The following is a 55,907-nucleotide window of genomic DNA, read 5'->3' as shown; positions in this document are numbered from 1 at the left end:
CGGCACCGCGCCGCGGATGCGGCTGTCCGAGAACGCGCTTCTGACCGGTCATGCCGCCAGCGGCATGGTCCAGCATGGCTTCGTCAACACGGCAGCGACCCTCAACACCGTCGACAAGGCGACCGAGGCGTTCGACGTCCGCAAGGCCAAGCGCGATCCCGAAGCCGCCAGCCTGTCCGGCGGCAATCTGCAGAAATTCATCGTCGGCCGCGAAATCCTGCGTAACCCGGTGGTGCTGGTCGTGAGCCAGCCGACCTGGGGCGTCGATGCGGGCGCGGCCGCCGTGATCCGGCAGGCGCTGCTCGATCTGGCCGCGGCTGGTGCAGCGGTGCTGGTGACGAGCCAGGACCTCGACGAGCTCGCCGAAATCACCGACCGCATTGCCGTGATGTTCCATGGCCATCTGTCGGCGCCCATGGCCACCAGCGAAGCCAGCCGCGAAAAACTCGGCCTGTTGATGGGCGGAGCCAGTCTGGACCAGAAGGAAGCGGCGCATGCAGTTGGTGCTTGAAAAACGCGCCGAGCGGTCGAACACGATCGCGCTGATTTCGCCGCTGATCGCGATCGGATTGACGATCGTGACCATGAGCGTTCTCTTCATCATCCTCGGCAAAAACCCGATCTCGGCGCTTGGTGTCTATTTCATCGACCCGCTCACCGACAGCTATTCGCTGCAGGAGATCGCGGTGAAGGCATCGCCTTTGGTGATGATCGCGATCGGCCTGTCGCTGTGTTATCTCGCCAACGCCTGGAACATCGGCGCCGAGGGCCAGTTTCTGGTCGGCGCGGTGGCCGGTAGCTGGCTCGCGGTAAAGACCAACGGCACCGATGCCGGCTATTGGGTGATGCCGGCAATGCTGCTGCTGGGCGCTGCGGCCGGCGCGCTCTATGCGCTGATCCCGGCAATCTGCCGGGTGAGGTTCGGCGCCAGCGAAATTCTGACCAGCCTGATGCTGGTCTATGTCGCGGATCTGTTTCTCGATTATCTGGTGCGCGGTCCGTGGCGCGATCCCAAGGGTTTCAACTTTCCGACCACGGCCGAGTTCGATCCGGTCGCGACCGTGCCGGTGCTGATCGAGGGCGGCCGCCTGCACCTTGGCGCCGTGATTGCGCTGGTCGTGGTGGCGGCAGGCTCCGTGCTGCTCGGCAAGACCATCAAGGGGTTTGAAATCCGGGTGGTCGGCGCCGCCCCGCGCGCCGCCCGATTCGGCGGCTTCAACTCCAACCAGTTGATCCTCCTGACCTTCGCGATCTCGGGCGCGCTGGCCGGCCTCGCCGGGATCATCGAGGTCGCCGGCCCGGTCGGCCATCTGCAGCCCGGCATCTCGCCCGGCTACGGTTTCACCGCGATCATCGTCGCCTTCCTGGGGCGGCTGAACCCGGTTGGAATATTAATTGCAGGACTTTTCCTCGCACTCACCTTTATCGGCGGCGAGCAGGCCCAGATTGCAATGAAGATCCCGTTGGACGTCACCAAGGTTTTCCAGGGCATCCTGCTGTTCTACGTGCTCGCCTGCGATTCCCTGATCCTCTACCGGTTCAAGCTCATTTTCGCGTCAGCAAAGGTGGCCTGATGGAGCTGGTCGAAGCCATCATCCTTGCCGTGCTTGCGGCGTCCACGCCGCTGCTGCTGGCTGCGACCGGCGAACTCGTCACCGAACGCGCCGGGGTACTGAACCTCGGTGTCGAAGGCATGATGATCGTGGGCGCGGCCTGCGGCTTCGGCGGCGCCTGGATGTCCGGCTCGATCATCATAGGCGCGCTGTGCGGCATTATCGCCGGCACGCTGCTGTCGCTGATCTTCGCGCTGATGACGCTGGGGCTCGCGGTCAACCAGGTCGCGACCGGCCTGGCGCTGACCATTCTGGGCATCGGACTGTCGGGACTGATCGGCGCCCGTTTCGTCGGCGAGAAGATCACGCCGGCGCCGCATCTTCATATTCCCGGGCTCACCGATATCCCGCTGGTCGGACGCATTCTGTTCGGCGAGGACGCTTTCGTCTATCTGTCGCTGGCACTGGTCGTCGCGGTCTGGTGGTTCCTCTACAAGACACGGGCCGGGCTGATCCTGCGGGCCGCCGGCGACAACCACGTCTCGGCGCACGCGCTCGGCTATAACGTGCTGCGGATCCGGATGTATGCGGTGATGTTCGGCGGCGCCTGCGCGGGCCTTGCCGGCGCCTATTTGCCGCTCGCCTATACGCCGTTCTTCATTCCCGGCATGACCGCCGGCCGCGGCTGGATCGCGCTGGCGCTGGTGGTGTTCGCATCCTGGCGTCCGGGGCGGCTCGTGATCGGCGCCTACCTGTTCGGCGCGGTGACGATCCTGCAGCTACACGCGCAGGGCTGGGGCGTCGGCATTCCCTCGCAATTCATGTCGGCGTTGCCGTATCTCGCCACCGTCATCGTCCTCGTTCTGATTTCACGCGCGCGCAGCGGCGGCTCGACCGCGCCGGCGGCGCTCGGGACGGTGTTCGTGCCCGATCGATAGACATACCCGGAGCGTGCGCGATGGGGCGCGGGCGCATCGGGAGTGACAGTCCACCCCTTCAGTAACCGGAGAAATTACATGAGAAAGATTCTCATCGCGACGGCGGCAGCGGCGATTGCCGTCGGAGCAAGTCTGGCCGGCGCTTCCGCCGCCGACAAACTCAAAGTCGGGTTCATCTATCTCGGCCCGGTCGGCGACCTCGGCTGGACCTATCAACACGACGTCGCCCGCCAGGCGATGATCAAGGAGTTCGGCGACAAGGTCGAAACCACCTTCCTCGAAAACGTCAGCGAAGGCCCGGACTCCGAGCGCTCGATCGAACAGCTCGCCCGCGCCGGCAACAAGCTGATCTTCACGACCTCGTTCGGCTACATGGAGCCGACGCTGAAGGTGGCGAAGAAATATCCCAAGATTCATTTCGAACACGCCACCGGCTACAAGCGCGCCGAAAACGTTTCGACCTATTCCGGCCGATTCTATGAGGGCCGCTACATCCAGGGCATCATCGCCGCCAAGATGTCGAAGAGCGGCGTGCTCGGCTACATCGGTTCGTTCCCGATTCCGGAAGTCATCTCCGGCATCAACGCCACGATCCTGGGCGCGCAGACCATCAATCCCAACATCAAGGTCAAGATCATCTGGGCCAACTCGTGGTTCGACCCCGGCAAGGAAGCCGATGCCGCGAAAGCACTGCTCGACCAGGGCGCCGACGTGATCATGCAGCACACGGATTCACCGGCCGCCATGCAGATCGCGTCCGAGCGCGGCAAGCTGGCGTTCGGCCAGGACTCCGAAATGATCAAGTTCGGCCCGAAGTCGCAGCTCACCTCGATCATGGACAATTGGGGCCCCTACTACATCGAGCGCGTCAAAGCCGAACTCGACGGCACCTGGAAGTCGGAAGATTTCTGGGGCGGCCTCAAGAGCAAGATCGTGATGATGGCGCCCTACACCAACATGCCCGACGACGTGAAGAAGCTCGCGATGGACACCGAGGCCGCCATCACCGCCGGCACGTTGCAGCCGTTCAAATGCCCGGTCGTCGGCCAGGACGGCAAGGAAGTCGAGTGCAAGGGCGGCACCCATCTCGACGACGGCCAGGTGCTCGGCATGAATTTCTACGTCAAGGGCATCGACGACAAGATCCCCGGCAAGTAGGGGCAGAAGATTATCGAGAGACCAGGGTCCGGGCGGAAACGCCCGGACCTTTTTTATGACTGCGCCTCACATTGTGACCTCATCCTGAGGAGCGCGAAGCGCGTCTCGAAGGATGGGCCACGGGCCTCATGGTTCGCCCGGCGACGCGAAGCATCGTCCGGAGACGCGCGCAAGATGCGCGCTCCTCACCATGAGGATCACCCCGCATGCATCGCGCGGGGCGGTGGGCGCTTTGGTGGTCTGGCAGGCTCAAATTGATCGACAAGGTCATTCATTGCCTTCGGCCTGAACCGGCGGCTTCTGCGCGCCCTGCACGCTCTGGCTAAGCGACAACAGCGCATACTTCAGCTCGTCGGAGACGGAGGGTTTGCCCCTAATGTCTTCGAAGGCTTCGGAGACGCGCTCATTCGCCGATTTCGCGAACTGTTCGAAGCCCACATCGATGCGCGTTCCTGCTCCAAGAACGGTGGCAGCGGCAATCGATCCCAGCAGGAGGATTGTGGTCCAGATGCCGCTTTTTCGGCTGTTATTGTCCGGCTGAACGATGGGCGGTAGCTGCAAGAGGTGATCGTTGGCCATGGTTGTTTACCTCCTGTCCTCGCGAACAACGTCCGGCCGCGAATTCGGCGATGAACAACAGTCTTTCTCGTCGCGGTCTGCCATTCCAGCCGGTCTCTGCATAGTGTGTAGTCTGACGGCATATCGGGCGACTGCTATTAAGGGGTACACCCAACAGATCTGCTCCTTGAGCCGAAGGTCTTTTAGGCGAACAGCTCAGCGCCGGACAGCGATATCCAAGAACTCCTGCACAGAACGCGGCACCTCGTCGTATTCAGCAAAGCGTCGGCGCAGCTCGTCGGCAATATCGACCGTGACGTCGCGCGACCAGCCCTCGGCGGTGTTGAAGGCGACAATGCGGACCGGGTGACTATACTGGTCTTCCATGAGACGGCGGATCAGCGTCGTCCGGTCAGTACCTTGCTCATCAGCTTCACACCAAGCGCGCCCGAGCCTGCCAAAATCGTTTAGCACCACATAGGTGTCGCAGTCGGCGCCATGCGGCACAATGGAGGGGGAGCGGCGCATCACCTTTGGCTCCAACAAGTCCCGCACCAAGCGACCCCGCTACGCGGGGCGTTGGCAGGGTCGCCTGCTCTACCGGGCCCGGGGCTGAGGAACGTGAGCCCGGTAGGCCGAAACACTTTATCCGAGGGAACCTGATGGAATGACTACTAAAAAGGGGCACCCCTTTAGTTCCATCCACCATTCGGACGCGCGCGAGCGGGAACGAACGGTTCCAGCTCCGTGGTTGGCATGCCTTGCGCGCTTATTTTAGGCTCAGAATATAATCTGCCATGTCCGCGACCTCCGCCCTATTCAGCGATACACTTGGCATGTTTGGATGCGGTAGCAGGAGGAGAAACGCGAGCTTGTTCGCGTTGAAGTCAGGCGTTCTCGCGAGGTATGTGAAAGGTGGTGCCTGGTCAGTCGCACTCGTCTGTCCACGTTCCATAAGGTGGCAGCTAGCGCACCAGCGCTTTGCGATCTCCTTGCCGTGATCAGGATCAGCGGCAAATGAGGGCGTGGCTATCGCGACGATGCACCATCCGAAGAACAGCGACTTGAACACGTCCAACATGTCTAGGGCTCCCAACGATATTGATTACGTTTCAGATATTCTGGGTGTCATCCTCCCACAAGGGGAGAAGAATCCAAGCGCCTCACATGACGACCTCATCCTGAGGAGCGCGAAGCGCGTCTTGAAGGATGGGCCACGGGCCTCATGGTTCGCCTGGCGATGCGAAGCATCGTCCGGAGACGCGCGCAAGATGCGCGCTCCTCACCATGAGGATCACCCCGCATGCATCGTCCGCGCAGCGGCGCTGTGGCGGCGGATCAGGTCTGAAACGTCGAGGCCAGGGATCGCGCCATCCATCACCACCCAGTTGCCGCCGACCATGACGCGGTCGGCGCGGTGCGCGCCGCAGAGCACCAGTGCCGCCAGCGGATCGCCGTGGCCGGAGAAGCGCAATTCGTCGAGCTTGAACAGCGCCAGATCGGCGGCTTTGCCGACGGCGATTTCGCCCAACTCAGGACGGCCGACGCAGGCGGCGGAGCCCTTGGTAGCCCAGCGCAGCGCGTCCTTGTGGCTGACCTTGGTCACGCCGTAGCGGGCGCGCTGAAGAAGAAACGCGGCGCGGACTTCCTGCATCAGGTTGGACCCGTCGTTCGAGGCCGACCCGTCGACGCCGAGGCCGATCGAAACCCCGGCCTCCTCCATCTCGCAGACCGGGCAGCAGCCCGACGCCAGAATCTGATTGCTGCAGGCACAATGGCTGATCGATGTTTTCGCCTTGCCGAGCCGTTTCATCTCGTCGGGCTTAAAGAAGATGCCGTGAGCCAGCCAGGTGCGCGCGTTGAGCCAGCCGCATTGTTCGAGATAGTCCAGCGGGCGGCAACCATACATCTGCTCGCAGAATTTGTTCTCGTCCTCGGTTTCGGCCAGATGGGTATGCAGGCGGACGTCGAGCTTGTCGGCCAGCGCTGCCGTGGCGCTCATCAGCGATGTCGTGACCGAAAACGGCGAGCACGGCGCCAGCGCAATCTGCACCATGGCGTCCTCGCCGCGCTGGTGGTGTTTGGCGACCACGCGCTCGCAGTCGGCCAAAATCGTATCCTCGTCCTGCACCACGCTGTCGGGCGGCAGGCCGCCGTCCTTTTGCGACAGATTCATCGAACCCCGCGTCAGCAATACCCGCAGGCCGAGCCGCTTGGCGGCGGTCACTTCGATATCGACGGCGTCCTCGAGCCCGCCCGGAAACACGTAGTGATGATCGGTCGTGGTGGTACAGCCCGACAGCAGCAGTTCCGACATCGCCACGGTGACGCCGAGGTGAAGCGACTCCGGGGTCAGCCGCGCCCACACCGGATAAAGCGCCTGCAGCCATGGGAACAGTTCGCGGTCCATCGCCGCCGGCAGCGCCCGGGTCAGGGTCTGGTAGAAATGGTGGTGGGTGTTGATCAGCCCGGGCAGCACGACATGGGCGGAGGCGTCATAGATCGCCGCATGGGCGGTCGCGGGCTCGCGGCCTTTGCCCACCAGCTCGACGATCCTTCCGCCGCGGACCACGACGCCGCGTTCGGCGCCGTCGGCGAGAATGGAAAGCGGATCCTTGATCCAGATCGCCTGCGTTTGGTCCATAATCCCCACCATGCTTCCTTCAAGAGCGCCCGTCCCTGCAATGCAAAGACCATCCCAACGGGATTGGCAATTGGCGCTGGTCTTGCAAGACTTCTAAAACAGAGAGGCATCCTGTTGAAAGCGCTAGCCTATCCATGGACCTGAACACGATCGAAGCGGTGGCGCATCCGAAGGCGCGGGACCAATTGCCCGTTTGGACGGCAGGCGATGCTTGGCTCGCGGGCGGGACCTGGCTGTTCTCCGAACCGCAGGTCCATCTGCGCCGGCTGATCGACCTGACCGACCTCCAATGGCCGGCGCTGATGATCAGTGAGAGCGGGCTGTCGATCGCAGCGACCTGCAGCGTGGCGCAGCTCGACGCGCTGGCCTGCCCGCCGGACTGGATCGCCTCCCCCCTGATCAATCAGTGCTGCCGGGCGTTCCTCGCCTCCTTCAAGATCTGGAAGACCGCGACCGTCGGCGGCAACATCTGCATGTCGCTGCCGGCGGGGCCGATGATCTCGCTGACCTCAGCGCTCGACGGGACAGCCACCATCTGGCCCGCCGCCGGCGGCGAGCGCAAGATCGCGGTTGCCCAGTTCGTCACCGGCGACAACCGCAATGTGCTCGCGGATGGCGACCTGCTGCGGCAGATCGACATCCCGCTCGCGGCGCTGAAGCGGCGCTCGGCGTATCGGCAGATCTCGCTGACGCCGCTCGGCCGCTCGGCGGCGCTCTTGATCGGCAGCCTGAGCGGCGAAGGCGCGCTGGCGCTGACGGTGACCGCATCGACCAAACGGCCGGTGCAACTGTCCTTTGCCGGAATTCCGACGGCGAAGGAGCTGCGCGAGACAATCCTGCAGCGCATTGCCGACGACCTCTACCACACCGACGTCCACGGCAAGCCGGCATGGCGCAAGCACATGACGCTGCGGCTCGGCGAAGAAATCCGCAGCGAGTTGCAGGCGCTGCTATGAGTTTTGAAATCAACGGCAAGGAATTCTCGCAGTCACCGCGGGCCGGGCAATGCCTGCGGACGTTTCTGCGCCAGCTCGGCCATTTCGGTGTCAAGAAAGGCTGCGACGCCGGCGACTGCGGCGCCTGCACGGTGCTGATCGACGGCGAGCCGGTGCATAGCTGCCTGATCCCGGCATTTCGCGCCCAAGGCCATGCGGTGACCACTATCGAAGGCTTTGCGCCCGATGGCGGCATCCATCCGATGCAGCAGGCGTTCCTCGATGCGCAGGGATTTCAGTGCGGGTTCTGCACCGCCGGCATGATCCTGACCTGCGCCACGCTGAACCAGGCGCAACGGCAGGACCTCGGCGCGTCGCTGAAGGGCAACATCTGCCGTTGTACCGGATACCGCGCGATCGAGGATGCGCTGAACGGCAAGACCAATGTCGAGGACGCCGCGGCCGGTACCGCGTTCGGCCGCAGCCTGCCCGCGCCTGCCGGGCCGAACGTGGTGCGCGGCGCCGAGCGTTATACGTTCGATATCGCCCCGGAAGGCCTGCTGCACATCAAGATGCTGCGCTCGCCGCATCCGCACGCCAAAATCATCTCGATCGACAAGAGCGCTGCGCTCAGCGTCGCCGGCGTGCATGCCGTGCTGACGTACGAAGACGCGCCGGATCGGCTGTTCTCGACCGCGCGGCACGAAAAAGACTGGATGGACCCGGAAGATACCAAGGTGCTCGACAACGTCGTCCGCTTCATCGGGCAGAAGGTTGCGGCCGTGGTCGCCGAGACCGAAGCTGCCGCCGAAGACGCCTGCCGCCGGCTCAAGGTCGTCTATGACATTCTCCCTGCCGTAATCGATCCGGCGCAGGCGATCGCTCCGGGCGCGCCTGTGATCCATGGCGACAAGACGTCAGCGCATCGCATCAGCGATTCGGCGCGCAATATCGTCGCCGAAATCCATGGCGAATTCGGCGATGTTGCGGCAGCGCTCACGCAGTCGGCCGTGACCTATCAAGGCACCTTCACGACCCAGCGGGTGCAGCACGCGGCGCTCGAGACCCATGGCGGCATCGCCTGGGTCGATGCCGATGGCATGCTGACGGTTCGCACCTCGACGCAGGTGCCGTTTTTGACGCGGCGGGCGCTGGCGGATCTTTTCAATTTGCCGTTCGACAAGGTGCGGGTGTTCTGCGAACGGGTCGGCGGCGGCTTTGGCGGCAAGCAGGAAATGTTCGTCGAGGACATTCTGACGCTGGCCGCCCTCAAGACCGGGCGGCCGGTGAAATTCGAGTTGACCCGCGAGGAGCAATTCGTCGCGACCTCGACGCGGCATCCGATGCGCGTCACCGTCACCGCCGGCGCCGACAAAGACGGCAAACTGACGGCGCTGCAACTCGACGTGCTCTCCAACACCGGCGCTTACGGCAATCATGCCGGTCCGGTGTTGTTTCATTCCGTCGGCGAAACCATCGCGGTCTATAACTGCCCGAACAAGAAGGTCGATGCGACAGCCGTCTACACCAACACCGTGCCGGCAGGCGCGTTTCGCGGCTACGGCCTGCCGCAGAGCTTGCTCGCAGTTGAATCCGCGATCGACGAGCTCGCAAAGCAACTCGGGATCAGCCCGTTCGAGATGCGCCGCCGCAACATCGTCAAGCCCGGCGATCCGATGTCGTCGCCGCCGGAATCCGAATATCACGACGTGTTCTATGGCTCCTACGGCCTCGACCAGTGCCTCGACCTGGTCGAGCGCGCGATGGCCGCCGACACGCCCAAGCCAAACCTTTCCGAGGACTGGCTGCTGGGGGACGGCATCGCGCTGACCATGATCGATACCGTTCCGCCGGCCGGACATTTCGCCGACTGCAAGATATCGCTGCGCGAGGATGGCGGCTTTGAGCTGACGGTCGGCACCGCCGAATTCGGCAACGGCACCGCCACGGTGCATCGCCAGATCGCCGCGTCCGCGCTCGCGACCACCGTCGACCGGATCACGCTAAAACAGTCCGATACCGCGCATGGCGGTCACGACACCGGCGCCTATGGCAGCTCGGGCACTTTCGTCGCCGGCCGCGCCACGCAGGCCGCCGCGGAAGCACTGGCCACCGAGATGAAAGCGTTCGCCGCATCGCTGATCGGCGAAAATCCGGATTCCTGTTCGCTCGACAATCATGCAACCGTGTGCGCCGGACGCCGCACGCCTTACGCCCTGCTCGCCGCCTCGGCGCAGGCGCTCGGAAAGACCCTCTCCGGCAATGGCAATTCGGCGGGCTCGCCGCGCTCGGTCGCCTTCAACGTCCAGGGCTTTCGTGTCGCGGTCAACAAGTTCACCGGCGAGGTCAGGATTTTGAAAAGCGTGCACGCCGCGGATGCGGGTAAGGTCGCCAATCCCATGCAGTGCCGCGGTCAGGTCGAAGGCGGCGTCGCGCAATCGCTCGGCGCCACGCTCTACGAGGAAATGGTGATCGACGAGACCGGCCGCATCATCAATCCGAAGTTTCGCGACTACCACCTGCCGCAGTTTGCCGACATCCCGCGCACCGAAGTGTTCTTTGCCGATACGTCCGACTCGATCGGTCCGATGGGCGCGAAATCGATGAGCGAGAGCCCGTACAACCCGGTCGGCCCCGCGATCGGCAACGCCATCGCCAACGCCACCGGCATCCGTTTTACGTCGACTCCGTTCAAGCCGGACCGGCTGTTTCCGGGGCTGCACGAGAAGTTCGGGAAGTAGGCAGAAGGTAGATGCCGTCATTGCGAGCGTCGCGAAGCAATCCAGTCTTCCTTGGTGCGGATAGATGGATTGCTTCGCTTCGCCCGCAATGACGGATCGTTACTGCGTATTCGCCCAATCCAGAATCGCGGCCGCCTCAGGAGAAGCTTTTGCCTGCCACGCCGCGATCGGACCGCTTCCGGCTTTCTTGAGCGCGGCAATGATGGCCGGCGGCGCCGGTTCGTCGATGCTGACGCCGTTGGCGCGCATCCGCGCGTAGTTCTCGGCCGTGCGGTTGACGAGCAGTTCGATCTGGCTGTTTTCGGTCTCCGCAGCGGCAGCATCGACCGCGGCTTGCTGATCCGCGGGCAGCCCGTCGAAGGCGTCCTTGCGGATGAACGCGATCGAGACCGGGATCGCGTAGTTGATCGGCGTGAAGTGACGGAGATCGTCCCACAGCCTTCGGCCTGCACCGCCATCGCCGGAGGTCAGGATCGCATTGAGCTTGTGCTCCCTGACCTTGGCAATCGCCTCGTTGAACCCCAGGAATTCCGCCGCAGCGCCCGCGGCACGCAAGACGTCGGCCGAACTCTTGTCATAGGCTCTCACTGCGAGAGCGTGTAGGTCTTCCTCGCCTTTGAGCGGCTGATCCGACCAGATGCCCGTTGCAGGCCAGATCGTGACATAGAGCAGCTTCATGCCTTGCGCGGCCAGCGCGCGTTCATAGAGCGGCCGTGCCTTGGCGTTGACAGCCTTGGCGGTCTCGACCGACTGCACCACGAAGGGAAGCGCCGACAGGCCGAATATCGGGTCGGACGATTCCAACGGCGCCGCGAACGCATCGCCGCCATCGACTCGATGGTCCTGCGCCGCTTGCGGCATGTCACGGGCACTGATTTTCAGTTCGTTATCGAACGCGGTCGCGGTCGTCAGCGAGCCCTGCGTCTTCGACGACAGCAGCTTTCCGAACGTCACCAACCCGATGCCGGAGATGTTGCTCTCCGGATATTCGGTCGTCATCTTCCACTGGACCTGGGCAACCGCCGCGGCGGGAAGCAGGCCGACTACCAGCACTGCCGCGCAGAGACTCCCAACCCATCGGCGACGGCCGATCCCGGAAACAGCGTCCACATTGAACTCCCCGACCGTCCAGCGGCCGCAAAGACAGATTTTGTTAACCTGAACGTCCCAGAATCGGGAGGTAGCAGCATGACCATAGAACACATCTGTCAGGCACTGCCATGCGACGCACCATCGAATACTTGTTCGAACTCGTTGAAGCAAACACCCCCTGCGCGGTCTGCGCAGTGACCGCTTCGTTCGCGATCACGGGTTGCCTGCGCTTCATCTGGGAATAAAGCGCCACGGCGAGACTAGCTCCGTCCCACCGTGCACTCGATCTGGCCGTGCGGCTCGTCGGTCGGCAGGAACACGTCGTTGTTGTTATCCAGCCCGAACGCCGACAGGTTCATCAGGATGAAGTGCATGTTCGGGCAGGCCATGCTGATTTCGGAAATCTCCGGCACGGCCGCGAGCGCCGCCTCGCCCATCCGGTACAGACTGTCCTGCACGCTCATGCTGTAGGTGGTCGCAAACACCTCCAGCGCGGTGTCGAGAATCCTCTTGTTGGTCGCCGGATAGTTGGCAGGCTTGCCCGACCATTTCCAGGACGCCACCATCGAGGTCGCACACATCCGGTCCGCGGTCGGCGGGATCGTCGTGTAGGCATCCTTGACGTAATTCTCCCAGCCCGACTGCGTCGACTTCATGAAAGCAAAGCCGTCGATGCCGGACGACATGGTCGCCGTGCCGCCGCGGACCTGCGAGACTTCCACCGTCGGCTTGCCGTTGCTGTCGAGCACGAAACTGTGCGGATGCGGCTTGCCGCCGAAACTCAACCGGCTCCATTTGGTCTCATGCGCGGTGATCGCGACGGAGGAAATCTGCGGATAGGTGTCGAGGTATTTCTTCGCCAGCACCTGGCAGAATTCCTCGGTGCTGAGCCCGGTATTCTGGCGGGCGACGATGTTGACGACGTTCTTGATCGTGTCGGTCGAGACGGCGGTGGAATTATCGGCATGGGTATAGGCGCGGGCGAAGTCGCCTTCGATCATGGCCTTGATGTTGAGCTGGCTGACCTCGTGCCGGTCGCCGTCGCGATGGATGCGCATCACGCGGACGCGGCCCTTGCCGTATCGGTTCTTGATCAGCGGCATGGGACAGCCTCCAGTTCAGCCGGTAAATCCACGGGACTTAAAATCTAAAGGACTTGGAACGCCCGATATGTTCCAATAATGAGCAACGTTCGTGCCATCAGGCAAGGGCCGGGACCAGGTTCTGGCACGGGCCTTGTATCGATCTGACCGGGCCGCAGGCCCGCGCCTTGAGGGCCAAGTTTTGGGGGCCAGTCCATGACCACGACGACCGAAGTCCACCCTGTCGACCAGATGTTGCCGACACCGCGGCTGCTCGCGCTCGGCCTGCAGCACGTGCTGGTGATGTATGCCGGCGCTGTCGCGGTGCCCCTCATCATCGGCCGGGCGCTGAAACTGCCGCCGGAAGACGTCGCCTTCCTGATCTCGGCGGACCTGTTCGCCTGCGGGCTGGCGACGCTGGTGCAATGTATCGGCTTTCCCGGGGTCGGCATCCGGCTGCCGGTGATGATGGGCGTTACTTTCGCGTCCGTCGGCCCGATGCTGTCGATGGCGGCGGCGCCCGATATCGGCCTGCTCGGCATCTACGGTTCGGTCATTGCTGCCGGAATCTTCGGCATCCTTGCCGCGCCTTTCATCAGCCGGCTGCTGCCGCTGTTTCCCCCGGTCGTCACCGGAACCATCATCATGGTGATCGGCATCTCCTTGATGCGGGTCGGGATCAACTGGGCCGGTGGCGGCCTGCCGACGCTGACCAAGGTGGTGGACGGCGTTCCCGGCGCGTTTCCCAATCCCGGCTATGGCCAGTTGCAGGGGCTCGGCATCGCACTGTTCGTGCTGCTGGTGATCCTCGGCCTGATCAAGTGGGGCACCGGCTTCATCGCCAACGTCTCGGTGCTGCTCGGCATCATTGCCGGCGCGATCCTCGCCAGCCTGCTCGGCGTCATGCATTTCGAGAAAGTCGTGGCGGCGCCGTGGGGCGCGATCGTGATACCTCTGCGTTTCGGCGTTCCGCAATTTCATCTCGTGCCCATCGTCACCATGTGCATCGTGATGATCGTGGTCATGATCGAGTCGCTCGGGATGTTTCTCGCGCTTGGCGAAATCACCGGCAAGAAAGTCGATCGCGACGCGCTGACTCGTGGCCTGCGCGCCGATGGCGTCGGCACGCTGCTCGGCGGCGTGTTCAATACCTTCCCGTACACGTCGTTCTCGCAGAACGTCGGCCTCGTCAGTGTCACCGGCGTACGCTCGCGCTGGGTCACGGTGACCGGCGGCGGCATCATGCTTCTGCTCGGGCTGCTGCCGAAGATGGCGGCATTGGTCGAAGCGGTGCCGCTGGTGGTACTCGGCGGCGCCGGGCTGGTGATGTTCGGCATGGTGGCCGCGACCGGCGCGCGGATTCTCGCCGGCGTCGATTTCAGGAACAACCACTTCAACCTGTTCGTGGTCGCGATCTCCGTTGGCTTCGGCATGATTCCGCTGGTGGCGCCGAATTTCTTCAAGAACCTGCCGCACGATCTGCAGCCGCTCCTGGAAAGCGGCATCCTGCTCTGCGCGCTGGTGGCGGTGATCCTGAACGCGTTCTTCAACGGCGTTGGCAGCAAGGCTGAAGCGGAAGCTGGCGCCGTCGCCGCAGCGGCGACGGCGCAGCATTGATGCTTCGTAGGGTGGGTTAGGCGAAGCCGTAACCCACCGCCGTCGTCGAGGCAAAAGAAGTTGGTGGGTTACGCTTCGCTAACCCACCCTACGGTTCTGCGACTTAACTCCCCCGATAAGTCCCGTAGCTCCAGGGCGTGACCAGCAGCGGCACGTGCAGGTGGCCCTCGGGATCGCTCACCGAAAAGCGCAGGGGAATCTGATCCAGGAACGGCGGGTCCGACATCGGCACACCGCGGCCGGCAAAATAGTCGCCGACGCTGAACATCAGCTCATAGCGCCCGATCGGCACCGGACGACCGCCGATCAAGGGCTGATCGGTGCGGCCGTCACCGTTGGTCACCGTGCGCGCGATGACGCGGGCCTCGCCCAGATTGGATAGCTCCGTCAGCACCACCGAAATTCCCGCCGCGGGCTTGCCGCCGTGGGTATCCAGCACATGGGTCGACAGCCGCCCGTGCACCGCAAGCTTGTCGTCGGACAGCACAAGCTGATCGAGCCGCAGCGCCGCGATCCGACAGATTTCGTCGATCGAGGTCCGCGTCTCCGTCGCCACGTCGTTCGGCAGCCGGCGCTCGAAATCCCACAACACCGAATCCTTGGTGTGGCGGCGAACGCAGACGATGTAGGGGAAATCGAACTTGGCGCGATAGGCATTGTTGACGCGCTCAAACGCTTCGAATTCGGCGTCCGACAGCCGGTCAAGGCCGAGGCTGTTCTGTTCAGCCGTCGATTCCACCGTAAGCCCCGCTGCGCGCTGGGTCTTGTTGGCCAGATCGGGATGCGCCTTGATCAGAGTCATCTGCTGTTCGGCCGGGGCGCGATCGACCGCATCATTCATCGCAGCCAACAGCGCCTTCACACCGGCAAACGGCCGTGCGCTCGCTGCCTGTTCGGCAATCCAGGGCGAGTGCTCGAAGATGTTGGCAAGCGCCCTGACGAAATCGTCCTTGCCGCAGTCATTGAGTTCAGAAAGGCTTTTCTGCATTCCCCTACCCGATGTTGAACGCGTGCGCGGCCAAATGCTTCATGTTCGCGTGCCAGTGCTCCGCGATCTGCAGCCGCGTCGGTACCCAGACCCGCTCATGTTTGCCGATGTAATCGAGAAATCGCATCAGCGACGCCGCGCGGCCGGGACGACCGACGACGCGGCAATGCAGGCCGATCGACATCATCTTCGGTGAGGTCGCGCCCTCGGCATAGAGCACGTCGAAACTGTCCTTCAGGTAGGCGAAGAACTCGTCACCGCCGCCAAACCCCTGCGGGTTGACGAAGCGCATGTCGTTGGCGTCGAGCGTGTAGGGAATGACCAGATGCGGCTCGTGCGTCGGCGTCCTGATCCAGTACGGCAGGTCGTCGGCATAGGAATCGCAGAGATACTTTAGGCCGCCGGCTTCCATCAACAGCCGCAGCGTATTGATCGAGGAACGCCCGGTGTACCAGCCGAGCGGACGCGAACCGGTCGCCTCGGTGTGGACGCGGATCGCCTCGGCAATCTCCCGGCGCTCCTCAGCCTCCGACATGTCCTTGTGCTCGATCCATTTCAGGCTGTGGCTGGCGAGATCCCAGCCCGCCTCCTTCATGGCGGCGACCACATCGGGGTTTCGCTGCAGGGCGGTCGCGACGCCGAACACGGTGGCCGGCATCCTGCGCTCGGTGAACATCCGCCACAGCCGCCAGAAGCCGGCGCGCGAGCCATATTCGAACATCGATTCAATATTGGCGTGGCGCTGGCCCGGCCAGGGCTGTGCGCCCAGCACATCCGACAAAAACGCTTCGGAGGCGCGGTCGCCGTGCAGGATGTTGTTCTCGCCGCCTTCCTCGAAATTCACCACGAACTGAACGGCAACCCGCGCATTGGTCGGCCACTTCGGATCGGGCGGATGGCGGCCGTAGCCGCGGAGGTCGCGCGGGTAGTCCGTCACCTAGACTTCCTCGAACCGGATCTTCTGCGCGCCCTTCCACAGCACGACCTTGCCGAACGCGGTCAGGTTCTCCAGCCCCGAGGTCAGGGTGATGAAATGGTTGCCGGCGAGCTGGCCCATCTTGCTGGCGAAATGCACGCCGCCATAGGCGAGCAGGATTTCGGTTTCGCTGATGCCGCCGGGGTAGAGGATGATCTGGCCCGGCGCAGGGTAGCTGGTGTGGTTCTCGTAGGAGACGCCGAAGTCGAGATCGCCGAGCGGCATCCAGACCCCCTCGCCGCTCCAGCGCACATGGATCGCCTGGCTTTCGAACGGCATCGCTTTTCGGAATGCCGCGACGGTCTTGGGCGCCAGTTGTTCTTCGAAACGGGCCTGAAAGGTGAATTCACCGGCGCGGAGGATCAATTGGCTCATCGGTCTCTTCTCTCGGATGGCTGCAGAAAAACGGGTTCGCCATATCCATTGCAGCCGGGATTAGCGGAGGCAAGGACCATTCCGGCCCGAGCGGACCGGTTTCGAGGCTGACCGCTTTATTGCCGCCGGTCGTAGGACCAGCCGAAAACCCCGCTCCGCTGGACTTCCGGCTCCGGAGCCGCCGCTGGCGCGGCCTCCCTGGCTTCGGCCTGTGGAGGCGGCGCCGGCAGGTTGTCGCACTTCATCGAATAGACCAGCTCGCCCTTCGCGGTCTTTCCGATCGGCGCGCAGTTGTCGACCGCCCGCGCGGCTGCCTTCGGAGCAGCCTTGGGCGTCAACGGGATCTGGGCCCAGGCGGGCGATGCGGCCAGCAACGTGACCAGCAGGATATTCTTCATCGGCAATACTCGCGACAACTGCATTCTCTCAAAGTACCGGGTGGGTCCGCGGAACCCCATTCTATTACAGCCCGACGACAACGGTTGCTGAATATTTAGCCGATCGACGTCTCTGACCAGAAAATTTGCTCGCCGCTTCGTGATTCCCGCAAATGTAATAATCCGCTGCCGTCATCGTTATCTCCCAAGCAGCGCTGCAACGGCGAGGCGCGTCTGCGTCGCCGGCGAAAAGCGTCAAAGGGAGAACTATTATGCGAAAGACAATCCTCACCGTGCTCGGCTCGGCCTTGATCGTAGCCACCTTCGTGCAATTTGCCGATGCCGCCCAGCGTCATCACGGCAAAGCGGACCGCGCCGTCGCGAGCCAGCAGCAGCTTGACCGCAACGCCGATGCTTACGCGGCGTGGCCTGCACCGGTCGTACAGCCTGACTGGTCGTCGCGCTATTCGTCGGGCGGATATTCGGCACCTGCCGGACACTGACGGAAAATCATCGTCGAGACGGGAGAGCCGGTCGCTTGAAGCGGCCGGCTTTTTTCTTCCTCAAGGCACCACACCACCGCTCTTCAACCCTTGATTGATCAGACGTATGAGGTTTAATCTGGGTTGCTTCCGTCGCCATGGGCGCCTCGTCGACGCTCGTAAATTGCCGGGGACACACGATGAAATCGATCGATTTCGCCATCCTCACGGGGTTGAAGGAGGAGATCGAGACCCTGCTTGCCGCGATCCCGGATCTCAAGGAGGTCGCAGGCGAACAACAGTCCGATGTCTGGTATCGCGGCAGAATTGGCTCAGAGCGAGGCTACGGCTATTCGATTGTGGCAACGCTTGCGCGGGACATGGGGCCCGTACCGGCGACGCTTCTGACACAACACATCATCGCGCGCTGGAATCCGGCTCACATCATCTTGCTCGGCATCGCCGGTTCGTTCAGCAAGGACATCCGCCTCGGCGACGTAATCGTAAGCCAGCAGATATTTTACTACGGCCCAGGCAAGCAAACGGACAAGGGCATTCAATACCGGCCTGAGGGCTATCCCTGCAGCATGGTTCTGGTGCGGCAGCTTCAGGCTCTGACGATGGACCGAAAGAGAATGACGTCGCTGCGCGCGGAAGCCAACCGAAGTGCGCGCAAGAAGGCAACGAAAGCTCCGAAGACCTTGAAAGGCAAAGACCTTGACGCGGTCCGCTCGCACAAGCCTGATACTTACTTCGGCACGGTAGCTTCAGGCGAACTGGTCGTCGCCTCTCAAAAAAAGCAAAAAGACCTACTGAAATTGCACGGAAAAATACTGGGAACCGAAATGGAAGGCGCCGGGGTCCTGCACGCTGCCTTCTTCAGCGGAGATGATCCGGTGTCGGCGATCCTGGTCAAGGGCATCTCGGATCACGCCGATCATTTGAAGGCTCATGAAGATGAAAAGAAATGCTGGCGTACGCTGGCGACCGAGAACTCAATTCGGCTGGTCCTGTCCCTGCTCAGAAGCGGGAGGATCAAGCCGTTACAGACTGACGAATTTTCTCTCGATCTGACGCGCAGCACGCTTGCAGAGCTCGGTAACCGGATAAATCTATCCGTCGCCCCGGGCGTAGCCGTTCTGGGTTTTTCACGGCTCGTATTGCCAAAGGGTCCGCTTACCCGACTTGCAATCGAAATCACACCGACCAGCGAGGACAACCGAACGCTGCGCATCGTCACCGGCGTCGTCGAGCATCTTGATTTGCATGGCAAGCTGGTTGCCACGGAAATCCCCGCCGACGCGCGCAAGATCGAGATCGAAAATGTCGGGCCGTCACCCGTTGGAATTTACCTGATGCTTGCTGGTACCGCCAAACACGTCCACTTTCTCGTACACGGGCCGGCCGAAAGACAAGAGGTCGGATTGGTTCTCTAGCAGTGGGGCAATCATGGAAAAGGAAATTCGAATTTTCGATACATCGAACAACGTCCTTCCGGCGCCGGGAATAAATTTCCAACTGCTCGATGCGTCTACCGGCACCATCGTTGCCAGCGACACATCAAAGGACCTGAATCCTCCGTACAACGAGTGGGGAGTGAAGCTGACTTTTTCCGCATCCGCAGGACCGTTTCAGGTTTACACCAATGACCCGACTTACAAGTACCCCGGCAATGTCATCGAAAGCCTGGAGGGGACAAAGGACAACCGGATCAATATCGACCTCCTGAAGATACCCGCATACGGAAGCGGTCAGGCGCAGCTCTCAGGTCCCACGACCGTCATGCAGGTCATCGAATGGATAAGAGCGGCTAAAGATTGGAAGCCGGAAGACAAGCGGGCTGTGCTGAATTTGTTCGCCAACTACATCAAGCTCCGCGGACAATTCAAGAATGCCATGAAACAACCGCCGCTGTCCGAGGTTGCCGCAAACTGGGAAACCGCACTAAAGAAGCTCGGAATTCCCTACGACGATCTCCAATAGAGGCGTTGTCGACCCTCGGTCGTCCGGCACGGCAAAACCCGGTGCGTCAGCCGATGCGTATCCGATAGCCGAGGCTTCGGGTTGCAGATGGCGCGATGTGCATCAGCCCGGGCTTGTCGGTGAATTCGCCGTCGAATTCCATCGGGCTGGCAAAACCGTGCCACGGCTCGATACAAAGGAACGGCACGCCGGAGGGTTTCGACCAGATTCCGAGTTCGCGAAATCCATTCCACGACATTTCGATCGACGGCCCGCGGTCGGCTGCAAAGCGGACCGCGTTGCTCGCCAGGCGATCCAGAATGACCGCGTCGGCGTCGAACAGTGTTTCCGAGAGCGGCAGGATTTGGCCGCCAATCGGCGTCGGCTCCGGTTTTGCAAGCATCAGCCCCCCATCGAGACGGCGGATCGGCGCTGTTTCCTCATGGGAGAAGGTGAGCGCGTAGTCCTGCTTGTCCAGTCCCGGCAGCAACGGCCAGTTGAACGCCGGATGCGCGCCGATCGAGGCCGGCATGTTTTCGTCGCCCAGGTTCGTGATCTGCAGAGCCACATCCAGATCGGCCCCCTTCAACGAGTAGGCGACTTCCAGCCGAAATGCGAACGGATAACGAGATTGAGTTTCCGCATTGTCGTAAAGCACCAACTTGCAAAAGGCGGGTTCTTGTTCCAGCCAGACAAACCGATGATCGCGCGCCACACCATGCTGTGTCATCGGATAGGTCTTGCCGTGATGGTGCAGTTCGTCATTCTTCAGGCGGCCGATGATTGGAAACAGCAAGGGCGAATGCCGCGGCCATTGCGGCCCTGCCTGCCAAAGCAGTTCGAGCCCCTCCGCGCTCTTCAGCGAGGATAGCTCAGCGCCATGCGCCAAAATAGTTGCCGTGATCTCGTCGCTGCGCAGCGTATGACTAGCCCCGACCATGCCTTACCTCGCCAGAACACCGTTGCCCGTGGCAATTGATGCCTGATCATCGCGGAACCGTCTAGCACCCCGGGCGCGGGCTCGAACACAATGGAATAGGCAGCCAGCGCTTCGAGGGCTTGCATTCCCCGGATGTTGCGCGTTTCATCGGTCCAAACAAAACCGGGGAAGCACCCATGCCAGCCAGAATCATCGGTATGATCGGCACCCAGCAGGAAGGCGTCGCGGTCCATCTGATCCAGGGCAAGATATCGCGCGAGTGGGTGCGCGATTTCACCCGCCTGCACGAACAGTGGAATTACGACTCCGTTCTCGTCGGCTATTACGCCTCGGCGGCCGAAGGGTTCGCCATTGCGCTGTACGCGGCCGACCACACCGAACGGATCCAGTTCCTGATCGCGCACCGGCCGGGTTCGGTGGCGCCCGCGCTTGCGGCGCGGCAGGTCGTGACCTTCGACCAGCTCACACAGGGCCGGATGTCGCTGCATATCATCGCCGGCACCAGCGACAAGGACCAGGCCAGCGAGGGTGATTTCCTGCCGAAGGACGACCGTTACCGCAGGGCCGGCGAATATCTCGACGTGATGCGCTGGATCTGGACCAGCGATGGGCCGCTCAACCACCATGGCGAGTTCTACCGTGTCGAGGGAGCGTTCTCCGACATCAAGCCGTACCAGCAACCCTATCCGTCGTTGTTCTTTGGTGGATCATCCGGTGGCGCGCTGGAGATGGGCGCCAAACACTGCGACGTGTTTGCGATCTTCGGCGAACCGCTCGCCGAGACGCGCGAGCGGGTGCGGGATTTCCGCTCACGTGCCGCCGCCTTCGGCCGCCGGGTCGGCTTCAACATGTCGCTGCGCCCGATCATCGCCGACACCGAGGGTGCGGCGTGGGACAAGGCCAACAAGCTGCTGGCCGACGTCGAGGGCAAGACTGGAGCAGCGCCGCAACCGACCAACGCCTCCGCCGAACGCCTGCTCGGCTACGCCGCGCGCGGCGACGTACATGACGAACGGCTGTGGATGGGAATCGCCCGCGCAACCGGTGCGCCCGGCAATACCTCGTGCCTGGTCGGAACGCCCGAACAGGTCTCGGCCGCGGTGCTGGAATATTACCGGCTCGGCATCCACTCGTTCCTGCTGCGCGGTTTTGAGAATCCAAGCGACACGGTCGCGATCGGCCGTGAATTGATTCCGCGGATCAAGGCCGGCGCGCTGGAGATCGACCGGCTGGCCGAAGCCGCCGAGTGAAACGCAGTCCGAGAAGAGATGAGGCGGATCAGATTAGATGAGAGCTGTTGTTGTCGAGAATTACGATTCGATAGATGGGATATCGATCAAGGAGAAAGAGCTGCCGGAGGTTGGCGCCGGTGAAGTCCGGGTCAAGATCGGTGCCGCGGCGGTAGGATTCGTTGACGCCTTGAAGGTGCAGGGTCTCTATCAGACCAGGGATCCGCTGCCGTTCACGCCGGGAACGGAATTCGCCGGCACGGTCGATCAAGTGGCTGACGGCGTCACGGCGTTCAGGCCGGGCATGCCTGTGCTGGGCATGACGCGATCAGGCGCGCTCGCTGAATATATTTCAGTGCCGGCGGCCGCGCTGAAACATCTACCGGCGCAGATTCCCTCTGAAGTCGGCGCCTCGTTCCAGGCCAACTATCTGACCGGGCTCTATGCACTCGAAGCCCGCGCGCAGCTTCGCGCCGGCGAAACGCTGCTGGTGTTGGGCGCGGCCGGCGGCGTCGGCATTGCCGCGGTCCAGATCGGCAAGCTGATGGGCGCACGCGTGATCGCGGCGGCGTCGACGCCGGAGAAGCGCGCCTTCGCGAAGCAATATGGTGCGGATGAAACCATCGACTACACCGAGGCCAACTGGCGCGACACGCTCAAGACGCTGACCGGCGGTCACGGGCCTGACGTGATCTACGATCCCGTCGGCGGCGAGGTGTCGCTGCAGGCGTTCCGCTCGATCGCCTGGCGCGGCCGTCATCTGGTGGTCGGGTTTGCTTCCGGCAGCATTCCGGCGCTGGCGTTCAACCTTCCGCTGCTCAAGGGTGGCGCCCTGCTCGGCGTCGACCTCGCGCAGATCCAGAAACGCGAGCCGGAGACGCATGCGCGCCTGATCGCGCAACTGTTCGACTGGCTCGCGTCGGGCAAATTGCAGCCGGTGGTCGGCAAGGTGGTGCCGTTCGAGAATTTTCGCGAAGCCTTCAAGACCATGCAGTCGCGATCGGCGCTGGGCAAGATGATCATCAAATTCCCCTGAGCCCACCTCAAGACAAGCTATCATGACTGCCACCGCGACAACGTTACCGGCGTCGAAACAGGACAAGGACGAATGAAGGAAGAAACCGGCAACGCAACACAGCGCCGCCACATGCATACGCGCACGATCGAATGCAACGGCTACCTGCGCGACGACGGATTGTGGGAAGTCGAGGCGCGTATGAGGGACACAAAGCCCTTTTCCCAAAGCGCCAGCCGCTACCGCGAGGAACTCAAGCCGGGCGACTCCGTACACGACATCGCTCTGCGCCTTGCGATCGACGACAGCATGACGGTCCGAGAGGCGCAGGCGACGATGCGTGCGACGCCCTATCCCACCTGCATCGAAGTCGAGCCGATCCTGCAACGATTGATCGGCGAGCGCATCGGCAGCGGATGGCGCAAGGTCGTTCAGAGCAAACTCGGCCGGCTCGAGAGCTGCACGCATCTGTCGGAATTGCTCGGCCCGGCCGTGACCACGCTGTTTCAGACCATGTCACACGGCAGCAATCCGGAAGGACTCGACTCGCTGGCCGACCAGCGCGCCCGCACCGAGCGGCCGTTCTTCGTCGGCGGCTGCCATTCCTGGCGCAACGACGGCCCCATCGTCGCCGACATGTTTCCGCAGTTTGCGACGAAGGCGGCGCAGGACTAACGCTCTCCCAAGTAACGACAACACCGGCTTGACAACCACCTCACCTATAGTTGTATCTACATTCGGAGCAATCTTCGCAGCAATATTTTTGCTCGATACCTTTCATTGTACCCCTGTCGAAATTTTAGTCAGGCATTTATGAGGCGGGCATATTGGAGAACCTCCATGTCCAAACTAAAAGTGGGCTTGATCTGTATTTTCCTGACCCTTGCAATTCCATTGGTGTTGGTATTCGCCTTCCGCGGATACGTGGTCGATGCCATCTACAAAAATGTCGAAGACCTCGTCGACGGTGAGATGCCGCCCACCGTCACCTCGTTTCAATCCGCGCCCGATACTGTGAGCATCATCGGCGGCGGCGGCGAAGGCTTGAACTGTAGTCTACCCTCTTGGACAAACGGGTTCTTCGACGGCACCGCGGACAAGAATGGGAAAGTTCATCTCGTCCTGCAACGCTTCAGGCAAGCATGCGTATTTCACGATTTATGCTATCGCCACGGCCTTGCAACTTACGGCTACAATCAGAATGATTGCGATCGAATCTTGCAGAACGAGGCCTACCGACTGTGCCGCTATATTCGGAACGGTTCCACTGAAAACAGTTCGGATCGCTGCCAGGCCGATTCAAAACTGGTACTGGCAGGAGTGAATCTCGGCGGCGCCAACTCCTACCGCGCTTGGGGCAAGTCGACCTTTTTCGAATTCGAATCGGACCCTGCCCGGTCGAGCGAGTTCCGTGCGAGCCGCATCGTCGATCATCCGTTCAAATTTCTCAATTCCGTCACGTCTCCAGACAAGTACAAGGACGAAGCCGATCAAATCGTTCTGACATTCGAAAACATGCGGTCAAACTTCACCGTAAAGTGCGTGACATGCCAGAGCTTGATCCTTCAGTCCGACAGGTCACCTAGAGCAAGTGACGAAATGATATCGGCCGGCCTGTCGCCGCTACCTCAAGCCCTTCTCGGACAGGAGCTGACGCTTGCCGATACCCGCGCCGTTTGGCTTCCTCCTCGCCGGCACCACGCAGCACCGCATTTGCTGGTCGATTCAGACGGCAAGCATCACCTGATCTGGATGAGTCGCAAAAATAACGAAGACACGATCTCCTGCGTCGTTCTGTCTGACGCGGCAACACTTTTAACATCGACTTTACCACGGCTCGATCTGTGCAATCCAGGCGCGGGTTCACGACTCAAGACGATGGAGATCGATATGTATGCGACCTCTCCGCTCCCGATGGAATTGCCGGGCGCGCCGGCAGGGGATCACATCTTCGCCACCGGAATCACGGCACAGACGTCAAAGGACTATGACCTCGGATTCTGTTCGCGATCGGCTACCAGAAAAATTGTTGACGACGACGATCGCAAGGCCCGGTGCACGCGTTGGGACGACGAGAACGTTGCAAAAGGGAGTGGCCTCGGCGCATTTCAGAATTTCGCCGTCATAAGGCCCGGACAGCAAATCTACTTTGCGCGCGACGTAGGCCTTTCATCCCCGCTGACCAATATTTCGAAGCGCTGGTGGGGCGATACATATTCAAGCGACGGAGCAATGTTGAAGCTCGACGTTTCTCCGCCGACCACTCCCACCGGGCCGGCCGTTCCGACAAACTTTAAGGTCACGCATTTCAGTATCGACGATCGATTCGATCCGATGATGCCGATTTCAAGAGATAGCAAGGACTTCCGGTTCTTGAGCCTGGAAGCACAGGAATCCGGATCAAAAACCTTAGCCCACATATTTGACTTTAAGAGCGAACCGCCGGCCATTCGTGACGTGATTTTCGAGATGAACAATAATGACGCGCAGTTGGACCGCTCATGGGCGCTGCGACCCGTACTCGTTCTTGAAACGAAGGATTCCCCGCCCCAAACGAAGCTTATCTTCTCGCGTAGCGCGCTCGAATCAGGACGGGCAGTTGGCCCGAGAGAAGGCACCGAGACACTCAGTCTGGATACGCTGATATTTGAGCGCGACGTCTCATCAGACGGGCCATTCAAAAAGGCCGGCGGAGCGAAATGCACGGTGAAGTATACGTTCAAAAAGTCACTATCCGGATGCAATCGTGTCTTCGAACCGCAGCGCGCGATGCGATCATCGCCAGCAGCAAAGTTGCTGGGATCCCAACTTTTGATCGGAAAGGTTGCTGCAAACGCCGGCAGCAGCCTCGTCTTCGTCGATGCTTGCATGAAGGCAGAGCCGATCGTGCTCCGGCCGAAGACGGAGCGTCCGGGCGAATTTGAACCGGTCTCGCCCAAGTCTGCGCTGGTGAATAGCTTGAGGCGCGAGGTGACTTGCGAGCCGTTGAACTCGAATGACTATGTCAGCAAGCCAATCAAGCCGGAACCAACGTTCATCGAACGGCTGCTGTCGTACCGCAACTGATCGACCAAAATCGACATCGTGCCGAAGCGGCCCGGCGCCACTCAATATTTCAAATGCGGCCGAAGCGCCTTCAGTTTTCCGGCGATCTCACGGGCGTCGGCGCTCTCGGCTTTTTCAAGATGCCGCGTGATCGAGGCGTAATCCTCGTCCGACTTGTGCTGGTTGAGTTTACGCTGCCCCTCGATGCGCTGCACATCCATCTCCAGCACGACGATGCCTTGCAGCATTGCCTCGCGCTTGGTGTCCTCCATGGTCGACAGCGACCACGGCTGCTTCGGCGTCAATCGCGCTTCGAAGGTTGCCAGCAGCGCATCGCCGTGGCTGCGGTTGTTCTCGACGGCAAGCCGCCGCACCGGACCGGTGAGATGAACGGCTTCATAGAGCCAGGTGGAAACATGGTCCGGCGTCGCATACCAGTCGTTCGAGACGTAGGCATCCGGACCCCAGACGATCAGCAGGAACGGGTTGTCGCCATCGGCGAGCTCGGCGAGTTTATTCCGCGCCGTGAGGTGAAACTGCACGGTCGCCTTCTCGCCTGTCCGCACGATGCGAAACGGCACATGCGAGCTGATCGGGCCGGAGGCGCCGCTCGCAATCACGGCACCAAAGCCGCGTGCCGCTGCAAAATCCAGCGCATCATCACGATCCCAGTCAAAATTTGGACGAAGGATGTGCAATCGAACTCTCCCGCCGTTAGCGGCGGGCGCGATCGATAACCGCGAACGTTGCCGCCAGCACGCACCCGGCAATAATGCCGAATGTCAGGTCAAGGATCAATGTCAGCCCAAACGTCGCCAGCAGCACGCTGGCGCTGCGCCAGCCGTACAGCAGGCGGACGAAGTCGTCCTTCTCCGCCATGTTCCAGCACACCACGACCAGTACACCGGCCAGGGTCGAGAGCGGGATGAAGCTTGCCAGTGGCGAGGCGACCAGCATGAACACCAGCACGAACACGGCGTGCGCCACGCCGGAGACCGGACTGCATGCCCCCGCACGAATGTTGGTCGCGGTTCGGGCGATCGTTCCGGTGACGCTGATGCCGCCGAACAATGCGGAGGCGACGTTGGCGACGCCTTGCGCCACCACCTCCATGTTGTAGCGGTGCTTGCGCCCGGTCATGCCGTCCGCCACCTTGGCCGACAGCAGGCTTTCGACCGCGCCCAGAAGGGTGAAGGACAGCGCCGTCGGCAACACCGCCAGAACGGCTTCCGTCGAAAATGTCGGCAGCTTGGGCGTCGGCACGCCGCTCGGCAGTTGGCCGAAATGGCTGCCGATGGTTTCCACCGGCAAGTGGAACAGCCAGGCGGCAAGCGTGGCCAACGTGACCGCGATCAGCATTCCGGGCCAGGTCGGCGCGAGGCGCCGCAGCAGGAAGATCAGCGCGGCCGTTCCCACGCCGACGGCGAGCGTGATCGGGCTGATGGTCGGCAGCGCCTCGCCGAGTACGAAGAGCTTCGGCAACAGATGTCCGGGCTCAGTACCTGACAACCTCAAGCCGCCGAGATCCCTGAGCTGGCTGGCAAAGATTGTGACCGCGATTCCACAGGTAAAGCCGACGGTCACGGCATGCGGAATGTAGCGAATGAGCGAACCAAGCCTGAGCAGGCCGATCAATGTCAGCATGAAGCCGGAGATGAACACCGTCAGCAACAGCCCGTCGAGACCGAATCTGGTCACGGTCGCGGCCACCAGAACGATGAATGCCCCGGCCGGTCCGCCGATCTGATAGCGGCTTCCGCCCAGCGCCGAGACTAAAAAGCCGCCGATGACGGCGGCATATAGTCCCCGCTCGGGCGATACGCCCGAGGCGACGGCGATCGCCATCGATAGCGGAAGTGCCACGATCGCAACGGTCAAAGCTGCGAGTAGGTCGCGGCGCAGGCAGTCGAGATTGTAGCCCTCGGCCAGGACGGTCGCGAGTTTCGGACGATAGACGTGTGCGGTGGCGGAGCCATCGGGCATGGCGGGCAAACCGATCTGGATTCGGGGGAACTATAGCTGACGACGCTGAAACGTGTACCGAAAATGCGACAACGCGGCGTTTTTCACTTGATCCAGATCAAATCCCCGGGTCATCTCCGCGCAGATGATGCCCTGAGGTTGAGTCCCAGAACCGGCAGATGCAGAGATTCGCGCTCAAGATGCTGCTGACGAGCCTCACGGTCGGGCGAAGTTCGTCGCGCCGGATCCGGGTTATCCAAGTCGCAACGGCCGTCCTGACCCTTGTCCTGCTCGCCGTCGTCGGGCTGTACATCTGGGCGCACGGCGGCAATTGACAGGCCTCGGCGAACCGGGAGTAGAAATGCCATTGTTCGTCCGGTTCCTTGCATTCCCGATCCTGCTTGCCTTGATGCCGGCGGCATCCGCCAGCCCAGGATTCGAGACCAAGGCAATCTGCCGAACGGCGATCGCGGCGCTCATGGACCGCGATCCCAAAGTCTTGCAGGCCACCGACGCGCCCGACGGCATCGTGGTCCTGACCTACGCGCGTCCGTTCGACAATTTCGTCTTCACTTATCGATGCAAACTCGAAGGCGACCGCGTCGTCTGGGCGGACGAGCCCGGACGCTGGCGGGACGGCGCCAAGGACGCAAGGATATCGTTTGAAATCGCAGGCAGCGACGATCGCATTCGTATTACGGTCAGCCGCGCCAATGGCCCGACGCTGCAGCAACTATTCGACCGCGACTTGAACGAAGTGCATTAGTTTGCAGTTGGATCAACCGGTGTGCTCGATGGCGCGGATCGCGCCGCGCAGTTCGGCGAGGCCTCGCAGCCTGCCGATCGCGGTATAGCCGGGATTGGTCCGCTTGGTCTCGGCGAGATCGTCGAGCATGCGGTGACCGTGATCCGGGCGAAATATGATCTGATGATCCGAAGAACGCTGGCGGTTTTCGGTCAACAGCGACTTTAGCACCGCGATCATGTCGACGTCGCCGTCGAGATGATCGGACTCGAAGAACGACAGGCCACCCTCCTCCCGCTTGGTCGCCCGCAGATGGGCAAAACCGATCCGCGGCGCGAAGCGCTTCGCCATCGCCGGCAAGTCGTTTTCCGCCCGCACGCCCAGCGAGCCGGTGCAGAAGCAGATGCCGTTGGCCTTGGACGGAACGGCGTCGAACAGCGCCTGATAGTCTTCCGCCGATGACGCAATGCGCGGCAGGCCGAACAGCGGGCGCGGCGGATCGTCCGGATGCAGCGTCAGCGTCACCCCGAGCTGCTCCGCCACCGGCGTCACGCGGGCAAGGAATTCGCTGAGATGCCGGCGCAACACCGCCTGGTCGATGCCGCGATACTGCTGCAGGCGGTCGCGAAACTGCGGAATGGTCAGGGGATCGGTGGTCGATCCCGGCAGCGCGCTGGCGATATTGGTCACGAGACGGTCGATGTCGGCTTGTGTCATCGCGGCAAAGACCTGCTTTGCACGAAGCTGTGCGGCCTCGGAATATTCCGCTGACGCTTCCGGTCGCTGCAGGATGTGGAGATCGAACGCCGCAAACCGGTCCTGGTCGAAGCGCATGGCGCGGGCGCCGTTTGGCAATTCCCATTCAAGATCGGTGCGGCACCAATCGACCACGGGCATGAAATTGTAGCAGATGATCTTGATGCCGGCCGCGGCCACCGCCTCGAGGCTCGCGATCCAGGATTCGATCGAGCGCGTCGCCTTAGCCCCAAGCCGCTTGACGTCATCGGGCACCGGGATCGATTCCACCACCGACCACGTCAGCGGCGAGCGGCCGGGCTGGCTGTTCTCGATGAAATTCTTGCGTTGCTCGACCGCCGCGCGCGTCCAGGCTTCGCCGATCGGTACCTGATGCAGCGCCGTCACCACATCGGTGGCGCCGGCCTGGCGGATATCGTCGAGCGATACGGGATCATCGGGCCCGTACCACCGCCATCCCTGCAGCATCATGCGGAGTCTCCTGAACCTGTATCTTCAATCATTGCGCTGTCAGCACGACCTTGACGCTTTGCGAACGATCGAGTGCGAGGCGCACCGCGTCGGGGGCGACCGCGAGCGGACGTTGCGCCGTCACCAACGCCAGCACGTCGACGCTGCCGTCGGCGATCAGCTCGACCGCGGTGAAGAATTCCAACCCGAAACGGAACGAGCCGCGAAGATCGATCTCCTTGGCCATCACGGCGTTGGCCGGCACCGGAATCTGCCCGCCCGGCAGATTGCCGACCTGAACCACGATGCCGCCGCGCCTGACGACGCCGATCGCGCTGGCGAGGCCCGCCGCCGTTCCCGATACTTCGAACGCCACATCGAACGGCTGCGCCGCCGCTTGCGCCTTCAACGCCTCGTCGCCGCCGGAGATGTCGACGACATGGTTGGCGCCAAGCCGGGTCGCAAACGCCAGCGGCGCCGCCGCGATGTCGACGACGGTGACATCGGCGACCCCGGCCCGACGCGCCGCCAGCATGGTCAGCAGTCCGATCGGGCCGGCGCCGAACAGCACCGCGCGCTTGCCGGTGACATCGCCGGCGCGCGCGACTGCATGCAGGCACACCGCCAGCGGTTCGGCCAGCGCCGCCGCCTGATACGGCACGTGGTCCGGAATCTTCACGCACTGCGCGGGGACGGCATCGAACATGCTCGCAAAGCCGCCCTGCATATGCGGGGTCTTCGAGGCCGAGCCCATGAAGAAGATGTTCTCGCAAAGATTCTGCCGGTTCTCGCGGCAGGGCTTGCAATGGCCGCACCAGCGCGACGGATTGACGGCAACCCGGTCGCCGATCTTCAGGCCTGGCGCTGCGCCTGCGATCTCGACCACTTCGCCTGATATCTCGTGGCCGAGCACGAGTGGCGAAGTGACGACGAAATCGCCGGTGCGGGCATGACGATAGTAGTGCATGTCCGAACCGCAAATGCCGCCGGCGCCGAAGCGGATGCGCACCATGCCTGACGCCAGCGGATCGAGCGGCCGCTCGACCATGCGCAGATCTTCCGGGCCGAACAGGGTTGCGGCCAACGCCATCGATGTCATTTTGAGAGTCCCATATATTTCGGCAGCCAGAGCGTCAGCTCCGGGATGTAGGTGATTGCGATCAGCGCCAGCAACAACGGCACCAGCCACGGCAGGATCGCCATCGTCGTGCGCTCGACCGAGAGCTTGGCCACACGCGCGAGCACGAACAGCACCATGCCGAGCGGCGGATGCAGCAACCCGATCATCAGGTTGAGGGTCATGATCAGTCCGAAATGAATGGGATCGATGCCCAGTTTCAGAACGATCGGCAGCAGGATCGGCACCAGAATGGTGATCGCGGCGATGGTATCGATAAAGCAGCCGACGAACAGGATCAGGATATTCGCCAGCAGCAGGAACACCCATTTGTTATGGGTGATCCCGAGTATCGTATCGGTCAGGACCTGTGCCGCCTGCGACACCGTCAGGAGCCATGCGAAGATCGAGGCGGCGGTAACGATGAACAGCACCGAGGCGGTGGTCTCGATGGTGTCGAACGTCGCTTTCGCCACCGTCTTGAGCGTCATCGAGCGATAGCGCACCAGTCCCAGAAACAGCGACCAGATTACGGCCGCGACCGCCGCTTCGGTCGGCGTGAACCAGCCGAGCGTCATGCCGCCGATCAAAATCACCGGCGCCATCAGCGCCATCACCGCGGAGAAGTCGAAGTACCAGTCGAGCGCCAGCAACACCGCAAGCCCGATCCCGACAGCCATATTGGTCGAGAGGCCGGCAACGACCATCAGCCAGACGACAAGCGGAAAGCCCAGCACGATGACGATCTCGAGGCCGGCCGATCCGATCTGCGCCCACGAGAATGGCGAGTCGCTGCCCCAGCCGTTCTTGTGGGCATAATAGGCCACCGTCGCCATCATCAGCAAGGTCATGACCGCGCCGGGAATGACGCCGCCGAGAAACAGCGCGCCGATCGAGACGTTCGCCATCATGCCGTAGATCACGAACGGCAGCGACGGCGGGATGATCGGGCCGAGCGTTGCGGAAGCCGCCGTCACGCCGACGGAAAATTCCGTCGTGTAACCATGGTCCTGCATCGCCTTGATCTCGATGGTGCCGAGGCCGGCGGCGTCCGCAATCGCGGTGCCGGACATGCCCGAGAAGATCACCGAGCCGATGATGTTGACGTGGCCGAGGCCGCCGCGCATCCAGCCCACCAGAGCAACCGCAAACTTGTAGATGCGCCCGGTGACCCCGGCGATGTTCATGAGATTGCCGGCGAGGATGAAGAACGGCACCGCCAGCAACGGAAAGCTCTCGACGCCGGCGATCATGCGCTGCGCCAGTGTCACATCGGGCGTGATGCCGGTGACGAGAATATACAGCAGCGAGGATGCGGCCATCGCCAGCGCGACGGGAAGGCCGAGCAGCATCAGGATCAGAAATCCACCGAGGAGCAGCAGCATCGCCTTACCCTTCCGTTCCGTCGAATGCGCCGGGCCGCTCCAGAATCGAATAGCCCCGCCGCCAGTTCTCGACCGCGATCTGGATCGAGCGGCCGAACATCAGCACGAAACCGAGCAGCACGGCGTAATAGACAAAACCCTTCTGGAACTTGATCGTCGTCATCGGCTCGTCGCCGATGATCTGGATGAACTGCCAGACCAGCTTGGTCGCGTAGCCGAAGAACGCGATCCGGATCCCGTCGATAACGGTCGAAAGCGCGCGTGCGACCAGATGCGGCAGGTAACGAAAAATCAGGTCGACCTGAATGTGCCGCGACAACCGCACGCACATCGACGAACCGATGAATACCACCCCGATCAGGCAATAGGTCGCGATTTCCTCAGTCCAGGCGTAGCTGTCGTTGAGGACATAGCGGGTGAAGAACTGCAGGAAAACGCACAGCGCCATGATCCAGAAGATCACCAGCGCCAGCCAGTCCTCGACCGCGTATTGCCCGAGGTCGGCGGTGACAGGCGCTTCTTCCTCGAACGTATGGGCGATCTCGTCCGCCGATATCTGTTTGTGCACTTCAATCGTCGACATCTGCCCTCTTTCCATGCTGGGGTCGGGAGAATTTTGATCGGCTATCGCCGTGCCGCCGCAGGGAAGCGCCGGCACGGACGAATGCCCGACCGTGTTACTTGATGGCCTGGATGCGATCCCAGTCGGCCTTGCGATAGTCAAAGCTCTCGAAGCTCACGTTCTTGAGCACGGCATCGCGGAACTCGTCCTTGTTGATTTCAGTCACGGTCAAACCCTTCTCCTTGAAGAAATCGACCAGCTTGGCCTCGTTGACCTTGATCTCAGCGGTGGCCTTTGCCGAGGCCTCCTGCGCCACGTCGGTGAAGATCTTGCGATCCTCGTCGCTGAGCTTCTTCCAGAGGCTGGCCGAGATGATGGTGTTGAGGTGGTCGACGATATGGCCAGTCAGCACGATGTGCTTCTGCACTTCGTAGAACTTCTTGGCCTCGATCGTGGTGAGCGGGTTTTCCTGGGCCTCGACGGTGCCATTCTGCAAGGCGAGATAGACTTCCGCGAAAGCGATCGGCGCGGTGTTGGCGCCGCAGGCGCGCGGCATCGCCAGATAGGCCGGCACGTCAGGCACGCGGATCTTGAGGCCCTTCATGTCGGCGCAGGTCTTGATCGGCTTGTTCGACGAGGTGTGTCGCACGCCATAGTAAGTCACCGCCACGATGTGGTGACCGGTCTTGTCCTCGTAGCCCTTGGCGAGCTCCTTGAAGACATCGCTCTTGGTGTAGGCCAGGAGATGATCGGCATCGCGGAAGGTGTAGGGATAATAGGTGACGCCGATCGGCGGATAGCTCTTGGCCGCAAAGCTCGATCCGGAAATGATGATGTCGACCGAACCGAGCGAAAGGCCCTGGTTGATGTCGGCTTCCTTGCCGAGCTGGGAAGCCGGATAGACGTCGATCGCGTAGCGGTTACTGGTCCGCTTGTTGATTTCCTGCGCCGCCCAGACCGAGGCGGTGTGGAACGGCTCGGAGGTCTCGTAGACGTGGGCCCATTTCAGCTTGGTCTGGGCCTGGCCTACGGTGGTCGCGGCCATCAGTGCTGCGGCGGAAGCCGCCAGAACGATCGTCAATTTCTTCAACACGTGCATTCCCTCCGTTGTTATCATTTTCTCTTGTCTTGATCGTCTCAGCCGTTCCCGCTCGAAACACGCGACATCGGCCCAGTCTCCGTCCCAAAACTTTGTGCAAAGCGTGCCTGCGACCGCGCCAGGTGCTCGCGCATCGCCGCGCGGGCTGCGTCAGGATCATGAGCCGCAATGGCGTCGCGGATCGCCTGATGCTCGGCCAGCGCCGCGCCCCAGGACTGCGGATTCTCGAAATAATGCGCGAGTTTTGCGAAGTAGGGATTGAGCCGCTGATCGAACAGTTCGCCGACGACGCGGACCAGCACGGCATTGTCGAGGCATCCGGAGACCGCGATGTGAAAGGCGCGGTCGTGGATCATCGAGGCTTCGCCGGGATGCTGCACGGTCGCCATCGCCTCCAGCGAGGCGTCGATGCGCGCGATATCGTCCGATGTCGCCACCCTCGCCGCCTGCTCTGCGATGGCGGCCTCGATGAATTCGCGGGCGCGCAACAGTTCGAACGGCCCTTCGATCATCCCGGCGAGGTGCGAAGGCAGCGCATGCGCCGCCGGTTCGCTGACATAGATGCCGGAGCCGACGCGAATGCGCACCAGGCCTTCGACCTCGAGCGCAATCAGCGCCTCGCGCACGGTCGGCCGCGACACCTTCAACTGCTCGGCCAGATCGCGTTCGGTCGGAAGCTTGGCGCCGACGGCGTATTCGCCACGCTCGATCAAGCCGCGAAGCTGATCGGCGATCTGGCGATAAAGGCGTCGCGCTTCCACAGCCTCGAGCGGCACGCTCGTCTCTCCCTGAAACGATCCCGAAGGATCGGCGCCTTTTTGCTTGGCTTGTCTTGTTTGGATGGCAGACCGCTGAAAATTGGCCTTACCAATTGACCAAAGATTGACGGAACCGGTTCCGCATGTCAAGCGATAGGACGAAATCTGCCCAAACCAACCCGAATGAGGGCCATTTGCGCCTCTCCAACGCCAGCCTCGCCCGGCTCCCGGGTCAGATTCGCCGCCCGAGCTACGACCGCTCCACTATCCGGCCAGGCATCGTTCACCTCGGAATCGGCGCCTTTCACCGGGCGCACCAGGCGGTCGTGATCGACGACCTTCTCGGCCGGGGCGCTTCGGAGTGGGGCATCGTCGGCGCCAGCCTGCGAAGTCCGGACACACGCGACGCCCTCGTCCCGCAGGACTGCCTCTATACGCTGGCGGTTCGTTCCGGCGCCGGCACCGAACACCGGGTCATCGGCTCGGTCCTCGAGACGCTTGTCGCGCCTGCCAATCCGGAACGTCTGCTCGCGCGCATGGCCGATCCTGCGACGCGCATCGTCTCGCTGACCGTCACCGAGAAGGGTTACTGCCACACGCCGCAAACCGGCGAGCTCGACGCGCAGCATCCCGATATCGTTCACGACCTCAGACATCCGGACGCGCCGCGATCGGCGCCGGGATTCATCGTGGCCGCACTTGCGCGCCGGCAGACTGCGGGCACCACCCCCTTCACCGTGCTCTCCTGCGACAATCTCTCCGCCAACGGCCACACCGCCAAGCGCATCGTCACGCAGTTCGCCGCGCTGCGATCACGCGAACTGGCACAATGGATTGAAGACGAGGTCGCCTTCCCCTCGACGATGGTCGACCGGATCGTTCCGGAAACCACCGAAGCCGACCGCACTTCCGTTGCATCTGCGCTCGGCATGACCGACGCGTGGCCCGTTGTCACCGAGCCGTTCACGCAATGGATCGTCGAGGATTGCTTCCCGGCCGGACGTCCGGATTTCGCCGCCGCCGGCGTGCAGCTTGTCTCAGATGTAACGCCGTTCGAACACATGAAGCTGCGGCTGCTCAACGCTGGCCATTCGGCGCTCGCTTATCTCGGCTATCTCGCCGGCTATGAGACCATCGCTGCCACCATGACCGACGCGCACTTTGTGGTGTTTGCACGGCAGATCATGGAAGACGCGGCGCCGACGCTCGCAATGCCCGCGGGTACCGACCTTGCGGCCTACAGCGCATCGCTGCTCCATCGCTTCTCGAACCCTGCTTTGCATCACCGCACCTGGCAGATTGCGATGGACGGCTCGCAAAAGCTGCCGCAACGGCTGCTCGCTGCCATGCAGGACCGGCTCCGGCTCGACTTGCCGATCGACACCCACGCGCTCGCCGTCGCGGGCTGGATGCGTTACGCCACCGCCAAAGACGAAGCCGGACGCGCGATCGACGTGCGCGATCCGATCGCGGCAAAGCTGAAGGCCATCGCCGATAGCGCGGGTCCGGTTGCAGACCGGCTGGCTCCGGCAATGCTGGAGGTCAGCGCCATCTTCGGAACGCTCGGCTGCGATCCTCGGATGCGCGGCGCCATCACACAGGCGCTGGGAAGACTTTACGAAGTCGGCGCGCGGCAAGCCGTACAGGAATTCTGTGCGGCATAGCTGGTGTCAGCGCGGCACCACCGCCGTCGCCTCGATCTCGACGCGGGCGGCCTTCTCGACCAGCCGCACCACCTGAACCAGCGCCATCGCCGGGTAATGCGCACCAAAAATTTCGCGATAGACCCGGCCGAGCATTTTGAGACTGGCGAGATATTCCTCGATATCGACGACATACCAGGTCAGCCGCACCAGATGCTCAGGTCCAGCGCCGCCTTCGGCAAGGATGGCGGCAATGTTGCTCAACGTCTGACGTACCTGGGCAATGAAGTCAGAGGCCAGCCGGCCTTCCGTATCCCAGCCGATCACGCCGCCGGTCACGACGAGACGGCCATCGGCTGCCATGCCGTTAGCGTAGCCTTTCGGCATCGGCCAGCCGCTCGGCTGCAGCACTTGCAGGCCGGAGGACGGGGCGTCGGTCTTGGGATGAGGCACCACCGTCAAGGTGGGACCTTTGGGCGCAGTCACGTTCTATTCTCCTTCAAGGTCTTCACTCCGCGGCAGCGCTCGACGATACAGCGCTGGCGGCGGCCATTTGCCTCAGCGCAAAACGCCTCAGCTTGCCGGTCTCGGTCTTCGGCAGCGCCTCGACATATTCGATGGCGCGAGGATATTTGTAAGGAGCGATCTCGCGCTTGACGTGCTCCTGCAACGCCGCGGTCAGCGCAGCGTCACCCTCGGCGCCGCCCGCAAGGACCACATAGGCCTTGACGATCATGCCACGCGCCTCGTCCGGCGCGCCGACGACGCCGCATTCGGCCACGGCGGGATGCGACAGCAACGCCGCTTCGATTTCGGGGCCTGCGATATTGTAGCCCGAGGATACGATCATGTCGTCCGAGCGCGCGACAAAGGACAGCCGGCCGTTGGCGTCGCTGACAAAGGAATCGCCGGTCAGATTCCAGCCGTCGCGCACATAGTTCGATTGCCTGGAGTCGGCGAGATAACGGCAGCCGGTCGGGCCGCGGACCGCGAGCTTGCCGACCGTGCCCGCTGGCAATTCATTCATGTCGTCATCGACGATTTTGGCCTCATAGCCCGTGACCGGATGGCCGGTGGTTCCGGCGATGGCGTCGCCAACGCGGTTGGTGATGAAAATGTGCAGCAGCTCCGTCGAGCCGATGCCGTCGAGAAGCGTCTTGCCGGTCCGGCGGGTCCAGGCGTCGAACACCGGCGCCGGCAGGGTCTCGCCGGCCGAGACCGCGAGCCGCAACGACGACAGATCGGCGCCCTTGTCCATCGCCGCCATCATCGCGCGATAGGCGGTCGGCGAGGTAAAGCAGATCGTGGCCTTGTAGGTCTCGATGATCTTGACCATTTCGGGCGGCGACGCATTTTCCAGCAGCGTCGCGGTGGCGCCATATCGTAACGGGAAGATCGCAAGACCACCGAGCCCGAACGTAAAGGCCAGCGGCGGCGAGCCGACGAAGACATCATCCTCGGTGACGTTGAGGACTTCCCGCGCATAGCCATCGGCGACGATCATGAGATCGCGGTGGAAATGCATCGTGGCCTTTGGCTCGCCCGTGGTGCCCGAGGTGAAGCCAAGCAAGGCGACATCGTCGCGGCCGGTCTTCACGGCGTCGAACCGCACCGGCTTGTTCAGCGCGACCCGGTCGAGTTCGGCGTCGTGGTTCGAGGTACCGTCGAAATTCACCACCTGCTTGAGAAACTTGCTGGTCTTGGCGCAGGCCACCAGTTCATCGGCGATACGGCTGTCGGTCAGCGCCAGCGCGATCTCGGCCTTGTCGATGATCTTTGTCAGTTCGCCGGCCCGCAGCATCGGCATGGTGTTGACGACGACGGCGCCGGCCTTGGTCGCCGCCAGCCATGCCGCAACCAGCGCCGGATTGTTGCCGGAACGGATCAACACCCGGTTGCCGGGCCTGACGCCGTAATTCTCCACCAGCGCATGCGCCAGGCGGTTCGACCAGTCGGCCAGTTCCTTGTAGGTGCGCTGGCGGCCATTGCCGATCAGCGCAATGCGATCGCCCATGCCCTTCTCGACAATGCGGTCCGTCAGCTCGACCGCGGCGTTGAGGTATTCCGGGTATTGAAACTCCGGCCGGTCGAGCCGCAGCTCCGGCCATTGCGCTGATGGCGGCAGGTTTCGCCGCGCAAAATCGTCGACGTGGCCGGATGGGCCAAGCACAGGGTCTCTACCTGACATTTTCATCCCCTCGCTTTCATCCATGAAAGGCTCGAGATCGACAAACGGACGCCCGGCAGCGTTATCGTCAAATCATTTTAGGCTTAAAGTAATTTGGCGCAAGGGTGGAATCTGGCCCTCCCGAAGATTTTTACGGAGAATTCAGCGCCCGGCCAGTTGCTTCAGCCGTAGCGTCATCGGCGAGCCGGCGTCGGCCAGCGGCGCGATCGCGGTGAAATGGTTGGCCTCGGGGACAGCGCCAAACCGCGTCGCCAGGCCCGCCGCGCCCCAGGCATCGACAATGATCCGGCTCTGCCGGAAATATTCGGCGCTTTCGTTGCCGCCGACCACCGCATCGAGCGTGCCGCGTACGGGAGCCTTCCAGAACAAGGGGCTGACCGCTTTCGCCGATGTGTCATCGAGCTTCAGCGCCGTGTTGATGGAGGTCGGCACCAGCGGCCGCAGGTCGAACAGGCCCGATATGGTGTAGGCCGCCGTCACCAGATCTTCCGGCAATGAGCGATCGAGCGCGCGCCAGTCGGTTGCCAGCAGGCAGGCGGCGAGATGGCCGCCGGCGGAATGGCCGCTGATGACCAGCGGCCGTCCGAGCTTTGCGAGCTCGCGCGTTGCGCTGCGCATTTGCTCGATGATGTCTGCGATCGAGACAGCGGGGCAAAGATCGTAGCTCGGCACTGCGACGTCGATGCCATGGGCGTTCAGCCCGCCGGCGAGATGGCTGAAGAAAGGGCCATCGAGCGCCTGCCAGTAGCCGCCGTGAATGAAGACGACGATGGCGCCGGCACCATCGCCGGAAAACAGATCGATGCGGTGGCGTTCGCCTGGACCGTACGCCAGCACTTTCAAGCGGCCCCGATGCGCCTCGCGATAGGCCTGCGCATCGCGCGCCCAGCTGGCCATGATCGCCGGATTTTCCGGCACCCGTGCGCGATTATTGTATTCGACCTCGTAGTCCACATCCGCGTTCAACGGAACACCTCATGCGATAATCGAAGCGCTGCCGCTAGGCCGTCCGCGCTTTCGCAGACTTCTGCGCCGAGCCCTTGGTCTTGGCCAGGAGCCGCATCAATTCGCGAACATCCTTCGGCGTCAGATCGCCAAAAATATCTGATATCCATAACTCGTGCTCCGCCGCCATCTTGCGGAATTCGGCGCGGCCGGCCTTGGTCAGGCGGATCACCTGGACGCGGCGATCGGAGTCCGAGGTGCGGCGGTCGAGGTGTCCGGACTCAACGAGACGCTCGACGAGGCCGGTGACGTTGCCGTTCGACACCATCATCCGCTTCGAAACGTCCGACAGCGTCATGCCCTCGGGCACCTTGTCGAGCTGGGCCATCAGGTCGAAGCGCGGCAGCGTGACGTCGAAACGCTCGCGCAAGCGGCTGCGGACCTCGCCTTCGATCAGGGTGGTGCAGGTCAGCAATCGCAGCCAAAGCCTGATTTCATCCCTGTGATCGTCCGGGAGTTCGGTGGCCTTGGTCTCTGAATCAAGAATCATGGTGCAATCTTGGCTGCTTGGATATCGCGGAAATACGAACAGACCGCAGCTTGGGGGGATTGTCCAGATTTCTTTAGGGTTCAAGCAATTGGCGCACGGCTTGCATGATCCGGCCGGCGAGCTTGCGCAGCTTGCAGGTGCGGTCATCATCAGAATAAGCTGCCGCTCGAATATTGGTGTGGCGTGGTTTTCGGCCGCGTACCGGCCGAACAAAGGAGTTGCCATGAAGCAGTCGTTGAAGCTGGCCGGACTTGCCGTCCTGCTCGGTGTCGCCGCCGGTCCGGCTATCGCGCAGGAGAAGGTCAAGATCGGCGTAATCGTGACCTTGTCCGGTCCCGCCGCCGGCCTCGGCCAGCAATCGCGCGACGGTTTTCAGCTCGCGATCAAGGATCTCGGCGGCAAGATGGCCGGCAAGGACGTCGAGGTCGTGGTCGTCGACGACGAACTGAAGCCGGACGGCGCCGTGACCAAGGTCAAGGGGCTCTTGGAACGCGACAAGGTCGACTTCGTCGTCGGGCCGATCTTCTCCAACATCCTGCAGGCGATTCATCGGCCGGTCACCGAGAACAAGACGTTCCTGATCAGCCCGAATGCCGGACCGTCCAGCTACGCCGGCAAGGAGTGCAGCCCGTTCTTCTATGTCACCTCGTACCAGAACGACCAGGTGCACGAGATCCTCGGCAAGGTGGCGCAGGATCGCGGCTACAAGCGCGTCTATGTGCTGGTGCCGAACTACCAGGCCGGCAAGGATTCCGCCGCCGGCTTCAAGCTCGACTACAAGGGCGAGATCGTCGAAGAGAGCTACATGCCGCTCGGTACGCTCGACTTCCAGGTCGAGCTGACCAAGATCGCGTCCGCCAAGCCCGACGCGCTGTTCACCTTCATGCCGGGCGGCATGGGCGTCGGTCTCGTCAAGCAGTACCGGCAGGCCGGCCTCGCCGACAAGATTCCGGTGCTCTCCGCATTCACCGTCGATGAATCGACGCTGCCGGCGCAGCAGGACGCCGCGGTCGGCATGTTCGGCGGCGCCAACTGGGCGCCGGATCTCGACAACCCGCAAAGCAAGAAGTTCGTGGCCGCCTACGAGGCCGCCTATAACGGCGTGCCTGGCACCTATGCGATGCAGGGCTACGATGCGGCGCTGCTGATCGACAGCGCGGTCAAAGCCGTGAAGGGCGACCTCACCAACAAGGACGCGGTAGCGGCGGCGCTGAAGAAGGCCGACTTCACGTCGCTGCGCGGCGACTTCAAGTTCAACAACAACGGCTATCCGATCCAGAACTTCTATCTGACCAAAGTGGCAAAGCGCGCGGACGGCAAATTCCAGACCGAGATCGTCGAAAAGGTGTTTTCGAATTACGGCGACCGCTACGCCAAGGACTGCGCCGCGAAATGACAATCGGAAGGGAACGATACCATGAAAACCGAAATCGTCGGGATCACCCGGGCCAATGAGGGCATGCAGGGCATCTCCTGGAACATCCTCGGCCAGACCTATGTGCCGAAGCACGTCACTGAGCATTCCTTCTCATGGCATGCGACCTTCCCGCCCGACACCTTCGTGCCGCCGCATATTCACCCCGATCAGGACGAGTATCTCTACATCCTCGAGGGCAAGCTCGACTTTTTCCTCGACGGCGCCGAAACGCAAGGTGCGCCCGGCGATCTCGTACGCCTGCCGATGGGCAAGCCGCACGGCATCTTCAACAAGTCCGGCCGCACCGCCAAGACGCTGTTCTGGGTGTCGCCGACGCGCCGGCTCTACGATCTGTTCTGGGGCATCCACAACATGAAGGAACAGACCCCGGACGCCGTGGTGGCGCTGGCGGCCGAGCACAACATCCACTTCCTGCCGCCGCCTCCGGGCGCGTGAGGGATACAGGTCTCTAACCTCGTCATGCCCGGGCTTGACCCGGGCATCCACGTCTTTGTCGCGATGAAGCGTCGTGGATGGCCGGGTCATAGGCGAGCGGAAGCGACGCCGTCCTGCGGACGGCTATGCCCGGCCATGACGACTACCTAACCGCCGCCAGCCCCAGCGTCGGCGCCGCAAAGCCCGCCTTCGACGCATACCCCCGCACGATGGCCTCGCGCTGGGCGTGGCTCAGCACCTTCTCGATATCGGTAAAGCCATCGGGCGCCAGTTGCTCGACGGCGTCGATCACGCCCTCGGGCCCGCCGCGGCGGTTCGAGCGCACGATGTCGGCCGTCATCGGCAGGCGCTTCGCCTCATAGGCCAGCAGCGCCTGACGCGGATGTTCGGCATGCGCCAGCGAATCCGCGAGCGCGCGGGCGTCGAGGATCGCCTGCGACGCACCATTCGAACCGACCGGATACATCGGATGCGCGGCGTCGCCGAGCAGCGTGACGCGGCCCCAGGTCCAGTACGGCAAGGGATCGCGGTCACAGCACGGGTATTCGTAAAATTCCGGCGTCGCCGAGATCAGGCTGCGCACATCGACATACGGCACCTTGAACCGCTCGACATGCGGCATCAGTTCCTCGCGCTTGCCGATGCGCGACCAGTCCTCGCGCCTTGGCGGCGTGGCGTTGTTTTCGCCGACCTTGACCAGAACCGCCCAGTTGGTCAGCCGGTTCGCCGGGCTCGATCCTTCGGCGATCGGATAGACCACGACCTTGGCATGCAGTCCGCCGGCGACGATCATCGAACTGCCGGTCAGGAAGGAAGGCCAGTCGCGGGCACCGCGCCACAGCATCAGGCCGTTCCAGCACGGCGGCCCCTCGTCCGGAAACAGCATCTCGCGCACGCGCGAATGAATGCCGTCGGCGCCGATCAAGACATCACCCTGCGCGGTCTCGACGTGCGCTCCGGTGCGGTCGAAGAAATGGGCGATCACGCCGCCTTCATGCTGCGCAAAGGCGCCGAGCCGGCAACCGGTGTGGATCGCCCCCTCGCCCAGTCGCTCCTCGACGGCGCGGTGAATGACGCCTTGCAGGCGCCCACGGTGGATCGAAAATTGCGGCACGTCGTGACCGGCGCCGAGGCCGCGCGGCTCGCGCCAGACCTCCTGGCCGTGACGGTTGAGATAATACAGTTCATCGGTGCGGATTGCGGCCGCGTCCAGCCGGTCCAGCAGCCCGAGTCCGGCAAGTTCGCGGATCGCATGCGGCAGCGTGTTGATGCCGACGCCGAGTTCGCGGATGGTATCGGACTGTTCGAACAATTCGCAGTCGATGCCGCGCGCACGCAGCATCAGCGCCGTGGTAAGGCCCCCGATGCCGCCTCCGACGATGATCGCTTTCATCCGCCCAACTCCACTCAACGCAAACTCAAAACCGCGGTTCTTACTCACCTCTCCCCGCTTACGGGGAGAGGTCGGATCGCCATTGCGATCCGGGTGAGGGGGGGCCGCACTCACCGCGTTCTTGCTCGCGGAGAGAGCCCCTCACCCCAACCCTCTCCCCGCAAGCGCGGGGCGAGGGAGCGATAGAGCGTGCCACCCGGCCTATTCCGCTGCAAGCGGCTTTGTTGCCTCGGCTTTCAGCTCGGCGCGGGTTTTCGGCTTACCCTTAATTTTGAGGTCGTCGAAATCCTGCCGGTCGCGGACGCTGTTGCGGAAGATCTGCTCCTTGCCCGGCAGATATTGCGGCGGACAGGCCACCTCGGCGCCGTACCAGGCCGCCGCCCGCAGCGTGAACGACGGATCGACCAGATGCGGCCGGCCCAGCGCCACCAGGTCGGCGCGCCCGGCGGCGAGGATGGTGTTGACCTGGTCTGACGTCGTGATGTTGCCGACGCACATGGTGGCAACCCGGGCCTCATTCCGGACCTGTTCGGAGAACGGGGTCTGAAACATCCGTCCGTAGACAGGCTGCGCGTCGCGCACGGTCTGGCCAGTCGACACGTCGATCAGGTCGACGCCGGCCTCGCCGAACGCGCGCGCGACCGCGACCGCATCGCCGCCGGTGATGCCGCCCTCGGCCCAGTCGGTCGCGGAAATGCGCACCGACATCGGCTTGTGCGCAGGCCAGGCCGCGCGCATCGCCGCGAACACTTCCAGGGGATAACGCAGCCGATTGGCGAGCGCGCCGCCGTAGTCGTCGCTGCGCGTGTTGGTCAGCGGCGAGATGAAACTCGCCAGCAGATAGCCATGGGCGCAGTGCAGCTCCAGCATGTCGAAGCCGCAGACGTTGCCGCGCTCGGTTGCCGCAACGAACTCGGCCTTGACCTGATCCATCGCCGCGCGATCCATCTCGCGCGGCACCTGGCTGTCCGGAAAGTACGGGATCGACGACGCCGACACCGTGTCCCAGCCGCCCTGCTCCAGCGGCCGGTCCATGCCTTCCCACATCAGTTTGGTCGCGCCCTTGCGGCCGGCGTGCCCGAGTTGCAGGCAGATTTTCGCGGCGGAATTGGCGTGAACGAAATCGACGATCCGCGTCCACGCCGCCTGCTGCTCGTCGTTCCACAACCCGGTGCAGCCGGGCGTGATCCGGGCGTCGCGGCCGACACAGGTCATCTCGGTGAACAAAAGTCCGGCGCCACCGATCGCACGCGAGCCGTAATGCACCAGATGAAAATCGCCGGGCACGCCCTCGTTTGCCGAGTACATGCACATCGGCGACACCACCGCGCGGTTCGCGACTTCCATCTCGCGCAACCTGAGCGGCTGGAACATCGGCGCCACGGGCTTTGCAGTATCGACGTCAAACCCCTTGGCGCGGACTTGTTTCGCAAAGGCCTTGTCGACCTCGCGGACGAACTCCGGCGCCCGCAGTGTCAGGTTATCGTAGGTGATGGCCTTGGCGCGGGTCATGACGCCGAAGGCGAACTGCACGGGATCGAAATCCCAGAAACGGTCGACATGCTCGAACCAGACCAGCGACACGTCGGCGGCGTGCTGGGTCTTCTCGACCTCCTCGCGCCGCCCGTGCTCGTACTTCTGTAACGCGCCCTCCACCGTCGGCGCCTGCGCCATCGCATCGCTGAGCGCGATCGCGTCTTCCATCGCGAGCTTGGTGCCCGAGCCGATCGAGAAATGTGCGGTCGCCTTGGCGTCGCCGAGCAGCACCATGTTGCCTTTGACCCAGCGTTGGCTGCGGATCATCGGGAAATTGCGCCACATCGAACGGTTGGTCAGCAGCGGATGGCCGTCGAGGAACCAGCCGAAGATCTCCGCCATGCGGTCGGCGGATTGCCGTTCGCTCAGCCTTTCCAGCCCGGCCCGCGCAAACGTCTCGGCATCGGTCTCGAAAATCCAGGTCGAGCGGCCGGCCTCGTATTGATAGGCGTGGGCGATGAACGGACCCCACTCGGTTTCCTGGAAGATGAAGGTGAAGGCATCGAGCGGCCGGGTCGAGCCCATCCAGGCGAACTTGTTGGAGCGCAGGTCGACTTCGGGCTGAAAATGATCGACGTATTTGTCGCGAAAGCGGCTGTTGATGCCGTCGGCCAGCACCACGAGATCGGCGTCGGCGAACCTGCTCTCGTCATCGATATCGGATTCGAATTGCAGCGTCACGCCGAGTTCGCGGGCGCGCTCCTGCAGGATCAACAGCAGCATGCGGCGCGAGCAGCCGCAAAAACCGTTGCCGCCGACCCGGTGCACGGTGCCGCGGAAATGCACGGCAATATCGTCCCAATAGGCGAATTCCTGGGTGATGCGGCGGTAGCTCGGCGGATCGTACTTTTCGAAGTTGTCCAACGTCGCGTCGGAGAACACCACGCCGAAGCCGAAGGTGTCGTCGGCGCGGTTGCGCTCATGGACCGTGATCTCGGCCTGCGGCCGCTGCTTCTTCAAAAGGATCGCGGCATAGAGACCGGCCGGTCCGCCACCGATTATCGCGATCTTCATCAGCGCCTCCGAAGCAGGCTATCGGGTCATTGGAATTACTTTAAGCCTAAAACAATTTTTCGGCAAGTGCCTCGGCGCCCACCGCCCTCATCCTGAGGAGCGGCCACTTGGCCGCGTCTCGAAGGATGGCGGCATCGGCAGTTGGGCCTCATGGTTCGAGACGCGCGAAGACGCGCTCCTCACCATGAGGAACAACAACACCCCCTCAATTCCCCTGAAACGCCGGCGTTCGCTTGTTGGAAAACGCCTCGAACGCCCGGGCAAAGTCTTCCGTGGTCATGCACAGCGCCTGCGCCACCGCTTCGGCCTCGATCGCCTCTTCCACCGACATCGCCCATTCCATCGCCAGCATACGCTTGGTCATGGTGTTGGCGAAGGTGGGGCCATCGGAAATCTGCTTCGCCAGCAGTTGCGCTTGTGCCAGCACGGCGTCCTGCGTCACGATCCTGGAGAAAAAGCCCCAGCGCTCGCCTTCCTCGGCAGTCATGAAGCGGCCGGTATAGAGCAGTTCGGAGGCGCGCGACTGGCCGATGATGCGGGGCAGGATCGCGCAGGCGCCCATGTCGCAACCGGCCAGACCGACCTTGTTGAACAGGAACGCGACCTTGGCGCCTGACGCGGCGAGCCTGAGGTCGGAGGCCATGGCGACGATCGCACCTGCACCGGCGCAGATGCCTTCGACGGCGGCGACGATCGGCTGCGGACAGGCCCGCATCGCCTTGACCAGATCGCCGGTCATGCGTGTAAACGCCGTAAGGCCCTTGGTATCCATCTGCACCAGCGGGCCGATGATCTCGAACACGTCGCCGCCGGACGAGAAATTGCCGCCGGCGCCGGACACGACGATGGTCTTCACCTCGTCATCCATCGCGCAGGCGCGGAAGAAATCGGTGAGTTCGCGGTAGCTCTCGAAGGTCAGCGGGTTCTTCCGTTCGGGACGGTTGAGCGTCACGGTGGCAACGCCGCCGACCACGGCGAGCAGGAAATGTTTTGGCGAATAGTCCGCCAGCGGCAGTGTGACGGGATTGGCGGGTCTGCTCATGGATTCTCCCTGGATGGCATTATTGTTGTTATCGCTTCAGACCTCACCGCCGGCCACCGCGATGGCCTGCCCGGTGATGGCGGCAGCACCCTCGCCGCACAGCCACAGCACGGCATCAGCGACTTCCTGCGGCGTCACCAGGCGCGCTTGCGGATTGTGCTTCGATAGTTCCGCGATCGCCTGCTCGCGGCTGCGGCCGGTCTTCTTGATGATGTTGTCGATCGAGCCTTCGAGCAGATCGGTTTCGGTGAAGCCGGGACAGACCGCATTGACGGTCACGCCGCTCTTAGCCGTCTCCAGCGCCAGCGAGCGAACCAGCCCAATTACCGCGTGCTTGGCCGCGCTGTAGGCGCTGACATAGGCGTAGCCTTTGAGACCCGCCGTCGACGCGATCGCGACAATCCGGCCGCGCCGGCGCTCGATCATGCCAGGCAGCACGGCCTGCGCGGCATGGACCACGCCCATGAAATTGACGTCCATCATCCGCTGGAACAACGCCGCGTCAGAACGGCCGAAGGGCGCGGACTCGGCCGCGCCCGCATTGGCTACCAGGATGTCGACCGGTTGCCTCGCCGCAGCCACGGCAATGGCGGACCTGACGGAAACCTCGTCGGCGACATCAGCCACTTCGGCGAATTTGGCCGCGCCCGCTTTGACGGCTTCATCGAGCGTAGCGCGATTGCGGCCGACGATGGTGACCACAGCCCCCGCCTCGGTCAGGGCCGCCGCCACCGCGCGGCCGATGCCCCGCCCGCCACCGGTGACGAGCGCATGGGAGGAATGCGGCAGTTTGGACATCCGTTGGCCCTCGAAAGAACACTTCTGCATATATTTTAAACTTCAAACAATTGCAAGGAAGCCCCGGCATGCTTGACAGAAAGCCGGCCGAGGCTAGCCTCCTCCCCGCAACAGACAAGGGATTGGCAGCATGGCGGCGCTCGAAAAGGGTATCACGCGGAACGGCACCGGCTATTCCGGCAAGACCTGGAACATCCTTGGACAGGTCTATTTTCCAAAGGCCGTCACCGACTCGACCTTTGCGTTCGAGACCAATAGCGATCCCGGCCAGTTCGTGCCTGTTCATATCCATCCGACTCAGGAAGAGTTCATCCTGGTGCAGGACGGTATCCTCGACCTGAAGCTCGACGGGGTCTGGGTGCAGGCCAAGGCCGGCGACCTGGTCCGGTTGCCGCGCGGCATTCCACACGGCTATTTTAACAAATCGGACAAGCCGGCGCGGGCGCTATTCTGGGTTTCGCCGACGCAGAAGCTGGAAGCGCTGTTCAACCAGTTGCACAATCTGGCCGACGTCGCCGAAATCGTGCGCATCTCGGCCGAGCACGAAGTGAATTTCCTACCGCCGGAAGCGAATGATTGAGCGACCTGGCAAGCTCTCTCACCCTCATTGCGAGCGAAGCGAAGCAATCCATGCATCACCAAAGAAAGTCTCGATTGCTTTGTCGCTGACGCTCCTCGCAATGACGCCGAGATAGCGGCTTCAAATACGATAAAGCCGCGACGCCGTGTCATGCAGGATCGCCGCCTGCTCTGCCTCGCTGAGATATGCGATCGCCTCACGGAAGGTGCGATACAACGTGCCGTAATCCGTCCACAGCTTCTCGATCGGAAAGTTGCTGCCGAAGAGGCAACGATCCGCACCGAACAGGGCGACGGTTTCCTTGACGATCGGCCCGATCACGTCGTCGCGGCAGGCGTGGACGAAGGTGCCGAGCCCGGAGAGCTTGACGTTGACATTGCGGCATTGCGAAAGCCGGGCCATACCGTCGCGCCAGAGCTGCCAGCCCACGGGCGACATGTCTTCCAGCATGCCGGCATGTTCGAGCACGAACACCGTGTCCGGGAACCCACGCGCAAGCTCCGCGCCATCGGCCATTTGGCTCGCAAAGATCTGCAGCTCGAACAGCAGGCCGTGATCGGAAAGGCGCGCCAGTCCGCGGCGCCAATCGGCGTCCTTCATGACATCGGGTCGCGGCGCAAAGCGGTATTGCGGATTTTCGTGCCAATGCAGTTGCTGGCGAATTCCGCGCGTCGCCGGCAAATCAGCCAGACGCTTCAGCAGCGAACCGGCGTCCGGATCGGCGAGGTCGGCATGCGCGACATTGGCATGAGGCCAGCCCGTCTCATCAGACACCGACTGCACCCAGCGCGCCTCGTCGTAGCTTTTCCCGGCCGGCCAGTTGGTCTGGATGTAGATCGATTTGACGATATCGCAGCCGGCCGTGTCGCTGCGGTATTCCGAGATCGGATAGTCGCGGCAGATCGGCTGATAGGGTCCGAAGATGCGCGGCACCTGCGGCCCCGAAAGCCAGGGCAGATCGTTCAGCCGCCAGATGTGATGGTGGGCATCGATGGTCGGAACAGATTTCATTCGCATTCGTTGAATTTTTCTAGGCTTTGGTCGCCGGGTCGGACGCCGGCGCTTCGCCGAAAATCTCCGCCGCGATCCGGTTGGTCTCGATTGCCGCCGGCACGCCGCAATACATCGCCACCAGCAGCAGCACATCCTGCACCTGCTCCTTGGTGCATCCGTTCGCCAGCGCGCCCTGGGCATGAACGCGAAATTCCGCCGGCTTGCCGCTCGCCGCGGTGATGCCCAGCATCACCAGGCTGCGAATGTCGCTGGACAGACCAGCGCGTTCCCAGACGTCGCCGTAGACATAGGCGTTGATGATGTTCTGCAGCGGCGCGCCGAATTCGCCGGCCGCTGCCATTCGTTTCTCGACGTCGGCGTCGCCGAACATCGCCTTGCGCCGGCGCAAGCCGCGCGCGTACATTTCGCTGGTGTCCACGTTTGGGCTCCCGGTGAACGATTTATACGGTCAAATATACAGGTTCGACTGGACAGGGATAGCTCATTTCGCTGCATTGTTGTTGCGGCGGCTCCATTTGTCCGTATAAAGTTTTGGACGGGTCCGAGAGAGAGATCCCGCCGATAAATACCGGGAGCACGCGATGAAACTGTCTTTGGGTGCCGTTGCCGCCGCGATCCTGCTCGGCCTTATGGGCTCGCCGGCCAACGCCGCGGACGATTATCCGTCGCGCCAGATCAAGATCATCGTGCCGTTCCCGGCCGGCGCCGGCCCGGACCAGGTCGCACGGCTGCTCGGCCAGCAGTTGCAGGATGTGCTGGGACAGACCGTCGTGATCGAGAACCGCAGTGGCGCGCTCGGCAGCATCGGTGCCCAGGAAGTCGCGCGCGCCCAGCCCGATGGCTACACGCTGCTGATGGGAACCAACACCACCCAGGCCAGCAATGTCGCGATGCTGAAGAACCTGCCCTACGATCCGGCCAAGGATTTTACGCCCGTCCTCCGGACGGTCACGACGGCGATGGTGCTGCTGGTCAATCCCAATTTCCCGGCAAAGGACCTGCCGCAGTTCATGGCCTACGCAAAAACCCATCCGAACATGACGGCGGGCTACGGCTCCGGCGCGTCGCAAATATCGAACGCGCAACTACAGAGCCGCGGCGGGATATCGATCGTCTCGGCGGCGTATCGCGGCGTGCCGCTGGCCGTCACCGACGTGATCGCCGGCGTGATCGATCTCGCCTTCGCGGACTTCTCGGTGGCGATCCCGCAGATGCAGGGCGGCACGCTGCGCGGCATCGGGGTGACGTCGCCGACGCGAAACGAGCTGACGCCGGACCTGCCGCCGCTCGCTGACGTGATGCCGGGCTTCGAGGCCACCATCTGGTACGGGCTGCTGGCGCCCGCCAATACGCCGGCGCCTGTTGTCAACAAGCTCTATGCCGCCAGCGAAAAAATCCTGTCCGCGCCGGCAACCCGCGAGAAGCTCGCAGGTCTCGGCATGATCGTGTCGACGATGCCGCCGGCCGAGTTCGGCAGCTTCGTCCAGAGCGAAATCATCCGTTGGACCGAAGCGGCCAAGGCCGCCGGCATCGAAGCGAAATAGATGTCGCGACAGACGCGCATCGGGGTAGCCGGGCTCGGCCTGATGGGAACGGCGCTGGCCGAACGCCTCGCCGGCGCAGGCTTCGGCGTGCTTGGTTTCGACATCGCGCCGGCCAAATGCGCGCAGTTCAGGGACGCCGGCGGAGAGGTTGCCGCGTCGGCGACCGATCTCGCCGGCCGATCGCGCGCGATCGTCATCGCAGTCTATGACGGCGCTCAGGTCGAGACTCTGCTCGGCGAGTTCGAACAAGGTCGCTCACGTCCCGCATTGATCTGCACGACGACCTGCGCGCCCGACGAGATCGTCCGGATTGCGGCGTGCGCGGCCAGCACCGGCTTTGCCTTCATCGAAGCGCCGATTTCGGGCACCAGCGCCGAAGTCAGGGACGGCGCAGCCACCGCACTGGTCGCAGGAGAGACCGAAGCGCTGAACACGCTGCTTGCCGTGCTCTGTCCGCGCCGTATCCGGGTCGACAGGATAGGCGATGCCAGCCGGACCAAGCTCGCGATCAATCTGATCCTGCAGAATAACCGGGCGGCGCTCGCCGAAGGCATTGTGTTTGCGGAGCGGCTGGGGCTGGATGGACGGGCTTTCCTGGCCGCGGCGCAGCAATCCGCGGCCTATTCGCGCGTGATGGACACCAAGGGTGAGAAAATGCTGAGCCGGGATTTTCGGCCGCAGTCGCATATCGCGCAAACCCTGAAGGACGCCGAATTGATCCTGCACGAGGCCCGGCAACGCGGTCTGCATCTCGCCATCACCGAAGCCCAGGCCGATCTGCTGCGTGCGGCCATCGCGCTCGAAGGACCGGAGCGCGACAGCGCCGCCGTCATCGAAGCGATCCGCCAGCGGCTTTCATCAGAGGTTGTCAGATGATAGCCGCCGCCATCGTCGGCCTCGGCCGCTGGGGCCGCAATATCGTGGAAGCCGCCAGCGGCCACGACCGGTTGAAGATCGTCCGTGCCGTCGAACCTGATGTCGAAGCGGCGCGGGAGTTCTGCAACCGGCATCACCTCGATCTTTCACCCACCCTCGATTCCATCCTGACAGATCCCGCGATCCAAGCGGTGCTGCTGGCGACGCCGCACTCGCTGCATCCGGCGCAGGTGATCGCCTGCGCCACAGCGAGCAAGCAGGTGTTCTGCGAAAAGCCGTTGGCGCTGCATCGCGCCGATGCCGCGCGGATGTTCGGCGCCTGCCGCAAGGCCGGTGTCCTGCTTGCGGTCGGACACAACCGGCGCTTCTGGCCCTCACTGCGCGCGTTGCGCGAGATCGTCGCCAGCGGCGAGCTCGGCACCCTGCTCCACGTCGAAGGCCATAACAGCAACGAGAACTCGCAAAGCATCACCGCGGGCTGGCGATTGTCGGAAGCCGAATCGCCGGGCGGCGGGCTGACCGGCGCCGGCCTTCATGTGCTGGACGCCTTTGTCAGCTTGCTCGGGCCGGTGCGACAGATCTCGGCCCAGCTACATTCCCGCGAACCGGGTCCGCCGCCGCTGGACTCCGCCATGCTGATGATGGATTTTGTCAACGGCGTCACCGGGACGCTGTCGACGATCCGGGCGACGCCGTTTTTCTGGCGGGTGCATGTGTTCGGAACCAAGGGGTCCGCCGAAGTGCTGGATGAAACGACCTTGATCAGGCGGGTGTCCGGCAGCAAGCCGATGCGACACACCCTTCCGACAACAGATGTGCTGCGCGCCGAACTCGACGCGTTCACCGATGCCGTCGAAGGCAGGCGGCCATATCCGGTGCCGGAAGCCGACGTGCTGGCGACGCTCGCGGCGTTCGAGGCCGCCCTCGCCTCGATGAAGTCGGGCCAGCCGGTGCGATGCGATGGCCAGTAAGAAGGAAGCTCGCAAGACCACGCGCTACCGCGACATCGCAGCCGAACTGCAGAAGGCGATCCGGCTCGGCAAGTATCCGGTCGGCGACCTGTTGCCGACCGAGACCGACTTGATGGCGCGCCATGCGGCGAGCCGGCAGACCGTGCGCGAGGCGCTGCGCATCATCACCGAGCAGGGCCTGATCGTGCGCCGCGCCGGCCTCGGCTCCGTGGTCATCGCCACTGAGCCGCCGGTGCTGTTCACCCACAGCGTCAAGTCGCTGACGGAATGGCTGCGCTATTCCAACGAGACCTATCGTCAGGTGGTGCGTTCGAGCGAGATCGTGGCCGACCGCAAGCTCGCAGCGTTACTGAAATGTGAACCCGGCAAGCACTGGTTCCTGATCGAGGCGGTCCGCCGCTCGGACGAATTTGCAGCCCCGCTCGGCTGGACCGAAATCTACGTGCTGCGGAAATTTGCCGGCGTCGTCGACCGCAAGGACCACGGCCGGACGCCGGTGCATGAGCAGATTGCCAAGATGTACGGCGAGACCATCGAATATGCCCAGCTCGAAGTGTTCGCGCGCGGCATGCCGGCAAAACTCGCCAAGCCGCTCCAGGTCAAGCCGGGATCGCCGGCGCTGACCATGGTGCGCCGCTATTACGGCAAGCGCGAGGAACTGTTCGAGGTCACGGTCACCACCCATCCCGAGGGCCGCTACACCTATACGATGGACATGCAACGGTCGCTGCGGCCGCGGGTGTAGCAAATCAGCGAGAGTTGAACGGGGCCGCATGGCTGATGCCACTGCCAGGCGCTAGGCGCGATCCGGCGAAGCTGATAATAATTGCAATCCTTACATCGAGTTAAAGATCGGGATCTGACGATGGATAACCGCAGTGACATCTGGCGTGGCGTCGACACCATCAAGCCGCGTTTCGTCGCCCTCGCCGACAGGGTCTGGGCGATGCCGGAGGTGTGTTACACCGAGGCGCGCTCGTCGGCCGAACATCTGGCCGAGCTGCGCCATCAGGGTTTCCGCATCACCGAGAAGGTCGCCGGCATTCCCACCGCCTTGATGGGCGAAGCGGGCGAAGGCGGCCCGGTCATCGCTTTCCTTGGCGAGTATGACGCGCTGCCGGGCCTCAGCCAGGAAGCCGGCGTGGCGGAACATCGCCCGATCGAAGCCGGCGGCCACGGCCACGGCTGCGGCCACAATCTGCTCGGCTCCGCGGCCTTGCTTGCTGCCACCGCCGTGAAGGACTGGCTTGCCGCCAACAAGGTGCCCGGCCGCGTGCGCTATTACGGCTGCCCCGCGGAAGAAGGCGGTGCCGCGAAAGCCTTCATGGTGCGCTCCGGAGCTTTCGAGGACGCCGACATCGCCATCACCTGGCATCCGTCGAGCTTCTGGGAAGTCGTGGTGACGCCGTCGCTCGCCAATACCCGCGCCGACTTCATCTTCACCGGCCGCACCTCGCATGCCGCAGCTTCGCCGCATCTCGGCCGCAGCGCGCTCGACGCGGTGGAACTGATGAGTGTCGGCGTCAACTATATGCGCGAGCACATGCCGAGCGACGCCCGCATTCATTATGCCGTGCTCGACACCGGCGGCATTGCGCCCAACGTGGTGCAGGCCCATGCCCGCGTGCGCTATTCGATCCGCGCCCGCGACCTTCCCGGCATGAACGAACTGGTGGCGCGCGTCCACAAGGTCGCGCAGGGCGCGGCGATGATGACCGAGACCAAGGTCGAGATGCGGATCATTTCCGCCGTCTCCAACATCCTGTTCAACACCCCGCTCGAGGAAGCGCTGCATGGCATCATGCAGGAACTCGGCCCGCCGCATTTCGACGAGGCCGACAAGGATTTCGCCGCCAAGATCCAGTCGACGCTATCAGACAAGGACATCGCCAGCGTCTATTACACGATCGGCATGGACCCCACCGACCGGCCGCTGGCCGATTTTTTGGTTCCAATGGATGCCAAGCGCAATCCGCAGATCGGTTCGACCGATGTCGGCGACGTCAGCTGGGTGGTGCCGACCGTGCAGGTCCACGCCCCGACGATCGCGATCGGCACCCCCTTGCACACCTGGCAGGTGGTGGCGCAGGGCAAGACCCCGGCCGCCCACAAGGCGATGGTGCAGGCCGCGAAGGCAATGGCCGGACTCGGCATCAAGGCGCTGACCGAGCCGACCTTGATCGCCGCCGCCAAGGCCGACCTGAAGAAGCGCACCGCCCGCACACCCTATGTCTGCCCGATGCCGGACAGTGTGGCGCCGCCATTGGACATGTCGCTGGGCTGATCTGGTCAGATAGCCCGGCGAACAAATTTTTTGCAGTCTGGAACGCGTTTGGCCCCGGGATACCCGTGGTTTGCCGAAGCCGTGTGCGCCGCAGCGTCCTTCTGCCCAAGCGATCACCAAAATCCACGCCCCACGATCTGGATTGTCGCAGGCCAGACGTTGACGTTCGAGGCATTTGGTGTGCCATCTATTGCCATCTGCCAAAGGCATACCCGGCGCACCCCCGCGGTGCGCCGTGACGAGACGCGAACCGGACGAGGGGAACCATGCTGGATAACGAACTGCGTACCATGATCGACGAGGTGAAGGACAGCCGCATGGATCGCCGCGGCTTCATTCAACGCATGATCGCCCTTGGCCTCACCGCCCCCATGGCCACTCAAATTCTCGCCATCGGCGGCGTCGCGATGGCCCAGACCTCCACGGCGTACCCGCCGACCAAGCGTGGCGGCGGCGGCCCGCTCAAACTGTTGTGGTGGCAGGGGCCGACCCTGCTCAATCCGCATTTTGCCACCGGCACCAAGGACCAGGACGCCTCGCGCATCTTCTACGAGCCGCTCGCAAGCTGGGATGTCGACGGCCATCTCAACCCGATCCTCGCCGCCGAAATTCCCTCGATCCAGAACGGCGGCCTGGCCGCCGACGCCAAATCGGTAACCTGGAAACTCAAGCCCGGCGTCAAATGGCACGATGGCAAGCCGTTCACCGCTGACGACGTGGTGTTCAACTGGGCCTACGCCACCGATCCCGCGACCGCCGCGGTGAGCACCGGCTCTTTCGGCGATGCCACGGTCGAGAAACTCGACGACCTCACCGTCCGCGTCCTGTTCAAGACCCCGACCCCGTTCTGGGCCAATGCCTTTGTCGGCGGCTACGGCTGCATCATCCCGAAACACCTGTTCGCGGACTATAAAGGCGCCAAATCCCGCGAGGCCCCGAACAATCTGAAACCGGTCGGTACCGGCCCCTACAAGTTCGTCGAGTTCAAGCCGGGCGACCTGATCCGCGGCGAGATCAATCCCGACTATCACATGGCCAACCGGCCCTACTTCGACACGATTGAACTGAAGGGCGGCGGCGATGCCGTCTCGGCGGCCCGCGCCATCATCCAGACC

At 63.0% G+C, this 55,907-nt stretch carries 55 protein-coding genes (2 of these 55 only partly in view); 26 read left to right on the top strand and 29 right to left on the bottom strand.

Annotation, left to right across the window (positions count from 1 at the left end; translation table 11 throughout):
- The 4 genes from BLS26_RS28200 to BLS26_RS28185 form a co-directional block, all read left to right on the top strand.
- Positions 1-511, top strand: partial view of an ABC transporter ATP-binding protein gene (locus tag BLS26_RS28200; protein ID WP_092515789.1) — the 3' end only. Its footprint begins 1,061 nt before the window's first position; the window shows 511 of its 1,572 coding nt (coding positions 1,062-1,572); its start codon lies beyond the left edge, outside the window; the stop codon is at positions 509-511.
- Positions 495-1,574 (top strand): ABC transporter permease, encoded by a 1,080-nt coding sequence (locus BLS26_RS28195; RefSeq protein ID WP_092515788.1) that lies wholly within the window; start codon positions 495-497, stop codon positions 1,572-1,574. The genes BLS26_RS28200 and BLS26_RS28195 overlap by 17 nt, the downstream gene beginning before the upstream one ends.
- Positions 1,574-2,491, top strand: coding sequence for an ABC transporter permease (locus BLS26_RS28190; RefSeq protein WP_092515787.1), 918 nt, complete (start codon positions 1,574-1,576; stop codon positions 2,489-2,491). Before BLS26_RS28195 ends, BLS26_RS28190 begins: the two co-directional genes overlap by 1 nt.
- Before the next feature lie 78 nt (positions 2,492-2,569).
- Positions 2,570-3,649 (top strand): BMP family ABC transporter substrate-binding protein, encoded by a 1,080-nt coding sequence (locus BLS26_RS28185; RefSeq protein ID WP_092515786.1) that lies wholly within the window; start codon positions 2,570-2,572, stop codon positions 3,647-3,649.
- 267 nt (positions 3,650-3,916) lie between these two features.
- Here the strand turns inward: BLS26_RS28185 and BLS26_RS28180 are convergent, their stop codons facing one another.
- The 4 genes from BLS26_RS28180 to BLS26_RS28165 all read right to left on the bottom strand — a co-directional run bounded on the left by BLS26_RS28180 (position 3,917) and on the right by BLS26_RS28165 (position 6,851).
- The gene (locus BLS26_RS28180; protein WP_092515785.1) at positions 3,917-4,228 is read right to left on the bottom strand and encodes a hypothetical protein; all 312 of its coding nucleotides are present in this window, start codon (positions 4,226-4,228) and stop codon (positions 3,917-3,919) included.
- Between the two features lie 195 nt (positions 4,229-4,423).
- Positions 4,424-4,735, bottom strand: a complete 312-nt coding sequence (locus tag BLS26_RS28175) for a hypothetical protein (protein ID WP_092518707.1) — start codon at positions 4,733-4,735, stop codon at positions 4,424-4,426.
- Positions 4,736-4,976: 241 nt separating this feature from the next.
- On the bottom strand, positions 4,977-5,288 hold the full coding sequence (locus BLS26_RS28170; RefSeq protein WP_092515784.1) for a cytochrome c: 312 nt from the start codon (positions 5,286-5,288) through the stop codon (positions 4,977-4,979).
- A gap of 213 nt (positions 5,289-5,501) precedes the next feature.
- Complete coding sequence (locus BLS26_RS28165; protein ID WP_092515783.1) at positions 5,502-6,851, bottom strand: 8-oxoguanine deaminase; 1,350 nt, start codon at positions 6,849-6,851, stop codon at positions 5,502-5,504.
- A 134-nt stretch (positions 6,852-6,985) separates the two neighbouring features.
- Here BLS26_RS28165 and BLS26_RS28160 point away from each other — a divergent pair, with 134 nt between their 5' ends.
- Positions 6,986-7,807: an FAD binding domain-containing protein gene (locus BLS26_RS28160; protein ID WP_092515782.1), complete on the top strand. Its 822-nt coding sequence runs from the start codon at positions 6,986-6,988 to the stop codon at positions 7,805-7,807.
- Positions 7,804-10,527: a molybdopterin cofactor-binding domain-containing protein gene (locus tag BLS26_RS28155; RefSeq protein ID WP_092515781.1), complete on the top strand. Its 2,724-nt coding sequence runs from the start codon at positions 7,804-7,806 to the stop codon at positions 10,525-10,527. Before BLS26_RS28160 ends, BLS26_RS28155 begins: the two co-directional genes overlap by 4 nt.
- A gap of 99 nt (positions 10,528-10,626) precedes the next feature.
- Here the strand turns inward: BLS26_RS28155 and BLS26_RS28150 are convergent, their stop codons facing one another.
- Both BLS26_RS28150 and pucL read right to left on the bottom strand, forming a co-directional pair.
- A complete protein-coding gene (locus tag BLS26_RS28150; RefSeq protein WP_371360702.1) occupies positions 10,627-11,580 on the bottom strand; it encodes a TRAP transporter substrate-binding protein in 954 nt (317 codons plus the stop codon).
- 299 nt (positions 11,581-11,879) lie between these two features.
- The gene (gene pucL / locus BLS26_RS28145; protein ID WP_092515780.1) at positions 11,880-12,722 is read right to left on the bottom strand and encodes a factor-independent urate hydroxylase; all 843 of its coding nucleotides are present in this window, start codon (positions 12,720-12,722) and stop codon (positions 11,880-11,882) included.
- Between the two features lie 195 nt (positions 12,723-12,917).
- On the opposite strand from pucL, the gene BLS26_RS28140 reads away from it, so the two are divergent.
- Complete coding sequence (locus BLS26_RS28140) at positions 12,918-14,318, top strand: nucleobase:cation symporter-2 family protein (protein ID WP_092515779.1); 1,401 nt, start codon at positions 12,918-12,920, stop codon at positions 14,316-14,318.
- A gap of 103 nt (positions 14,319-14,421) precedes the next feature.
- Here BLS26_RS28140 and uraD read toward each other — a convergent pair whose 3' ends face one another.
- The 4 genes from uraD to BLS26_RS28120 form a co-directional block, all read right to left on the bottom strand.
- On the bottom strand, positions 14,422-15,306 hold the full coding sequence (gene uraD, locus BLS26_RS28135; RefSeq protein WP_092515778.1) for a 2-oxo-4-hydroxy-4-carboxy-5-ureidoimidazoline decarboxylase: 885 nt from the start codon (positions 15,304-15,306) through the stop codon (positions 14,422-14,424).
- Between the two features lie 4 nt (positions 15,307-15,310).
- Complete coding sequence (puuE, locus tag BLS26_RS28130) at positions 15,311-16,243, bottom strand: allantoinase PuuE (protein WP_092515777.1); 933 nt, start codon at positions 16,241-16,243, stop codon at positions 15,311-15,313.
- Positions 16,244-16,657, bottom strand: coding sequence for a DUF3830 family protein (locus tag BLS26_RS28125; RefSeq protein WP_092515776.1), 414 nt, complete (start codon positions 16,655-16,657; stop codon positions 16,244-16,246). It lies immediately after the preceding gene.
- Between the two features lie 116 nt (positions 16,658-16,773).
- Entirely contained in the window at positions 16,774-17,055 is a 282-nt protein-coding gene (locus BLS26_RS28120; RefSeq protein ID WP_092515775.1) for a hypothetical protein, read from the bottom strand.
- A gap of 251 nt (positions 17,056-17,306) precedes the next feature.
- Here BLS26_RS28120 and BLS26_RS28115 point away from each other — a divergent pair, with 251 nt between their 5' ends.
- From BLS26_RS28115 to BLS26_RS28105, 3 genes are all read left to right on the top strand, one after another.
- The gene (locus BLS26_RS28115) at positions 17,307-17,537 is read left to right on the top strand and encodes a hypothetical protein (protein ID WP_092515774.1); all 231 of its coding nucleotides are present in this window, start codon (positions 17,307-17,309) and stop codon (positions 17,535-17,537) included.
- A gap of 179 nt (positions 17,538-17,716) precedes the next feature.
- Positions 17,717-18,952, top strand: coding sequence for a 5'-methylthioadenosine/S-adenosylhomocysteine nucleosidase (locus BLS26_RS28110; RefSeq protein WP_157676607.1), 1,236 nt, complete (start codon positions 17,717-17,719; stop codon positions 18,950-18,952).
- A 13-nt stretch (positions 18,953-18,965) separates the two neighbouring features.
- A complete protein-coding gene (locus BLS26_RS28105; RefSeq protein WP_092515772.1) occupies positions 18,966-19,499 on the top strand; it encodes a hypothetical protein in 534 nt (177 codons plus the stop codon).
- 46 nt (positions 19,500-19,545) lie between these two features.
- Here the strand turns inward: BLS26_RS28105 and BLS26_RS28100 are convergent, their stop codons facing one another.
- Entirely contained in the window at positions 19,546-20,418 is an 873-nt protein-coding gene (locus BLS26_RS28100; protein WP_092515771.1) for an aldose 1-epimerase family protein, read from the bottom strand.
- 176 nt (positions 20,419-20,594) lie between these two features.
- Here BLS26_RS28100 and BLS26_RS28095 point away from each other — a divergent pair, with 176 nt between their 5' ends.
- From BLS26_RS28095 to BLS26_RS28080, 4 genes are all read left to right on the top strand, one after another.
- Complete coding sequence (locus BLS26_RS28095) at positions 20,595-21,668, top strand: LLM class flavin-dependent oxidoreductase (protein WP_092515770.1); 1,074 nt, start codon at positions 20,595-20,597, stop codon at positions 21,666-21,668.
- A gap of 37 nt (positions 21,669-21,705) precedes the next feature.
- Complete coding sequence (locus BLS26_RS28090; protein ID WP_092515769.1) at positions 21,706-22,683, top strand: NADPH:quinone oxidoreductase family protein; 978 nt, start codon at positions 21,706-21,708, stop codon at positions 22,681-22,683.
- A 72-nt stretch (positions 22,684-22,755) separates the two neighbouring features.
- Positions 22,756-23,337 carry a DUF2889 domain-containing protein gene (locus BLS26_RS28085; RefSeq protein ID WP_092515768.1) on the top strand — a complete coding sequence of 194 codons (582 nt, stop codon included), beginning with the start codon at positions 22,756-22,758 and terminating at the stop codon, positions 23,335-23,337.
- 165 nt (positions 23,338-23,502) lie between these two features.
- Positions 23,503-25,728 (top strand): hypothetical protein, encoded by a 2,226-nt coding sequence (locus tag BLS26_RS28080; protein WP_157676606.1) that lies wholly within the window; start codon positions 23,503-23,505, stop codon positions 25,726-25,728.
- Positions 25,729-25,769: 41 nt separating this feature from the next.
- Here BLS26_RS28080 and BLS26_RS28075 read toward each other — a convergent pair whose 3' ends face one another.
- Together BLS26_RS28075 and BLS26_RS28070 are read right to left on the bottom strand one after the other, a co-directional pair.
- Positions 25,770-26,405: an FMN-binding negative transcriptional regulator gene (locus BLS26_RS28075; RefSeq protein ID WP_092515766.1), complete on the bottom strand. Its 636-nt coding sequence runs from the start codon at positions 26,403-26,405 to the stop codon at positions 25,770-25,772.
- A 16-nt stretch (positions 26,406-26,421) separates the two neighbouring features.
- Positions 26,422-27,690 carry a SulP family inorganic anion transporter gene (locus BLS26_RS28070; protein ID WP_092515765.1) on the bottom strand — a complete coding sequence of 423 codons (1,269 nt, stop codon included), beginning with the start codon at positions 27,688-27,690 and terminating at the stop codon, positions 26,422-26,424.
- Between the two features lie 158 nt (positions 27,691-27,848).
- Here BLS26_RS28070 and BLS26_RS36020 point away from each other — a divergent pair, with 158 nt between their 5' ends.
- Together BLS26_RS36020 and BLS26_RS28065 are read left to right on the top strand one after the other, a co-directional pair.
- Complete coding sequence (locus BLS26_RS36020; protein ID WP_157676605.1) at positions 27,849-28,004, top strand: hypothetical protein; 156 nt, start codon at positions 27,849-27,851, stop codon at positions 28,002-28,004.
- A 26-nt stretch (positions 28,005-28,030) separates the two neighbouring features.
- Complete coding sequence (locus tag BLS26_RS28065; protein ID WP_092515764.1) at positions 28,031-28,435, top strand: hypothetical protein; 405 nt, start codon at positions 28,031-28,033, stop codon at positions 28,433-28,435.
- Between the two features lie 12 nt (positions 28,436-28,447).
- On the opposite strand, the gene uxuA is transcribed toward BLS26_RS28065, so the two are convergent.
- The 6 genes from uxuA to BLS26_RS28035 all read right to left on the bottom strand — a co-directional run bounded on the left by uxuA (position 28,448) and on the right by BLS26_RS28035 (position 34,559).
- Positions 28,448-29,638 (bottom strand): mannonate dehydratase, encoded by a 1,191-nt coding sequence (uxuA, locus tag BLS26_RS28060; protein ID WP_172804819.1) that lies wholly within the window; start codon positions 29,636-29,638, stop codon positions 28,448-28,450.
- Positions 29,639-29,669: 31 nt separating this feature from the next.
- Positions 29,670-30,719 carry an L-idonate 5-dehydrogenase gene (locus BLS26_RS28055; RefSeq protein ID WP_092515762.1) on the bottom strand — a complete coding sequence of 350 codons (1,050 nt, stop codon included), beginning with the start codon at positions 30,717-30,719 and terminating at the stop codon, positions 29,670-29,672.
- A complete protein-coding gene (locus BLS26_RS28050; RefSeq protein WP_092515761.1) occupies positions 30,716-32,122 on the bottom strand; it encodes a TRAP transporter large permease in 1,407 nt (468 codons plus the stop codon). Before BLS26_RS28050 ends, BLS26_RS28055 begins: the two co-directional genes overlap by 4 nt.
- A gap of 4 nt (positions 32,123-32,126) precedes the next feature.
- Entirely contained in the window at positions 32,127-32,705 is a 579-nt protein-coding gene (locus BLS26_RS28045; protein WP_092515760.1) for a TRAP transporter small permease, read from the bottom strand.
- A 94-nt stretch (positions 32,706-32,799) separates the two neighbouring features.
- Positions 32,800-33,783: a sialic acid TRAP transporter substrate-binding protein SiaP gene (locus tag BLS26_RS28040; protein ID WP_092515759.1), complete on the bottom strand. Its 984-nt coding sequence runs from the start codon at positions 33,781-33,783 to the stop codon at positions 32,800-32,802.
- A 38-nt stretch (positions 33,784-33,821) separates the two neighbouring features.
- Positions 33,822-34,559 (bottom strand): FadR/GntR family transcriptional regulator, encoded by a 738-nt coding sequence (locus tag BLS26_RS28035; protein WP_092515758.1) that lies wholly within the window; start codon positions 34,557-34,559, stop codon positions 33,822-33,824.
- 125 nt (positions 34,560-34,684) lie between these two features.
- Between BLS26_RS28035 and BLS26_RS28030 the strand changes: the two genes are divergently transcribed.
- Complete coding sequence (locus BLS26_RS28030; RefSeq protein WP_092515757.1) at positions 34,685-36,205, top strand: mannitol dehydrogenase family protein; 1,521 nt, start codon at positions 34,685-34,687, stop codon at positions 36,203-36,205.
- A 6-nt stretch (positions 36,206-36,211) separates the two neighbouring features.
- Here BLS26_RS28030 and BLS26_RS28025 read toward each other — a convergent pair whose 3' ends face one another.
- From BLS26_RS28025 to BLS26_RS28010, 4 genes are all read right to left on the bottom strand, one after another.
- Complete coding sequence (locus BLS26_RS28025; RefSeq protein ID WP_371360695.1) at positions 36,212-36,670, bottom strand: RidA family protein; 459 nt, start codon at positions 36,668-36,670, stop codon at positions 36,212-36,214.
- A 22-nt stretch (positions 36,671-36,692) separates the two neighbouring features.
- Positions 36,693-38,372 (bottom strand): benzoate-CoA ligase family protein, encoded by a 1,680-nt coding sequence (locus BLS26_RS28020; protein WP_092518702.1) that lies wholly within the window; start codon positions 38,370-38,372, stop codon positions 36,693-36,695.
- A gap of 141 nt (positions 38,373-38,513) precedes the next feature.
- Positions 38,514-39,338: an alpha/beta hydrolase gene (locus BLS26_RS28015; RefSeq protein ID WP_244541709.1), complete on the bottom strand. Its 825-nt coding sequence runs from the start codon at positions 39,336-39,338 to the stop codon at positions 38,514-38,516.
- A 34-nt stretch (positions 39,339-39,372) separates the two neighbouring features.
- A complete protein-coding gene (locus BLS26_RS28010; protein WP_092515756.1) occupies positions 39,373-39,867 on the bottom strand; it encodes a MarR family winged helix-turn-helix transcriptional regulator in 495 nt (164 codons plus the stop codon).
- 223 nt (positions 39,868-40,090) lie between these two features.
- Here BLS26_RS28010 and BLS26_RS28005 point away from each other — a divergent pair, with 223 nt between their 5' ends.
- On the top strand, positions 40,091-41,263 hold the full coding sequence (locus tag BLS26_RS28005; RefSeq protein WP_092518690.1) for an ABC transporter substrate-binding protein: 1,173 nt from the start codon (positions 40,091-40,093) through the stop codon (positions 41,261-41,263).
- Between the two features lie 21 nt (positions 41,264-41,284).
- Positions 41,285-41,740: a cupin domain-containing protein gene (locus BLS26_RS28000; protein ID WP_092515755.1), complete on the top strand. Its 456-nt coding sequence runs from the start codon at positions 41,285-41,287 to the stop codon at positions 41,738-41,740.
- Between the two features lie 142 nt (positions 41,741-41,882).
- Here BLS26_RS28000 and BLS26_RS27995 read toward each other — a convergent pair whose 3' ends face one another.
- The 4 genes from BLS26_RS27995 to BLS26_RS27980 all read right to left on the bottom strand — a co-directional run bounded on the left by BLS26_RS27995 (position 41,883) and on the right by BLS26_RS27980 (position 47,523).
- Positions 41,883-43,133: a flavin-dependent oxidoreductase gene (locus BLS26_RS27995; protein ID WP_092515754.1), complete on the bottom strand. Its 1,251-nt coding sequence runs from the start codon at positions 43,131-43,133 to the stop codon at positions 41,883-41,885.
- Between the two features lie 201 nt (positions 43,134-43,334).
- Complete coding sequence (locus tag BLS26_RS27990; protein ID WP_092515753.1) at positions 43,335-45,683, bottom strand: bifunctional salicylyl-CoA 5-hydroxylase/oxidoreductase; 2,349 nt, start codon at positions 45,681-45,683, stop codon at positions 43,335-43,337.
- Between the two features lie 205 nt (positions 45,684-45,888).
- Positions 45,889-46,725, bottom strand: a complete 837-nt coding sequence (locus BLS26_RS27985) for an enoyl-CoA hydratase family protein (protein ID WP_092515752.1) — start codon at positions 46,723-46,725, stop codon at positions 45,889-45,891.
- 36 nt (positions 46,726-46,761) lie between these two features.
- The gene (locus BLS26_RS27980; protein ID WP_092518688.1) at positions 46,762-47,523 is read right to left on the bottom strand and encodes an SDR family NAD(P)-dependent oxidoreductase; all 762 of its coding nucleotides are present in this window, start codon (positions 47,521-47,523) and stop codon (positions 46,762-46,764) included.
- A 130-nt stretch (positions 47,524-47,653) separates the two neighbouring features.
- Here BLS26_RS27980 and BLS26_RS27975 point away from each other — a divergent pair, with 130 nt between their 5' ends.
- On the top strand, positions 47,654-48,103 hold the full coding sequence (locus BLS26_RS27975; RefSeq protein ID WP_092515751.1) for a cupin domain-containing protein: 450 nt from the start codon (positions 47,654-47,656) through the stop codon (positions 48,101-48,103).
- 120 nt (positions 48,104-48,223) lie between these two features.
- On the opposite strand, the gene BLS26_RS27970 is transcribed toward BLS26_RS27975, so the two are convergent.
- Both BLS26_RS27970 and BLS26_RS27965 read right to left on the bottom strand, forming a co-directional pair.
- Positions 48,224-49,114, bottom strand: a complete 891-nt coding sequence (locus BLS26_RS27970; RefSeq protein ID WP_092515750.1) for an amidohydrolase — start codon at positions 49,112-49,114, stop codon at positions 48,224-48,226.
- 19 nt (positions 49,115-49,133) lie between these two features.
- Positions 49,134-49,535 carry a carboxymuconolactone decarboxylase family protein gene (locus BLS26_RS27965; RefSeq protein ID WP_157676604.1) on the bottom strand — a complete coding sequence of 134 codons (402 nt, stop codon included), beginning with the start codon at positions 49,533-49,535 and terminating at the stop codon, positions 49,134-49,136.
- A gap of 163 nt (positions 49,536-49,698) precedes the next feature.
- Between BLS26_RS27965 and BLS26_RS27960 the strand changes: the two genes are divergently transcribed.
- The 6 genes from BLS26_RS27960 to BLS26_RS27935 all read left to right on the top strand — a co-directional run.
- Positions 49,699-50,661 (top strand): tripartite tricarboxylate transporter substrate binding protein, encoded by a 963-nt coding sequence (locus BLS26_RS27960; RefSeq protein WP_092515748.1) that lies wholly within the window; start codon positions 49,699-49,701, stop codon positions 50,659-50,661.
- Positions 50,662-51,537 (top strand): NAD(P)-dependent oxidoreductase, encoded by an 876-nt coding sequence (locus tag BLS26_RS27955; protein WP_092515747.1) that lies wholly within the window; start codon positions 50,662-50,664, stop codon positions 51,535-51,537.
- A complete protein-coding gene (locus tag BLS26_RS27950) occupies positions 51,534-52,508 on the top strand; it encodes a Gfo/Idh/MocA family protein (protein WP_092515746.1) in 975 nt (324 codons plus the stop codon). The genes BLS26_RS27955 and BLS26_RS27950 overlap by 4 nt, the downstream gene beginning before the upstream one ends.
- The gene (locus BLS26_RS27945; protein WP_092515745.1) at positions 52,498-53,253 is read left to right on the top strand and encodes a GntR family transcriptional regulator; all 756 of its coding nucleotides are present in this window, start codon (positions 52,498-52,500) and stop codon (positions 53,251-53,253) included. Before BLS26_RS27950 ends, BLS26_RS27945 begins: the two co-directional genes overlap by 11 nt.
- Positions 53,254-53,373: 120 nt before the next feature.
- Positions 53,374-54,792: a M20 family metallopeptidase gene (locus BLS26_RS27940; RefSeq protein WP_092515744.1), complete on the top strand. Its 1,419-nt coding sequence runs from the start codon at positions 53,374-53,376 to the stop codon at positions 54,790-54,792.
- Positions 54,793-55,058: 266 nt separating this feature from the next.
- Positions 55,059-55,907: the beginning of a peptide ABC transporter substrate-binding protein gene (locus BLS26_RS27935; protein ID WP_092515743.1), read on the top strand. The gene runs 948 nt beyond the window's last position; the window shows 849 of its 1,797 coding nt (coding positions 1-849); the start codon lies at positions 55,059-55,061; the stop codon falls past the right edge of the window.

The organism is Afipia sp. GAS231, from assembly GCF_900103365.1.
GTDB lineage: Bacteria > Pseudomonadota > Alphaproteobacteria > Rhizobiales > Xanthobacteraceae > Bradyrhizobium.
This window is presented reverse-complemented; position numbering and strand designations above follow the sequence as displayed.

What these genes read in the sequence shown, in the direction of transcription:
- BLS26_RS28160 (WP_092515782.1), top strand. Translation starts at nt 6,986, where the DNA reads ATGGACCTGAACACGATCGAAGCGGTGGCGCATCCGAAGGCGCGGGAC.
- pucL (WP_092515780.1), bottom strand. Translation starts at nt 12,722, where the DNA reads ATGCCGCTGATCAAGAACCGATACGGCAAGGGCCGCGTCCGCGTGATG.
- BLS26_RS27950 (WP_092515746.1), top strand. Translation starts at nt 51,534, where the DNA reads ATGATAGCCGCCGCCATCGTCGGCCTCGGCCGCTGGGGCCGCAATATC.
- BLS26_RS27990 (WP_092515753.1), bottom strand. Translation starts at nt 45,683, where the DNA reads ATGAAGATCGCGATAATCGGTGGCGGACCGGCCGGTCTCTATGCCGCG.
- BLS26_RS28010 (WP_092515756.1), bottom strand. Translation starts at nt 39,867, where the DNA reads ATGATTCTTGATTCAGAGACCAAGGCCACCGAACTCCCGGACGATCAC.
- BLS26_RS28020 (WP_092518702.1), bottom strand. Translation starts at nt 38,372, where the DNA reads ATGTCAGGTAGAGACCCTGTGCTTGGCCCATCCGGCCACGTCGACGAT.
- BLS26_RS28195 (WP_092515788.1), top strand. Translation starts at nt 495, where the DNA reads ATGCAGTTGGTGCTTGAAAAACGCGCCGAGCGGTCGAACACGATCGCG.
- BLS26_RS28170 (WP_092515784.1), bottom strand. Translation starts at nt 5,288, where the DNA reads ATGTTGGACGTGTTCAAGTCGCTGTTCTTCGGATGGTGCATCGTCGCG.
- BLS26_RS28185 (WP_092515786.1), top strand. Translation starts at nt 2,570, where the DNA reads ATGAGAAAGATTCTCATCGCGACGGCGGCAGCGGCGATTGCCGTCGGA.
- BLS26_RS28050 (WP_092515761.1), bottom strand. Translation starts at nt 32,122, where the DNA reads ATGCTGCTGCTCCTCGGTGGATTTCTGATCCTGATGCTGCTCGGCCTT.
- BLS26_RS28180 (WP_092515785.1), bottom strand. Translation starts at nt 4,228, where the DNA reads ATGGCCAACGATCACCTCTTGCAGCTACCGCCCATCGTTCAGCCGGAC.
- BLS26_RS28165 (WP_092515783.1), bottom strand. Translation starts at nt 6,851, where the DNA reads ATGGACCAAACGCAGGCGATCTGGATCAAGGATCCGCTTTCCATTCTC.
- BLS26_RS28040 (WP_092515759.1), bottom strand. Translation starts at nt 33,783, where the DNA reads ATGCACGTGTTGAAGAAATTGACGATCGTTCTGGCGGCTTCCGCCGCA.
- BLS26_RS28065 (WP_092515764.1), top strand. Translation starts at nt 28,031, where the DNA reads ATGCCATTGTTCGTCCGGTTCCTTGCATTCCCGATCCTGCTTGCCTTG.
- BLS26_RS28000 (WP_092515755.1), top strand. Translation starts at nt 41,285, where the DNA reads ATGAAAACCGAAATCGTCGGGATCACCCGGGCCAATGAGGGCATGCAG.
- BLS26_RS28140 (WP_092515779.1), top strand. Translation starts at nt 12,918, where the DNA reads ATGACCACGACGACCGAAGTCCACCCTGTCGACCAGATGTTGCCGACA.
- BLS26_RS28055 (WP_092515762.1), bottom strand. Translation starts at nt 30,719, where the DNA reads ATGACATCGATGGCGTTGGCCGCAACCCTGTTCGGCCCGGAAGATCTG.
- BLS26_RS28100 (WP_092515771.1), bottom strand. Translation starts at nt 20,418, where the DNA reads ATGGTCGGGGCTAGTCATACGCTGCGCAGCGACGAGATCACGGCAACT.
- BLS26_RS28190 (WP_092515787.1), top strand. Translation starts at nt 1,574, where the DNA reads ATGGAGCTGGTCGAAGCCATCATCCTTGCCGTGCTTGCGGCGTCCACG.
- BLS26_RS27995 (WP_092515754.1), bottom strand. Translation starts at nt 43,133, where the DNA reads ATGAAAGCGATCATCGTCGGAGGCGGCATCGGGGGCCTTACCACGGCG.
- BLS26_RS28120 (WP_092515775.1), bottom strand. Translation starts at nt 17,055, where the DNA reads ATGAAGAATATCCTGCTGGTCACGTTGCTGGCCGCATCGCCCGCCTGG.
- BLS26_RS36020 (WP_157676605.1), top strand. Translation starts at nt 27,849, where the DNA reads ATGCAGAGATTCGCGCTCAAGATGCTGCTGACGAGCCTCACGGTCGGG.
- BLS26_RS27970 (WP_092515750.1), bottom strand. Translation starts at nt 49,114, where the DNA reads ATGAAATCTGTTCCGACCATCGATGCCCACCATCACATCTGGCGGCTG.
- BLS26_RS28155 (WP_092515781.1), top strand. Translation starts at nt 7,804, where the DNA reads ATGAGTTTTGAAATCAACGGCAAGGAATTCTCGCAGTCACCGCGGGCC.
- BLS26_RS27940 (WP_092515744.1), top strand. Translation starts at nt 53,374, where the DNA reads ATGGATAACCGCAGTGACATCTGGCGTGGCGTCGACACCATCAAGCCG.
- BLS26_RS28125 (WP_092515776.1), bottom strand. Translation starts at nt 16,657, where the DNA reads ATGAGCCAATTGATCCTCCGCGCCGGTGAATTCACCTTTCAGGCCCGT.
- BLS26_RS28080 (WP_157676606.1), top strand. Translation starts at nt 23,503, where the DNA reads ATGTCCAAACTAAAAGTGGGCTTGATCTGTATTTTCCTGACCCTTGCA.
- uraD (WP_092515778.1), bottom strand. Translation starts at nt 15,306, where the DNA reads ATGCAGAAAAGCCTTTCTGAACTCAATGACTGCGGCAAGGACGATTTC.
- BLS26_RS28110 (WP_157676607.1), top strand. Translation starts at nt 17,717, where the DNA reads ATGAAATCGATCGATTTCGCCATCCTCACGGGGTTGAAGGAGGAGATC.
- BLS26_RS27985 (WP_092515752.1), bottom strand. Translation starts at nt 46,725, where the DNA reads ATGAGCAGACCCGCCAATCCCGTCACACTGCCGCTGGCGGACTATTCG.
- BLS26_RS27980 (WP_092518688.1), bottom strand. Translation starts at nt 47,523, where the DNA reads ATGTCCAAACTGCCGCATTCCTCCCATGCGCTCGTCACCGGTGGCGGG.
- BLS26_RS28030 (WP_092515757.1), top strand. Translation starts at nt 34,685, where the DNA reads ATGTCAAGCGATAGGACGAAATCTGCCCAAACCAACCCGAATGAGGGC.
- uxuA (WP_172804819.1), bottom strand. Translation starts at nt 29,638, where the DNA reads ATGCTGCAGGGATGGCGGTGGTACGGGCCCGATGATCCCGTATCGCTC.
- BLS26_RS28090 (WP_092515769.1), top strand. Translation starts at nt 21,706, where the DNA reads ATGAGAGCTGTTGTTGTCGAGAATTACGATTCGATAGATGGGATATCG.
- BLS26_RS27960 (WP_092515748.1), top strand. Translation starts at nt 49,699, where the DNA reads ATGAAACTGTCTTTGGGTGCCGTTGCCGCCGCGATCCTGCTCGGCCTT.
- BLS26_RS27945 (WP_092515745.1), top strand. Translation starts at nt 52,498, where the DNA reads ATGGCCAGTAAGAAGGAAGCTCGCAAGACCACGCGCTACCGCGACATC.
- BLS26_RS28095 (WP_092515770.1), top strand. Translation starts at nt 20,595, where the DNA reads ATGCCAGCCAGAATCATCGGTATGATCGGCACCCAGCAGGAAGGCGTC.
- BLS26_RS28085 (WP_092515768.1), top strand. Translation starts at nt 22,756, where the DNA reads ATGAAGGAAGAAACCGGCAACGCAACACAGCGCCGCCACATGCATACG.
- BLS26_RS28105 (WP_092515772.1), top strand. Translation starts at nt 18,966, where the DNA reads ATGGAAAAGGAAATTCGAATTTTCGATACATCGAACAACGTCCTTCCG.
- BLS26_RS27975 (WP_092515751.1), top strand. Translation starts at nt 47,654, where the DNA reads ATGGCGGCGCTCGAAAAGGGTATCACGCGGAACGGCACCGGCTATTCC.
- BLS26_RS27955 (WP_092515747.1), top strand. Translation starts at nt 50,662, where the DNA reads ATGTCGCGACAGACGCGCATCGGGGTAGCCGGGCTCGGCCTGATGGGA.
- BLS26_RS28045 (WP_092515760.1), bottom strand. Translation starts at nt 32,705, where the DNA reads ATGTCGACGATTGAAGTGCACAAACAGATATCGGCGGACGAGATCGCC.
- BLS26_RS28070 (WP_092515765.1), bottom strand. Translation starts at nt 27,690, where the DNA reads ATGCCCGATGGCTCCGCCACCGCACACGTCTATCGTCCGAAACTCGCG.
- BLS26_RS28115 (WP_092515774.1), top strand. Translation starts at nt 17,307, where the DNA reads ATGCGAAAGACAATCCTCACCGTGCTCGGCTCGGCCTTGATCGTAGCC.
- BLS26_RS28175 (WP_092518707.1), bottom strand. Translation starts at nt 4,735, where the DNA reads ATGCGCCGCTCCCCCTCCATTGTGCCGCATGGCGCCGACTGCGACACC.
- BLS26_RS28005 (WP_092518690.1), top strand. Translation starts at nt 40,091, where the DNA reads ATGAAGCAGTCGTTGAAGCTGGCCGGACTTGCCGTCCTGCTCGGTGTC.